Origin of the sequence: Nonomuraea sp. NPDC005983 (genome assembly GCF_040614375.1) — a bacterium.
Classification (GTDB): Bacteria; Actinomycetota; Actinomycetes; order Streptosporangiales; family Streptosporangiaceae; genus Nonomuraea.
In genome coordinates this window covers 1-45633 of sequence record NZ_JBEXUP010000070.1, presented here as the reverse complement: position 1 = coordinate 45633, position 45633 = coordinate 1, and the positions used below count along the sequence as shown (strand labels likewise).

The following is a 45633-nucleotide window of genomic DNA, read 5'->3' as shown; positions in this document are numbered from 1 at the left end:
GCGTCGCGCTGGCGCCCGCGTCCGCGCCGCTCCCCGAACACGTCGAACGGATCGCCCCCCTCCCCGAACACATCACGGGCATCGCACCGCTCCCCGAGCACATCGCGGGCATCGCACCCGTACGGGATGAGCGGGCCGTTTCCCCACAGGCGGGGACCTGGCCGGGGGAGCCGGCATGTGCTCCCGGGACGCCGGCGTACGTGATGTTCACCTCCGGGTCCACCGGCAGGCCGAAGGGGGTGGCCGTGCCTCACTCGGCGCTGGCCAACCTGCTGGCCGGAGTGGGGCACCTGCTCGGTTCGTCCCCCGAGCACGTCTGGCTGGGCAGCACGTCGCTCTCGTTCGACATCGCCGGGCTGGAGCTCTACCTGCCGCTGGTGACGGGCGGGCGGCTGGTGCTGGCCGACGACGAGACCGTCCGGGACGGGGTCGCGCTGACCAGGCTGATCTCCGAGTCGGGTGTCACCCACGTCCAGGCCACGCCGTCGGGGTGGAGCATGCTGCTGTCCGGCGGCCTCGACGCGTCCGGGCTGGTCGCCCTCGCCGGTGGCGAGGCGCTGCCGCTCACGCTGGCCAGGACGCTGCGCGGGCGGGCGGACCGGCTGCTCAACATGTACGGGCCGACCGAGACCACGATCTGGTCCACTGCCTGGGAGGTGCCCGAGTCGCCGGACCGTGTCCGCATCGGGCGGCCGATCGCCAACACCACCGTGCGCGTCCTCGACCGGTGGGGCACCCCCGCGCCGATCGGCGTGCCGGGCGAGCTGGTCATCGGCGGCGCGGGCGTCGCGCTCGGTTATCTGCGCGAGCCCGGACGGCCCATGGACCGCTTCGCCGACGGCTACCGGACCGGCGACCGGGTCCGCTGGCTGCACGACGGCACCCTGGAGTTCCTGGGACGCGGCGACGGCCAGATCAAGCTGCGCGGCCACCGCATCGAGCTGGGCGAGATCGAGGCCACCCTGGAGGACCACCCCGACGTGCGGCGGGCCGCCGTAGTCGTGCGCGGGGACGACCTGGTGGCCTACGTGGTCTCCCGTCCCGGCGCGGCCGGACCTGCGGGCCACCCCGCCGACCTGCTGGACCGGGCCGCCCGGTGGCTGCCCGCGTACATGATGCCCTCGGTCGTGGTGGCGCTGGACGCGCTGCCGCTGACCCCGAACGGCAAGGTGGACCGGCTGTCGCTGCCCGAGCCCGAACGCCCGGCGGCAGGCAGGGGAGGTCCGCCGCGCACCGCCAGGGAACGCCAGGTGGCGAAGATCTTCGCCGACGTCCTCGGGGCCGGAAGCCTCGGTGCGGACGACGACTTCTTCGCGCTCGGCGGGCACTCGCTGCTGGCCACCCAGGTCATCGCCAGGCTGGAGACCGCGGGAACGTCGGTGCCGCTGCGGACGCTCTTCAGCCATCCGACCGTGGCCGGGTTCGCCGCGACGCTGCAGGACCTGCCGGTCGCGCCCGCCCGCCCCCTGCTCCCCCGTCCCCCCGGGACGCCGCCGCCGCTCTCCCCCGCGCAGGAACGCCTGTGGTTCCTGCACCGTCTCGACCCGGACGACGCCTCGTACAACATGTACGTCGTCCGCAGGCTTCAGGGCCCGCTCGACGAGGCGGCGCTGCACCGGGCGCTGACCGCGCTGAGCGCCAGGCACGAGTCGCTGCGCACCCGCTTCCCCGAGGTGGACGGGCGGCCGGTCGGCGTCGTCGAACGTCCCGCACCCGCCGTGGTCGAGCGGCTGGACGCCCGTGACGAGGCCGAGGCGCGCGCCCTCGTCGCCGCCCGCACCAACGCGCCGCTCGACCTCGGCGCCGCGCCACCGCTGCGCATCACGCTGATACGGCTCGGCCCGGACGACCACGTGCTGTGCCTGGTGCTCCACCACATCGTCGCGGACGGCTGGTCGATCACCGTCCTCCTGGACGACCTGGCCGCCCTCTACACCTCGGCCGAACCACCGCCGCTGCCCGTCCAGCACGGGGACGTCGCCCGGTGGCAGCGGGAGCAGGACCGGAGCGCCGCGCAGGAGTACTGGCGCGCCCAGCTCGCCGACCCGCCCACGCTGGACCTGCACACCGACAGGCCACACCGCCCCGGACCGGCGCAAGGCGACTTCCACCTGCTGGACGTGCCCGCCGACCTCGCCACCGCGCTGGAGGCGACCGCGCGCAGGCAGCAGGTGACGCTGTTCATGGTGCTGCTCGCGGCGTACCAGGCCCTGCTCTCCAGGCACACCGGGCAGGACGACGTGCTCGTCGGCACGCCCACCGCCGGGCGCGACCGGGTGGAGCTGGAGCCGGTCGTCGGATACCTGAGCAACACGCTGATGCTGCGCGGCGACCTGTCGGGCGACCCGACGCTGGACGAGCTGCTCTCCAGGACGCGCCGGACCGTGCTCGACGCGATGGCGCACCAGGACGTCCCGTTCGAGCAGCTGCTGGCCGAGCTGGACGTCGAGCGGGACATCAGCAGAAAGCCGATGTTCCAGACCATGCTCACCCTGAACAGCCAGGCGACCGACGGCGGACGCGACCACCTGGGCCCGCTGCGGATGTCCTTCTTCGACGACGGCTACCGCCAGGCCAAGTTCGACCTGATCGTGGAGGCGTGGGGGTCACCCGGGCGGTTACGGGTGGCGTTCGGCTACGACGCCGGGCTGTTCGACGCCGAGACGATCGCCCGGCTGGCGGACCGGTACGCGGTCGTCCTCCGGGGCCTCTCCGACCCGGCCAACCAGCACACCCGCCTGTCGGCCCTACCGGTGCTCACCCCGTCCGACGAGGCCCTCCTCGCGACGTCCACCCACCCACCAGCCGAGCAGGAGGCCGCGGTTGAGGGGGCGTCGGAGAGGTCCGGCCATGCGGGCGGCACCGTCACGGACCTGATCGCGGAGGCGGTGGCCGCCTACCCAGGCGAGGTGGCCGTAACGTGCGGCGACCAGGCGGTGACCTACGCCGAGCTGGAACGGCGGGTATCGCGGCTGGCGGACGAGCTGGCCGGGCACGGCGCAGGCGACGGCGACATCGTCGGGCTGCGCGTCAACCGCTCGATCGACGCGATCGTGGCCATGCTGGCGATCTGGCGAGCAGGCGCCGCCTACCTGCCCCTGGACCCGTCCTACCCTTCGGAGCGGCTGCGCCTGATGGCCGCCGCCACCTCCCTCACCATCACGGACGACCTCACCATCCGCCCAGCCATCACCCAAGCCGAGACCGGCACCCGGCAGGGCACGGCGGGTGGCGGCGGGTTGGCGTATGTGATCTACACGTCGGGCTCGTCCGGCACGCCGAAGGGGGTCGCGATCGAGCACGCCGGGCTGGCCGAACGGGTCCGGTGGATGCGACGCGAGTACGGCCTGCGCCCCGGCGACCGGGTCGTCCAGCTCGCGTCCCTCAGCTTCGACACCCACGCGGAGGAGGTCTACCCGACGCTGGCGGCGGGCGCCACGGTGGTGCTGCTGCCCGACGGCGGCGCCACCCTCCCGGACCTGCTCGCCCACCAGCCCGACATCACCGTTCTCGACCTGCCGACGGCCTACTTCCACCACCTGGTCGACCTGATCGACGAGATCGCCTGGCCGGAGCGGCTCCGCCTGGTGATCCTGGGCGGCGAGCAGGTCCAGGCGTCCGCGGTGACGCGCTGGCGGGAGCGGTTCCGCGACCGGGTCCGGCTGGTCAACACGTACGGGCCCACGGAGACGACGATCATCGCCACCGCCGCCGACCTGACCGGCGACGACCCGCACCCGCCCATCGGCCGCCCGGTGGCCGCCACCACGATCCAGGTGCTGGACGCGCACGGCGCGCCCACCCCTCCCGGCGCGCCCGGCGAGCTGCACATCGGCGGCCCCGGCGTGGCGCGCGGCTACCTCGGCCTGCCGGAGCTGACCGCGCAGCGCTTCGTCACCCTCCCGACGGGCCGCCACTTCCGGACCGGTGATCGAGTCCGCCTTCGTCCCGACGGGCAGCTGGAGTTCCTCGGCCGCCTCGGCGACCAGGTGAAGGTGCGCGGCTTCCGCGTCGAGCCGGGCGAGGTCGAGCACTGCCTGCTCACCCACCCGGACGTCCGCCAAGCCGCCGTACTCGTCCGGGACGGCGACCTGGTGGCCTACGTCGTCCCTGCGGAACCGACGGGCTCACCCGCGAGCCTGGGCGAGTACGTCGCCGGGGTGCTGCCGCCGTACCTGCTTCCCACCCACTGGGTGATGCTCGACGCGCTGCCCCGCACCCCGAACGGCAAGCTCGACAAGGCGGCACTCCCCTCACCGGGGCGCGCCGTCGGCAGGGACGACACGCCGCCGCGGTCCGACGCGGAGGAACTGGTCGCCGACGTGTGGGCCGAAGTGCTCGACGCCGACAAGATCGGCGCGTTCGACGACTTCTTCGCGCTCGGCGGGCACTCCCTGCTCGCCATCAGGGTGGCCGCCCGGTTGCGCGCCATCGCGGGGGTGGACCTGCCCATCCGCACCCTGTTCGCCCGCCGCACGGTCGCCGAGCTGGCGCTCGCCGTCGAGCAGGCGCTGATGGCGGAGGTGGCGGCGCTCTCCGACGAACAGGCGCTGCTCCTGCTGGACGGGGGGCACGTGACAGACCTGAGCGAGGGCCAGGAGGGCATGTGACCGAGCTGAGCGCGGGCTGGGAGGACAGGTGACCGAGCTGAGCGAGGCCCAGCGGGCGTTGTTGACCCAGCGGCTGCGTCGCCGGAGCAGCAGGCCGACGATCCCGGCGCTGCCTCCCGGCCAGCCGCCGCCGCTGTCGTACGCGCAGGAGCGGCTGTGGTTCATGGAGCAGTACGCGCCGGGGAACGTGGCGTACACGATCCCGTTCGTGCGACGGCTGCGCGGGCCGTTCGCGGCCGGGGCGCTCGCGGGCGCGCTCAACCGGGTCGCCGCCAGGCACCAGCCGCTGCGCACCCGCTTCCCGGCAGGTGCGGACGGCCAGCCGTCCGTGCTCGTCGCGGACGAGGTCACGGTCCCTCTCACCACCGCCGAGGCGGAGACGGCGGAGGCGGCCCGCGCGCTGGTCGACCCGTTCCTGGCCGAGCCGTTCGACCTGGCGTCGGGGCCGGTCATCAGGGCCCTGCTGGTGCGGCTGGCGGCCGACGACCACGTTCTGGCCATCGCCGTGCACCACATCGCGGCGGACGGCTGGTCCGCGAACGTGCTGCTGCGAGAGGTGCTGGCGTTCTGCACCGAGGAGACCGGGGAGCCGGTGCCCGAGTTGCCCGTGACGTACGGGGACTTCGCCGCCTGGCAGCGTGACCGGCCGGGCGTCGACGGGGACGTGGCGTACTGGCGGGAGCGACTGGCCGGGTTGCAGCCGCTGGAGTTGCCCACCGACGCGCCGCGTCCACCGGAGCTGACCTACGCGGGCGCGGCACACGCCTTCTCCATCGCCCCCGCGCTGGTCGAGCGGCTCGACCGGCTCGGACGGGAGCACGGCGCGACACCGTACATGGTGCTGCTGGCGGCCTTCGCGGTGCTGCTCGGGCGCTACGCGGGCCAGGACGACGTCGCGGTGGGCTCTCCGGTGGCCGGACGGTCGCTGCCCGAGCTGGACAACCTGGTCGGGTGCTTCGTCAACATGCTGGCGATGCGGGTGGACCTGTCCGGCGACCCGTCGTTCGCGGAGTTGCTGTGCCGGGTGCGCGACACGGCCATGGACGGTTACGCGCATCAGGAGCTGCCGTTCGAGCGGCTGGTGTCGGAGCTGAACGTGCCGCGGGAGGTGTCGCGGTCGCCGCTGTTCCAGGTGCTGTTCGCGATGCAGAACTACGGCGGTGAGCCCGCGCGGGCGGCGCTGACGGTGGAGGGGTTCGAGCTGGGGGTCTGGGCCACCCGCTTCGACCTGGAGCTCTACACCGAAGGCGACGGGTCGTTCCTGTTCGTCTACAACACGGCGCTGTTCTCCGCCGCGCGGATCGAGCGCATGGCTGGTCATCTGGGGACGCTGCTGGAGGGCATGGCGGCGAACCCGTCGGCACCGGTGTCCGCCCTCGACCTGCTGACGCCGTCCGAGCGGGCCGACCGGCGACGCTGGAACGACACCGCCACCGACCTGGGCATCCCCGGCCTGCTGCACGACCAGCTCTGGACACCGAACGCGGCCGGCGCGGGTGCGGTCGCGGTGGTTCATCCTGGTGGCACGATCAGCTATGCGGAGCTGGGTCGGCGGGCCCGGGGGTTGGCGGCCGAGTTGGTGGCGGCCGGGGTGGGTCGTGGGGAGCTGGTCGCGGTCGTGATGGAGCGGGGGTGGGAGCAGGTCGTCGCGGTGCTGGGGATCAACATGGCCGGCGCCGCCTACCTGCCGATCGACGCCGACCTGCCCGACCAGCGGCGCTTCGAGCTGATCGAACGCGGCGAGTGCGCGGTCGCGGTCACGCAGCCCTGGCCGGCCCTGGCCTGGCCGGACGACGTGACACGGCTGACGATCGAAGCGCCCGACGCGCCGGAGCTTCCAACCGTTGCCGCGCACGACGTACCAGACGTGCCCACCACCGACCCCCCGGCGGGGCCCGATGACCTGGCTTACGTGATCTTCACGTCGGGCTCCACCGGCACCCCCAAAGGGGTGATGATCGAGCATCGGGCCGCCCTGAACACCGTGCGGGACCTCAACCAGCGCTTCCAGGTCGGCCCCGCGGACCGGTTCCTCGCCCTGTCCGCCCTCAGCTTCGACCTGTCCGTGTACGACGTCTACGGCGCGCTCGCCGTGGGAGCCACGCTCGTCGTCGGCGAGCCCGCGGGCGACAAGGACCCCGCCGCCTGGGCCCGCCTGGTCGGCGAGGAGCGCGTCACGGTGTGGAACTCAGTCCCGGCTCTGATGGAGCTGCTGGTGGACCACGCCGAGCACGAGGGCGCCGATCTGAGCTCGCTGCGCCTGGTCCTGTTGTCGGGCGACTGGATCCCGCTCACCCTCCCCGACCGCATCCGCGCCCTGGCCCCCGGCGCCGAGGTCATCAGCCTGGGCGGAGCCACCGAGGGCTCGATCTGGTCCATCTCGTACCCGATCGGCGAGGTGGACCCGTCCTGGACGTCCATCCCGTACGGACGCCCGCTGGCCAACCAGACCTTCCACGTCCTGGACCGCGCCCTGTGCGACGTCCCGGTCGGCGTGCCCGGCGAGCTGTACATCGGCGGCGCGGGCGTCGCCACCGGCTACTGGCGGGACCCGGAGCGGACGGCCGCCGCCTTCGTCGTCCGCCCGAGCACCGGCGAGCGCCTCTACCGCACGGGCGACCTCGGCCGGTACACCTCTGACGGCGTCATCGAATTCCTCGGACGGGCCGACACCCAGGTCAAGATCCGCGGCTTCCGGATCGAGCTGGGCGAGATCGAGACCCACCTCTCCCGCCACCCCGACGTGGCCGAGTGCGTGGTGGCCACCCACGGCTCCGGCAACCAGGCGCAGCTCGTGGCCTACGTGGTCGCGCCTGATCCGGACCAGGTGCCGGACCCGGTGCGGCTGCGCGCCCACCTCGCCGAGTCGCTCCCGGCGTACATGATCCCGACCCGGTTCGTCGCTCTGCCCCGGCTGCCGCTGACCGGCAACGGCAAGGTGGACCGCCGCCGGCTCCCCGCCCCCTCCGCGGCGCCCGAGCCCGGCGCCGAGCGCACCCCGCCTGCCACCGAGGCCGAGCGCGTGGTCAGCGCCGTCTGGGCGGACGTGCTCGACGGCGCCGGCTTCGGGATCGACGACGACTTCTTCGACGTCGGCGGGCACTCGCTGCTCGCGATCAAGGTGGTGGCCAGGTTGCGCAGGGAGCTGCCGCCGGGGTCCGCGCCGATCGCGGTGGTCGACCTGTTCAAGCACCCGACGATCCGCGAGCTGGCAGCGCTGGTCGACGGCACCGCCACCGCGTCCCGCGGGCTGCTGCACGAGCTGACGCCGCGCCGTGCCCGTCCCGCCGAGCTCACGTACGTGTGCGTCCCGTACGGCGGGGGCTCGGCGGTGGTGTACCAGCCGCTGGCCGACCGGCTGCCCGAGACGCATGCGCTCTGGTCGGTGGCCATTCCCGGGCACGACGTCGGGATGGACGAGGACCGCCTGCCCCTGGACGAGGTGGCCGCCCGGTGCGTCGCCGAGATCCAGGAGAAGGTGCGGGGGCCGGTCGCGCTGTACGGGCACTGCGGGGTCGGCTCGGCGCTGACCGTGGAGATCGCCCGGCGGCTGGAGGAGGCGGGACGGGACCTCGAAGCCGTCTACATCGGGGCGATCTTCCCGTTCGCCCGGCCGGGCAACAGGGCGCTGGCGGCGCTGTCCAGGCTGGCCAGGCGCGAGTTCCTGAGAAGCGACCGCAGCTACGCCAACTGGCTGACGTCGATGGGGCTCGACATGAGCGACCTCGACCCCGGGCAGGCCCGGCACATCATCAGGAACATGCGCAGGGACAGCGAGGCCGCCGAGGAGTACTTCACCGGGCTGTTCGAGAGCTCCGTCGCGCCGCTGCGCGCGCCGATCATCAGCGTGGCGGGCGAGCACGATCCCGCGACCGAGTTCTTCGAGGAGCGCTACCGGGAGTGGCACTTCCTCAGCCCCAGGGCCGCGGTAGTCGAACTGGACGAAGCCGGGCACTTCTTCCTGAAGTACCGGGCGGAGGAGCTGGCCGAGATCGTCACCAGAACGCACCTCTCCCTCGACGCGGACACGGCGGTCGGGGGGACGAGCTGGCGCCTGAGAGAGGTGTCCCGCTCCGATGAGGGGCGGCAGGCTCGGGTCGTGGGGGCGGGGCCGAGCATGCGGCGGTTCGTGGCCGTGGCGAGCGGCCAGCTCGTGTCGATCACAGGTTCGGCGCTGACCGAGTTCGCCATCCCGATCTGGATCTACCTCGCCACGGGGTCGCTCGCCCAGTTCGCCCTGCTCGCCGTCGTCGGGCTGGTGCCGGGCATGCTGGCCGCGCCGCTGGCGGGAGCCGTGGTCGACCGGAGCGACCGGCGTACCGTCATGCTCGCCGGCGACTACGCCGCCCTGGGCACGCAGCTCCTGCTCGGCGTGCTGCTGTGGACGCACAACCTGCAGACCTGGCACATCTACCCGCTGCTGGCCCTGCTGTCCGTCGCGCTCACCTTCCAGCGGCTCGCGTACGGTTCGGCGGTGCCGCAGCTCGTCCCCAAGCGGTACCTCGGTCACGCCAACGGCGTCGTGCAGATGGCCGGAGGGATGACGCAGTTGCTCGTCCCGCTGGCGGCCGTCGGGCTGATGGCCGTCATCGGGCTGGAGGGCATCCTGGTGCTGGACGTCGCCAGCTACGTGTTCGCGATCGCGGTCACGTCGCTGGTGCGGTTCCCGGCGGCCATGGCGTGGCGGCGCAAGGAACCGGTCCTGGCGGAGATGGCCGCCGGGTTCCGGTACTCGTGGGGCGACCTCGGCTTCCGGCGGATGCTGCTGTTCTTCGCGGTCCTGAACGTGTTCCTGTCGCCGCTGTTCCTGCTGATCTCGCCGCTCGTGCTCTCCTTCGCCACGCTCCCGGACGTCGGACGGATCTCGTTCCTGTCGGGCCTCGGCGTGCTGCTCGGCGGCCTGGCCATGACGGTCTGGGGCGGCCCCGCCAGGAGCCGGATGCGGGCGGTGCTCTGGTGCACGCTCGCGCTGGCCGCCTTCTGCCTGGTCACCGGGGTGCGCGCGGACCTGGTCACGATCGGGATCGGCGCCTTCGGGATGTCGCTCTGGCTGACCCTGCTCAACGGCGTCTACGCCACGATCGTGCAGGTCAAGGTGCCGCAGCGGTTCCACGGGCGGGTGTTCGCGCTGAACACGCTGATCGCCTGGTCGACGCTGCCGCTCGGGTTCGGGCTGGTGGCGCCGTACGGGGCGGCGGTCTTCGACCCGCTGCTCGCGCCGGACGGCCCGCTCGCGCCGACCGTGGGCGCGCTGATCGGCACCGGCGCCGGGCGCGGCGTCGGGCTGATGTACCTGCTGTTCGCGGTGGCGATGACGGTGCTGGCGCTGGTCGCGCTCCGGTCGCGGCTGTCGTCCCTGGTGGACGGCGGCGCCGACGCCGCCCCCGACGACCTCGTCGGCCTCCAGGCCCTCGGCCGGCGACTCTGACCGCCCGCCTACGAGAGCCCGGACGAACGACCAGAGCCGGGACGGACGGCCAGGACCCGGACGGGCCTACGGGAGCTCGGACGGCGACTCCAGGGACTCCTTCAGCGCCTGGAGGAACAGGACGGCGTCCCTGCCGTTGATCAGCCGGTGGTCGTAGGCGACCCCGACGACCGCCACCGTGCGCTCGCCGTCCGGCTGCGGCGAGGTGAGCGCGACCGCGCACGCCTGGCCGGGGAAGACGATCGGGACGGCCATCACGATGTCGGCGTCGTGGTGCAGAGTGACGACGATGTTGCCGCCCGCCAGCTGCTCCTCCCTGAAGCCGCCGTGCTGGGCGAGTTTGCGGAACTCGGCGAGCTGTCCGGCGATCTCCGGCACGCTCCTGTCGCGGGCGTCGCGGATGACCGGGACGTACAGCCCGGTGCCGAGGTCGATCGTGACGCCGACGTGCGGGCTGTCGGGGACGGCGGCGGTCCTGTCGTCCACGAGCCGGGCGAAGAACAGCGGGAAGCTCTCGTGCAGCCCGGCGACGGCGGCGATGAGCAGGTCGGGCAGGCCCACGAGCTTGCGCACCCGCCTGGTCAGGTCCCGTGCCGTCGCCATGGCGGGGCCGACGTCCACCTTGATAGCGGTGTATCCGGCGGGGATCGTCTGGTGGGACAGCGTCACCGTCCTGCCGACGGCCCGCTGCACGCTGCCCAGCGGGTGCGCCCTCTCACCGGCAGCGGGGCCGACCGGGCTGGATGCGGGGCTGTTCGGAGCGGGTTGGGCGAGCCTCAGGACGTCGGCGCGCCTCACCACCTTCACGCCGAGGGCGCGCACCCGTGCGGGATCGACGCCCAGCTCGTCGATGAGCGCCTGGGCGGGAGCGGTGATCAGCGGCCCGCCCTCCCGGCCCCGTGCGTGGCCGTGCGCCGCGGGCGCGCCCGGCGCACGGGAGTCGGCCGCCGCGGGCGCATCCAGCGCGAGGGAGTCGGCCGCCGCGGGCGGGTCCGGTGCGAGGGCGTTCCTGGGCTCGGGGCGGGGGCCGACGCGGGCGATCAGCTCGCCCGGCACGCACTCGGCGCCCACCGGCAGCAGGTGCGTCAGCACGCCGTCGTGCTCGCTGACCAGCTCCTCCACCGCCTTGGACGTCTCCAGCGACGCCACCACGTCGTCCCGGCGCACCCGCGCGCCGTCCGCCGCCAGCCATTCGATCAGCGTGTACGCCGCGTCGTTGTTGTTCAGCTTCGGCACCCGGATCTCGTCAGCCATCGAGGCCCTCCAGTACGGCCCGGCAGATCGTGCTGTCCTGCACCAGCACGTCGCGCTCCAGGTGGGCGGCCGTCGGGATCACGCTGTCGGCCGCGCTGACCAGCTTGACCGGCCGCTGGAGCGTCCCCCACAGGCGGGTGTGCAGGTCGGCGGCGACGTGGGAGCCCCAGGTGCCGCCCGCGCTGCCGTCCTCCGCCACGCAGACCAGGGGAGCCTGCCCGAGCGCGGGCAGCAGCGCGGCCGGGTCGAACGGGTACAGCCGCGACGGCACCAGCAGCTCGCCCGCCAGGTCGTGGTCGAGCAGCAGCGTCCGCATGGCGGCGATCGCGCGGTGCGCCAGCCCACCGGGGACGACCAGCGTGTAGTCCGGCCCTTCCGCCCCGTCGAGGCGCACCACGGCGACGTCGTCGACGAGCTGCCAGGTGAACAGGTCGTCAACCTCGCCGGGGCGGTACATCTGGCGCGTGTAGAGGACCTTGTCCTCGAAGAGCAGGCACGGCTCGCCGAGCGCCAGCATGCGGTCGAGGACGGCGCGGTTGTCGTGGAACGGCGACATCTCGAACAGCGACAGTCCGGGGACGCCGATGAAGTGCTTCTGCAGGTTCTGGCTGTGCGTCGGGCCATAGCCCCGGTTGCCGCCCGACGGGCAGCGGATCACCAGCGGCATCGGCACCCGGGTGCCGTACATGGACACGGACTTGCTGGCGAAGTTCACGATCTGGTCGAAGGCGAGCGCGGCGAAGTCGCCGAACATGATCTCGACGATCGCCTTATCGCCTGCCAGCGCGAGCCCCGAGGCGGCGCCGACGATGGCGCCCTCGCTCAGCGGGGTGGTGAGGACGCGGTCGGGGAAGCGGGTGGACAGCCCCTTGGTGATCTTGAAGGCGCCGCCGTACGGGTCGAGAAGGTCCTCGCCGAGGACGTACACCTCCTGGTCGTCTTCCAGGAGGCCGTGCAGCGCCCGGTTGAGGTTCTCGGCCACCCTCATGCGGCCGTCCAGACCGCTGGGGGACGGGCGGCCACCTCGTCGGCGATCCGGTCGACGCGGGCGCGGGCCTCCGCCTCCAGCCGGGCCGACTGCTCGGGGTGTTCGGCCTGGTAGGAGGCGTACCAGTCGGGGCGGGGGAGGTCGGGGGGCCGCGTGTCGTCGCCCTTGCTGTGGGGGCCGAGCCGGTGGGTGGCGAACTCGGCGACCAGCGGCGACGACTCGGCGCGGGTCCGCTCGACCAGCGGCGCCAGCTCGGCCCGAATACGCGAAATCTCGGACGTGTCCAGCCGGTGGTGCCGGATGCCGAACGCCCGCGCCCGGCCCTCGATCGTCCCCGCCATCTGCAGCTCGGTCGGCGTGGACTGGGCGATGCCGTTGTGCTCGACCACCACCAGCAGCGGCAGTCGCCAGAGCTGCGCCAGGTTGAGCGCCTCGTACACCGCGCCCTCGCCCCACGTCCCGTCGCCGACGTAGACGCAGGCCAGCGCGCCCGGCTCGCGCCTCTTGAGGCGTAACGCGACCCCGGCCGCCACCGGCAGGCTCTGCCCCTGCACCCCGGTCGACAGGTAGCGCTCGCGCCGCAGGTGCTGGCTGCCGCCGACGCCGTCGCAGACCGCGCCCTTCCTGCCCATGATCTCGGCGAGCAGCCCTTCGGGGTCCTCGAAGCGGGCCAGGTAGTGGCCGTGGCCCCGATGGTTGCTGAACACCCAGTCGTCGTCGCGCAGCAGCGGGCGCAGGGAGACGGGGACGTACTCCTGCCCGAGGCAGGTGTGGGTGGTGCCGTTGAGCTCGCCCCGCTCGAAGAGCGCGAGGAGCTTCCGCTCGAAGAATCGGATCAGCAGCAGCAGCGCCAAGTCCTCGTCAGGCAGTCTGTCCATTGGCCTCTCGAGCCCCAGGAAAACCTCCTGAAAGGCTACACAAGCCACACATCACCCGTCCACCTTCCGCATGTGCCTGTTCAGGAAGTCCAGGACTGTGCGGGCGAGGGCTACGCGGTGGTCGGACAGGGCGTGGTCGGCCGGGAAGACGTGCTGTTCGAGCAGCGGGACGGGATGCGCCCGGTAGGCGTCGACGACGGGCTGGTGGTGCACGGGCGCCGGGGTGACGTCGTCGCGGCCGGTGCCGACCAGCAGCACCGGACGGTCGGCGAGCCGAGGCGCGAGCCCCGCCAGCCGCCACGCCTCCCCGCCCGCCTCCATCTCGGCGACGAGCAGCTCGCCGCTGGTGCCGCGGAGCGGGAGCAACTCGTCCTGGAACGCCTCGACGTAGGACGCGCGCACGTCCGGGTCCGCCCGGCAGATGGCCGCGACGGCCCCGAAGTCGAACCCGGCCACGGAGGCGACGGCGACGATCGACGGGTCGGCGGCGGCGGTCATGAGCGCGGCGAACCCGCCGAGGCTGTGCCCGACGACGGCCACCCGGCTCGGGTCCAGCCGGTGGGCCGCCACGAACCCCTGCCTCCGCACGGCGGCCACGACGGCGGCGGCGTCCTCCAGGACGTGGCCCCACGACCACGAGCCCTCGACTCCCCACGAGCCGCGGTAGTGGAACACCAGTGCCGCGTACCCGGCACGGCGCAGCGCCTGCGCCAGGTCGAAGTTGCGCTCGTTGCCGGGGAAGCCGTGCAGCAGCACGACGACCGGGTGCGGCCCCGGGCCCGCCGGGACGTGCAGGACACCGAGGAGCGTCGCGCCGCCGCTGTGGAAGGTGACCGCCGGCGTCCTCGCCGGCGGGATCGCGTCGCTGGACGGGTCGGTGACGAGGGGATCCGCCTCTGCGTTCACGGCATCTCCGAAGGTCGAGCCGAGGAGTACGACGCGAGGCTAGCAGGATGATCACCAGTTGGTGAACGCGCCGTCCCTGGTGCGCAGGTGCGGGCGCTCCGCGGCGGTGGCCTGGTAACGCCTGGCCGCGGCGCGGTCGAGGTCCACGCCGAGCCCCGGCGCCTCGGACGGTTCCACGCGGCCGGCCCTGATCGTGGGACGGGCGGTGAACAGCGCGTCGATCTCGGGGTCCGGCTGGGCCTGGTGCTCCTGGACGGCGACGTTGGGGGTGGCGAGGTTGAGATGGAGCGAGGAGGCGGCGGTCACGGGACCGAGCGGGTTGTGGGTGGCGAGCTTGATGTAGTGGCTTTCGCACATCGCCGCGATCTTCCTGGCCTCGGTAAGGCCCGCCGCCACGCCGACGTCCACGCGGGCGTAGTCGATCAGGTCGGTCTCGACCAGGCGCTGGAACTCCCACTTCGAGCCGAACTGCTCCCCCGCGGCCAGCGGCACCGCCGTGCGGGCCCTGAGCATGCGGTAGCTGTCGGGCCCCTCGCTGCGCAGCGGGTCCTCCACGAAGTACGGCCGGGCGGCCTCGATCTCCCTGCACAGGGTGACCGCCTCCGGCGGGTCGAGCCTGGTGTGCACGTCGAGGATGAGCTCCACCTCCTCGCCCACGGCCTCCCGCACCTGGTGGAACAGCTCGATCCCGGCGCGCATCGAGGCCCGCTGGTCCAGCACCCCGTCGGGGGCGTGCGGCACGGCGAAGCGCAGGTGCCGCCAGCCGTCGGCGGCCAGCGCGCGGGCCCTGCCCAGGAAGCCCTCGACGTCGTGGTAGTCGTCGCCGAGGTGGACGTACGCCTCCACGTGGTCGCGGACGCGTCCGCCGAAGAGCTCGTAGACCGGCACGCCGAGGGTCTTGCCGCGGATGTCCCACAGGGCCACGTCCACGGCGGCGATCGCGGCCGACAAGAACCGGTCGGCGGGGAAGAAGCCGCGGCGGAACATCACCTGCCACAGGTGCTCGATCCGCGCCGGGTCCTCGCCGATGAGGAGTTCGCCCAGGTGCTCGATGCCGCCTGCCACGGCCTTCTGCCTGGACCTGATGCCCACCTCGCCGATGCCGTGCACCCCCTCGTCGGTGTCGATGACCAGCAGCATCATGCTGTCGCCGTGGTCGGGCAGGGTGAGCAGTTCCCATCCGGTGATCTTCACGCGGCTCCCTCATGAAAACGATCCCGCAATTCTCGAAAACGCATCATGACACGGCTCGCCCACTTCGACCAGATCCCGATTTACATTGATGAAACACCCTTGACGCTTTCGGGAACGTTTGCAACGATCCTCCGTACCAGCGACACAGGAGGCCCGGGTGGCGGTAACGATCAGGCAGGTGGCGAGCGCGGCGGGTGTCTCCGTCTCCACGGTCTCCCGCGCGTTCACCGCACCCGACCAGGTGCAGCCTCAGACCCTGCAGAAGGTCAGGGAGGCGGCGGCCAAGCTCGGCTACGCGCCCAATCCGGCCGCCCGCTCGCTGCGCGGCGGCAGGACCGGGTCGCTCGGCCTGATCATCCCCGACATCGCGAACCCGTTCTTCCCGCCGATCTTCAAGGCGATGCAGGCACGCGCCCGGCGGCTCGGCTACACCGTGCTGGCCGCCGACACCGACGAGCGCGAGTTCGACGAGCTCGAGACCATCGCCGCGGTGTCCAAGCAGGTCGACGGGCTGATCCTGTGGGCGTCCACGCTGCAGGAGGAGCGGTTGCGCGAGCTCGCGGCCGAGATGCCGATCGTCCTGGTCAACCGGCACGTCGAGGGCATCGCGCAGCTGCGGATCTCGCTGTCGGACGGCATCGCGCAGGCGGCCGAACACCTGAAGGCCTACGGGCACGCCCGGTGCGTGTTCGTCAACGGCTCGCGCGCCGACATGGGCCGCGCCAAGTCCATCAAGGCGACGTTCGACTCCCATGACCTGTCGCTGACCGAGCTCGGCCCGTACGAGCCCCGCTTCGAGACCGGCGTGCACGCGGCGACCCTGGTGGCCGCCGGCGAGGCGACGGCGGTGCTCGCGCACAACGACCTCGTCGCGCTCGGCGTGCTGCACCAGCTCGCCAAGCTCGGCATCGGCGTGCCCGACCAGGTGAGCGTGATCGGCATAGACGACACGCTGCTGGCCGCCACGTCCACCCCGTCACTCACCACGATCAGGATCTCGGCCGACGAGGTCGCGACCCTGGCCACCGACCTGCTCATCGACACGATCACCGGCAAGGACGCCGGCCAGAGCGGAGGCCGGATCGTCGAGATCGGCTCGCGCCTGATCCCCCGGGCCTCCACCGCCCAAGCCCGCGCCTGACGGCACCAACCCCCTTCTCCGGCCCCCTTCTCCGGCCCCTCTCTCCGGCCCCCTCCCCGGCACGGCCGCGCCGTGCCGCCATCTCGACGTGCGCATCTCCACCACGGGAGTCACCATGAAGCACACCGCCGCCCTGCTCGGCTGCGCCGTTCTCGCCTCGGCGCTGGCCGCCTGCGGATCCCCCTCCTCCGGCGAGCCCGCCGCGGTCGTGCTCCGGGTCCAGGGCATGCCTCCCGCGACCGACAAGCCGGGGCTCGACCAGTTCAAGGCGATGGTCGCGGAGTTCGAGAAGCAGAACCCCGGCATCAGGGTGCAGGGCTCCACCACCGTCTTCGACCCGCTGACGTTCTCGGCCAAGCTGGCCGGCGGCCGGATCGAGGAAGTGATCAAGGTTCCGCTGACGGAGCCGCAGGGCCTCATCGCCCGCAAGCAGGTCCAGCCCCTCACCAAGGAACTGGCCAAGTGGGCGCACTACAAGGAGTTCAACCCGCAGGTGCTGCAGCCGCTCAGCGACGCGGCCGGCGAGGTGTACGGCGTGCCGCAGGCGCCCTTCGCCCAGGGGCTGGTGTACAACCGCGCCCTGTTCGCCAAGGCCGGCCTCGACCCGGCCAAGCCGCCCAAGACGTGGGACGAGGTGCGCGCCGCCGCCAAGGCGATCTCCGCGAAGACCGGCAAGGCGGGCTTCGTGCACGAGTCCAAGAGCAACCAGGGCGGCTGGCAGCTCACCATGCTCGCCTACACGCACGGCGGCGAGATCGAGCGGCAGGAGGGCGGCCGGTACGTCGCCGCCTTCAACTCCGACCCGGTGAAGAAGGCGCTCGGCCTGCTCAAGGAGATGCGCTGGACGGACGGCTCAATGGGTGACGCCCAGCTCAACGACCAGAACGACGTGATCAAACGGTTCGCCGCCGGAGAGATCGGGATGTACATGGGCACGCCCGGCACCTACCGGCTGGCCAAGATGACGTACGGGATGGAGGACACCGACGCGTTCGGCATCGGCCCGCTCCCCCAGGCGGGCGGGAACGCCACGCTCACCGGCGGCGACGTGTACCTGGTCCCCAAGTCGGTGCCGGCGGACAAGGCCGCCGCCGCGGTGAAGTGGCTGCTGTTCGCCTACGCCCAGCCGCAGTACGACCCGCAGGCGGCGGCCGCGCGCGCCAAGCAGCTCGCCGCGGACCCGAAGTCGGCGGTGGGAGTGCCGACGCTGCCCATGTTCGACGCCGCGCAGCAGGCCGAGATCGACGAGGCCGTCCGCCCCTACGTGAACGTGCAGCTCGAGCACTTCAGGCCGTGGCTGGACGGGACCCCGGCGCTCACCCTGCGTCCCGAGCCGCCCGTGCTGGCCCAGCAGGTGTACACGGTGCTCGACACGGTGGTGCAGGCGGTGCTGACGAACCGGGACGCGTCCGTGGACGACCTGCTGGCCAAGGCCGAGGCCGACGTCAACGCCAAGCTCGCGGCGAGCCGGCAGTGAGCGTGGCCGCTCCCCGCACCATGGCGCCGGGCCCGCCCGCCGGACAGGTCCCGGCGAGCGGCAGGACGCAGGGGCGGCGGGCCAGGCTCGGCCGCAACACGCTGACGGCGCTGGTGTTCCTCGTCCCCGCGCTCGTCACCTTCGGGATGTTCTCCTGGTGGCCGATCGTCAGGGGGCTGCTGATCAGCTTCCAGCGGACGAACCTGGTCGACCCCGCCACCTGGGTCGGGCTGGACAACTTCGCGGCGCTGTTCGCCGACCCGCTGCTGGGCACGTCCGTCGCCAACACGCTGCTGTTCGTCGGGCTGGCGCTGCTGATCGGGTTCCCCGCGCCGCTGCTGCTCGCCACCGTGATGTCCACCGTGCGCAGGGGCGCGGGACTGTACCGGTTCCTCGTCTACGTTCCCGTGGTGATCCCGCCGGTGGTGGCGATCCTGCTGTGGAAGTGGTTCTACGACCCGGGGCACGGCCTGTTCAACGAGCTGCTCGGCCTCGCCGGGCTCGGCCCGTACCCGTGGCTGGACTCGCCGGGCAGCGCGATGGTCAGCCTCGTCCTGCAGTCGACCTGGGCGGGCATGGGCGGCGCCGTGCTGATCTACCTCGCCGCGATCGTGGGCGTCCCGGCCGAGCTGTACGAGGCGGCGCAGATGGACGGCGCCTCGATCTGGACCCGCGTCTGGCACATCACCCTGCCGCAGCTGCGCCCGGTGATCGGCCTGCTGCTGCTCATGCAGCTCATCACCACCATGCAGGTGTTCACCGAGCCGTACGTCTTCACCGGCGGCGGCCCTGACAACGCCACGCTCACGGTGCTGCTGCTGATCTTCCGCTACGCCTTCCAGGACGGCGACTACGGCCGGGCGGCGGCGCTGTCGTTCCTGCTGGCGATCGTGCTGGGCCTGCTGTCCGCCGCGTACCTGCGGGCCACCAGGAGTTGGAGCGCCTCATGAGCCTGATCTCGCACGTCGAGGAGCGCCGGCCGGCCGTGCGGGCGGGCCTGCGCGCCGTCCAGGCGCTCACCCTCGCCTTCCTGGTCCTGATCGGCCTCGGCCCGCTCTACATGACGGTCAAGGGCGCGATGTCGCCGGGCACGGACCTGATCGCCAGGCCGCTCGCGCTCTGGCCGGCCGACCCGCGCCCGGAGAACTTCGCCACCGCCTGGGCCGACCTCGGCGTCGGGCACTACCTCCTCAACACCGTGCAGGTGGTGGGCGGCTCGTGGGCGGTGCAGCTGTTCGTGGCGGTCACCGCGGGTTTCGCCCTGTCGGTGCTGCGCCCCCGGTTCGGCAGGTACGTCTACGGCGCGATCCTGGCCACCATGTTCGTCCCCTACACGGTCTCGATGACCAGCCTCTTCCTCACGGTCATCGACCTGGGCCTGGTCGACTCGTACTGGTCGATCTGGCTGCCGTCCGGGGCGCACGCGTTCAACGTCCTGCTGGCCAGGCGGTTCTTCGACGCGCTGCCGCCCGAGCTGTTCGCCGCCGCCAGAGTGGACGGCGCCGGCACCTGGCAGCTGCTGACCAGGATCGTGCTGCCGATGAGCCGGCCGATCCTGGCCGTCATCAGCCTGCTGGCCGTCATGCACAGCTGGAAGGACTTCATCTGGCCGCTGGTGGCCATCACCGACCCGGGCAAGCAGCCGATCAGCGTCGCCCTGGCCAACCTGGCGGAGCAGGCGCCGCAGGACGAGCTGATCGCCGCCATGGCGATGGCGCTCGCCCCGCCCGTGCTGGTGTTCCTCGTCTTCCAGAAGCACATCGTCGCCGGGCTCGGTTTCACCGGCGTCAAAGGCTGAACGAAAGGCACCCCCATGCCCGACATCTCCCGCCGCACCCTCATCCAGGCCCTCCCCGTCGCCGCAGGGGCGGCGGTCACCGCAGGCGGTGCGACGCTCGGCGCCGCTCCGGCGGCGGCCGCCGAACCGATCTCCGTCGCAGCCGACGGAATCACCCTGGTGGCCGAGGCCGAGGGTTCGATCCTGGTCCGCGACGGCCAGGACCGCATCAGGCTCAGCCATTTCATGATCAAGGACAGCGTGCTCGGCCAGCAGCGCACCTTCGGCGGCACGCCCTCGCTGGTGACCGTCGGCGGCGCTCCCGCGATCCAGGTCGACTACCTCATGTCAGCCTCGGCGCAGCAGGTCAAGGTCCGCGGGCTGTTCACGGTCGCCGCCCGCCGGGCCCACCTGCGCTGGGAGGTGAGCGGCAGCGCGACGCTGACGCCGTCCGGCTTCATGTTCGCCAGGACCGTGCTCGCCCCCTCGGCGCCCGAGCGGTTCGTGCCCGTGACCAGGTGGACCCGCGACCCCAGGGGCGGCGTTCCTTACGAGGTCAACGCGGGCGCGCTCTACCAGGAGAGCTGGCCGGGCACCGGCGCTTACTTCCGGCTCGACAGGACCACGCCCGGCTTCACGAACGCCACGTGGATCCACGCTCCGGGCGACGCGGACAACGTCACCGAGGTGGAGTTGGTGCTCGGCGCGATGCGCCCGGCGGCGGCCAACGCGGTGGGCGCCGGGGTCCCGCTGAGCGTCGACGCGTGGAGCGAGCAGCCGTTCGGCCTGTACGGTCCCACCACGTCCATGCGGCTCAGCGCGCAGGTCGTCAACGGCTCGGCCGTGCAGAGGGAGGTGCGGCTGACCTGGTGGGCCCGTGACTTCGACGGCAGGAAGGCGGGCTGCGGCGAGCTGACCAGGACCCTCGCGCCCGGCGCGGTCTGGGACGAGACGTTCACCGTCGACGGCGACCCCCAGGGCATCGTCTTCGCCGAGGTCAGGGCGGCCTCCGGCGCCGACGAGGCGTTCGCGAGGACCAACCTGGCCACGCTCCGGCCGCACACCTATCAGGCCGGGGGCAGGTTCGGCATCGCCAACTACGCCTGGCTGGCGGTGCCGGACAAGGCGTCGGTCGGCGCGCTGCTGCAGAAGATCGGCGTCAGATCCGTGCGCATCTCGTACGCGGGCGCGCCCGGCCACTCCCCGGCGGAGCTGGACGCGCTCGGCATCGCGCACAACGTGCAGCTCGGCGGGGTCATCTTCAACGGCACGGCCGAGCAGATCGCCGCCTGGGCGGACGACCGGGCGGCCACCGCGGTCGCGTCCGGCGCCCGCTACTTCGAGGTGGCCAACGAGCTGAACCAGCCGTGGATGTCCGGGCAGAAGGCCGCCGAGTACGTCCGCGACGGCCTGCGGCCCATCCACGACCGGCTCAAGGACTCCGGGATCAAGCTGATGAACTGCGGCCTCGGTGGCATGGACTACAAGTGGACGGCGAACTTCCACGCGGCGGGCGGCTGGGACCTGATCGACGCGTTCGCCTTCCACCCTGGCCGCGGCAACTTCACCCCCGACTACGCGCCGCCGCCCGGCGAATGGGAGCAGGGCGAGAACGGCTCGTACTGGAACTTCCTCGGCGCGCTGCGCAAGGCCCGTCAGACCGTCGACGAGTACGGCGGCGGCAAGGAGCTCTGGCTGACCGAGGCCTACGCCTGCACCAGGCCGAACCGGTGGTGGAACGACACCCACCGGCAGGCCGCGGAGAACGTCCTGCTCACGCTGGCGCTGGCCGTGTCGGAGGGGGTGGACGGCGTGAACTGGTACCAGCCGCACGACAGCACCGTCCACCATCCGCAGGAGGCCGACCCGGCCAACGCGGAGTACCACTTCGGGCTGATGAACCGCGACACCAGCGCCAAACCGGCGCTGCTCGCCTACGCCACGGCGACGCGCACCTTGGAGGGCGCGCGGTTCGTCCGGTGGCTGACGTTCGACGACCCGGACGTCAAGGGCCTGCTCTTCGACACGTTCGCCATCCTGTGGACCCGCAAAGACGGATATTTCCTGAACAGCGATCACGGTACGGACCCGTGGCACCCACACCCCGAACCCTGGGTGGACCACTGGCCGACCAAGACCCGCCTGACGGTCCAGGCGAGCGGCGCCACCGTCCGCGAGGTCGACTGCATCGGCCGCGAGCGCGTCATCCCCGCGCGGAAGGGGCAGGTCACGCTCACCCTCGACGGCGCTCCCCGGATCTACTTCGGGGTGGTGGCCCGATGAGACAGGAGACCGTCAACCGGGACATCACCGTGGTGGGCGGTGGGCTGGCCGGGGTGTGCGCGGCGATCGCCGCCGCCCGGCTGGGCCGCACGGTGGCGCTGGTCGGCAACCGGCCCGTGCTGGGCGGCAACTCCAGCAGCGAGGTGCGGGTCTGGGTGTGCGGCGCGACCGGGCACGGCAAGAACCACCACGCCCGCGAGGGCGGCATCATGGGCGAGCTGTTCGTCGAGAACCAGTACCGCAACCCGCACGGCAACCCCTACTTCTGGGACACCACCGTGCTCGACGCGGTACGCGCCGAGCCGAACGTCTCGCTGTTCCTCAACACCGACGTCCGCCTGGTCGACGCGGACGAGAGCGGCATCGCCTCCGTCACCGGCTGGATGATGGGCTCGGAACGGCTCATCACCTTCGAGTCGCCCGTCTTCCTGGACTGCACGGGCGACGGCCTGGTCGGCCACCTCGCGGGCGCCCGCCACCGGATCGGCCGCGAGGGCCGGGCCGAGTACGGCGAGCCGTGGGCGCCGGAGGAGCCCGACGACATCACGCTCGGCAGCACCCTGCTCTTCTACACCAAGGACGCGGGAGAGCCCGTCAGGTACGTCCCGCCGAGCTTCGCCAAGGACATCTCCACGACCTCGATCCCCGAGCGGCGGATCATCAAGGCCGGTGACAACGGCTGCGCGTACTGGTGGATCGAGTTCGGCGGCGAACTGGACACCGTCCACGACAACGACCGCATCCGCGACGAGCTCTGGTCGGTGATCTACGGCATCTGGGACCACATCAAGAACTCGGGGAAGTTCGACGCCGACACGATGACCCTCGAATGGGTGGGCGCGCTTCCCGGCAAGCGGGAGTACCGCCGCCTCCTGGGCGACTATGTGCTCACCCAGCACGACGTGCTCGGCCAGACCCCGTTCGAGGACCGGGTGGCGTTCGGCGGCTGGTCCATCGACCTGCACCCGCCGCAGGGCATGTACGCCACCGAGGCCGGGGCCAAGCAGCGCTACGCCGACGGGATCTACCACGTCCCCTACCGCTCGCTGTACTCGGTGAACGTGCCCAACCTGCTGATGGCCGGGCGCAACATCTCCGCCTCGCACGTGGCGTTCGGCTCCACCCGGGTCATGGCCACCTGCGCGACGATCGGCCAGGCGGCCGGCACCGCGGCCGCGCTCTGCGTCGAGCACGGCGCCCGCCCGCGCGACCTCGACACGGGCGAGCTGCAGCGGACGCTGCTGCGGGAGGACGCCTCCGTCATCGGCCTGCAGCTGGACGACCCGGCGGACCTCGCCCGCACGGCCACCGCCACCGCGACGGGCACGCTGGCCAGACTGGTGGTCGACGCCCCCGCCCAGAGCTGGCGGCTCGACGCGGACGCCGGGATCGTCCTGCCCGCCGACCCCGCGCTGACCGGCGTGCGGCTGCTCCTCGACGCCGCCGCGGACACCTCGCTCACCGTCGAGCTGCACGACCCCGTGCTCGGCCAGAACTACGTGCCCCGCGAGCTGGTGGCCACCAGCGTGCTCGCGGTCGCGGCGGGCGAGAAGCAGTGGGTGGACCTCGGCGTCGACTGGCGCCCCGACTCCCCGCGCAACGCCTTCCTCGTCGTCAAGGCCGACCCGCTGGTGTCCCTGCACGTCGCCGACCAGGCCACGCCCGGGGTGCTGTGCCTCACCCGGGTGCCGCTGCGCCCGGAGCACGAGACGCCCCAGCCGCTGCGTGAATGGACGGACGCCGGGCTGCTCCGCCGCACCTTCTGCCTGGAGACGGGGGAGACCGCCGCGTTCGCGCCGGGCAAGGCCCTCGACGGCTACCAGCGCCCGTACGCGGGCCCGCACATGTGGGTCTCCGACGGCCTTCCCGCCGCGCTCGAACTGGCCTGGCCGGAGCCGGTGACGATCGGGCGGGTCGAGGTGATCGCCGACGACGACGTCAACGAGGACCTGATCAACCTGCACCACCACCGCACCCCGTTCGAGGTGCTGCCGACGCTGGTGCGCGACTACCGGGTGGAGGTGCGGCGCGGCGGCGCCTGGCAGGCGGTCGCCGAGGTGGCCGCGAACCGGCGGCGGCGTGTCGCGCACGTCCTGGCGGAGCCGGTGACGGCCGACGGGCTGAGAATCGTGGTGGAATCGACGAACGGCGCGCCGTCGGCCCACCTGGTCGCGGTACGCGCCTACTCCCCGAGAGGTGATGGATGAGCCCGAGGCGGGTGCTGGTCACCGGGGCGGCCGGGCGTATCGGGCGTGCCACCCTCGACCTGCTGGGCTCGCACGGGATCGCGGCCAGCGCGCTCGTCCTCGAGGACCCCGGCGGCCTTCCGGCCGAGACGGTGGTCGAGGGCGACGCGACCGACCCCGCCGCCGTCGGCGCCGCGCTCCAGGGCGTCGACGCCGTCATCCACCTCGCCGCGATCCCGACCCCCGAGCGGGAAAGCGCCGCGACGGTGTTCGCGACCAACACCCAGGCCACGTTCACCGTCCTGGAGCTGGCGGGGCGGGCGGGGGTCAGGCAGGTGTGCGTGGCGACCTCCCAGGCGGCCAACGGCCTGGCGTTCGCCGCGAGAGACCTGCACCCCGCCTACGTGCCGGTCGACCTCGACCTGCCGTCGCAGTCGGAGGACGCGTACGCGCTGTCCAAGCAGGTCGACGAGCTGACCGCGGCGACGATGGCGCGCAGGCACGGGATGAGCGTGGTCGCGCTGCGCCTGCCGTACGTCGGCGGGTTCGACGAGCGGCTGCGCGACTTCGCCCGCCGCTGCGCCGCCGACCCCGGCCTGCACGCGCGCGGGCTGTGGGCGTACCTGGAGACCCGCGACGCGGCCCGCGCGTGCATGCTGGCGCTGGACGTGCCGGGGCCGGGCGTGCACCCGGTGCTGGTCGCCGCGCCCGAGACGCTGGTGCCGCACCCGACCGAGGAGCTGATGCGCCGCTACCACCCGACGACCGAGCTGCGCTCTCCGCTGCCCGGCCGGACCGTCCCCATCGACCTCTCGACGGCCACCGACCTGCTGGGGTTCATCCCCTTGTACGCGCTCTGATCCCCGTCGCTCGGCCTAGCGGATGATCGTCAGGGTGTGGGCGTGGGCGGGCGCGGGCTGCGCCGGCAGCGCGATCTCCACGTCGGCGCCTCGCTGCGTCCACACCAGGTCGCCGGGCCCGCCGAGGAGCCCGACGCGGGTGCCCGACGGGAGCGTCAGGTCTCGGACGACGACCGGGCCGGGCCCGACGTCGCCGAGCACGACGGCGTAGACGCGCTCGTCCCTGCTGGTGAAACGGACCTCGTGGGCGTCGGCGGTGACCGCCCGCGTGCGCTCCCACGGGCGCGTCCCGAAGATCGCCTCCCCGTTCGTCTCCAGCCATCCGCCCAGCTCGCGCAGCGGCTCCTGCTGGATCTCGGGGATGCGCCCCTCGCCGTCGGGGCCGACGTTGATGAGCAGGTTGCCGCCCTTGCTCACGACGTCCACCAGCAGGTGGACGAGGTCGGCGGCGCCGAGCAGGTCGGCCCTGGTCTCTTGGGCGTTGTAGCCGAAGGACGTGCCGAGGCCACGCGTCAGCTCCCAGGGGCGCGGGATCACGTCCTCGGGGCAGCTGTACTCGTGCGTCTCCACGTCGAAGTGGAACGCCGGGGGCTTGACCGGCGGCTTCTTCCCGCTCTTGGCGAGCGCCCTGAGCGTCGCGCCGATGAAGCGGAGGTAGAGGAAGCGGCCGATCGGGTTGCGCGGCATGCTGAGCTGGGTCCAGCGGTCGTTGACCACGCCGTCGGCGACCGTGTCGTAGTAGTGGGCGAAGAGCTCGTGCTGGTCGGTCTCCGCGGGCCAGCCCATGTCGTTCCAGAGGATCGACGGCTCGTACCGGTCGATCAGCTCCCGCCACTGCGCGGCGGCGTACCGCGCGTACTCCGGGCCGAGGGCCTGCTGCTCCATGAGGTCGGGCATGGTGCGGACCGGCTTGTCGACGAACGTCCAGTCGATGCCGCCCGCGTAGTAGAGCCCCATCCGCAGCCCCTCCGCCCTGACGGCCTTGGTGAGGTCGCCGACGAGGTCGCGGGAGGCCCGGTAGTCGGCGGGCATGTGGGGGTTGGGCACGCTGGTGGGCCAGAGCGGGAAGCCGTCCAGGTGCCTGGTGACCATGACGACGTACTGGGCGCCGGCCCCGGCGAAGAACCGCGCCCAGTCGCCGAAGTCGACGTCGGCCGCGGCCTCGTCGAACTGCCGGCGGAAGCCGGTGTAGGGGAAGCTCTCGCCGTACGTCCGCGCGTGGTGCCGGGCGGTGGACGAGCCGGGCACGCGCAGGGCGTTGAGGTACCACTCCGCGTACGGGATGTCGCCCCTGGTGTCCTTCATGGCCGTGAGGTCGTTCATGAAGCTCTCGAAGTCGCCCGCCTCGGGGTCGGCGTAGGCGGGAACCGAGTACAGGCCCCAGTGGATGAAGACGCCCAGCTTCGCGTCCTGGTACCAGCGGGGGATCGGCCGCGTGTCGAGCGAGGCTTTGTCCGGCCGGTAGGTCACGGCGTTTCTCCCGGTACGTGAGGTGTGGCGGCTGTGGCGAGGCGTACCAGCGCGCGCAGTTCGTGCTCGTAGCTGCTGAGGTCGAAGTCGGGGTCCACGCTGAGCACGCGGATGATCCCGTCCCGCATGGAGCGGATGGCGATCGCGACGGATCGCGGGTGGAACGCGCGGAACTCTCCCAGCCGCTGGCCCTGGACGAGCAGGTCCTCCAGCGCGTCGATGTCAGCGCTCATGATCTTGGCCAGGGCGGACGGCCGGCCCTCGGCGGTACGCGAGCCGGTGGTGATGTCCAGCACGGCGACCAGGTGCTTGCGGTGGGTGCCGATGAAGGCGAGGTTGGCGCCGATGAAGGCGTCCAGCCGGGCGGCGGGGGTCTGCTCGGCGTCAACGCGCTCGGCGACGTGGCCGGCGAACGCGGCCATGACCTCCGCGACGAGGGAGTCGATGAGGTCCTGCCGGTTGGCGAAGTGGTACGTGATCAGCCCGGTGCTGCTCAGCCCGGCCTTCCTGGCGATCCTGGCGAACGACGCCTTGGCCAGACCCTCGTCAGCGATCACCTCGACGGCGGCCTCGACGATCTGGGCCCGTCTGGCCTGCTCGGTCAACGTTCGTTGCTCATGTGAGCTGATTTTTGCTCGCACAAGCAAACCCTAACGCACGCGACAGTCACCGTCAGAGTGCGTTTCGTCACCGAGCGGGCGCCGGCCCCGTCACGAGCTGCTGGATCAGCGGGCCCAGCCAGGCCACGACCGTCTCGTGGTCGGCGGAGGCGAGAGGTTCGAGCCCGAGCAGGTAGCGGGCGGCGGCGAGGCCGAAGATCTGGCCGGTGATCAGGCTGGCGCGCAGCTCCCCGTCAGGGCCGCCGATCGCCCCTGCGAGCTGCCCGGTCACCTCCCGCGCGAGGAAGTCGCGGAGCACCGTGGTGGAGTCATCGCGAACCGGCCCTGACCGGATCAGCGTGAGGAACGACTCGAAGCCGGAGCTGTCCCACAGGTGCAGGAAATGGCGGACGAGCCCGGCTCCCAGGTCGTCGAGGCCGGCCTCGACCAGCGCGCCGATCGCCTCCTTCGGGCCGGCGGGCAGGCGCATGGTGGCGGCGAGCAGCTCCTGCTTGCTGCCGAAGAAGTAGTGCACCATGGCGGGCTCGACACCCGCGTCAGCGGCGACGGCGCGCACGGTGGTGCGGTCGTAGCCCAGCTCGGTGAAGCGCGCCCGCGCCGCGTCGAGGATGCGCTGACGGCTCTGCATCCCGGTGCGCCACCTGCCCTGCCGCCGCACCTGCGGCCCGCCCCCGTCTCCGGACTGCCCCACATCGCCTCCCGGGACGCGACTCCTTTGGGCAGCGAGCCTAGATGTTGGACGGGGCGCAGAGGGCGGCGTCGAGGGCGGCGAAGAGGTGCTGGTCGTTCTTCGGGGTGCCCGTGACGTACACGGTCGCGGCCCTGCCGGCGCGGTCGCGGCCGCTGAGGACGCGCACGCCCGGGAGGCCGCCGTCGTGCATCCAGGCGGCACCGCAGCTCAGCGGGTAGGAGTAGACGCCGAGGCCGTAGCGGCTTCCCTTGGGGTCGGAGGCGGGGACCGCGCCGGCGAGCATCGTGCGCAGCGTCCGCTCGGGGATGGACTGCCAGAAGCGGTTCAGGTCCTCAGGGGTGGAGACCAGGCCGCCGCCCGCGCCGAACGCGTAGCCGGGCAGCTCGGTCTGGTCCATCTCTCCGGCCTTCGGGTTGACCGGGTTGACGCCGTAGGTGTGGGCGTGCTTGCCACGGATGCCCAGCTCCCCGCTCTTCGGCCAGTACGTCCCGCGCAGCCCCTTCAGCACGCCGTCCTCGGTGACCGCGCGGAAGTCCTTGCCGGTCACCTTCTCGATGAGCACGCCCGCGACCAGGTAGTTGGTGTTGGAGTAGGACCACCGCTCGCCCGGCTTGCCGACGGGCGGGCGGGACAGGGCCAGCGCCAGGTGGTCGGCGGGGTCGGCGGGCTTGCTCCAGTCGACCAGGTCGAAGTACTCGGGCAGGCCGCTGGTGTGCTGCAGGAGCTGCCGGACGGTGACGTCCGCGCCGTGCAGCGCCCCGGGCAGGTAGTGCTCGACCCGCTCGTCGAGGTCCAGCTTCCCCTCGGCGGCCAGCCGCATCACCGTCACCCCGATGACGGACTTGGTGACGCTGGCGGCGCGGAAGCGGCCGTCGGCGCCGACCATCGGCCTGCCGGTGCCGCGCTGGGCAGTGCCCGAGGTCCACGTCGTGGTATGGCCGTTCCTGTCACGTACCGAGAGCACGGCTCCGGCCAGGCCGTCCTGCGTGGTCAGCCGGTCCACCTGCGCCTGGACACCCCGGTCGGGAACGGCGGCGGCCATGGCGGGGGAGGCGGCGCCGAGCAGGACGACGGCGGCGGCTGCGGCGGCGAGGTACTTACGCATCTGCGGGACATCTCCTTGTGTTCGGGGTGATGTCCCCATCCTTGGATCTCCGGCCCCCAAGATCAGTCATGCCGTCCGGCTTCTTGGGGTGGGGCCTGCACCACCGCCGCCGAAGGGGGCCGGCACCACCGGCTACGTCGCCATACCATGCCGTATGGTACGGTCCTGGGCATGGCGAGCAAACTGGACTGGCTGGAGGCCGGGTTCAAGGTCCTGACCGAGTCAGGCGTGCCCGGGCTGACGATCGAGCGGCTCAGCGGCGACCTGGGCCTCACCAAGGGCTCGTTCTACCACCACTTCAACGGCATGTCGGGCTACCGGGCCGACCTGCTGAACCACTTCGAGGCCCAGTACACCAGCCGTTACATCGACGGCGTGGAGCGGCAGGGCGGGCCAGGGTCCAAGCTGGCCCGCCTGCTCGACCTGGTCCTGGCCGACGAGGACGCCGGCCTGGAGATCGCCATCCGGGCCTGGGCGCTACAGGACGACGGGGTACGCGCCGTCCAGGAGCGCATCGACCGGCTGCGCACCGCGTACCTGCGCACGCTCGCCCGCGAGGCCGGAGCCGACGAGGCCGACGCGCTGGCCCGGCTGCTCTACCTGGTGCTGGTCGGCGCGCAGCAGGTCGTCCCGCCGCTGCCGACCGCCGATCTGCGCGACGTCTACGAGCTGGCCATGCGCCTGCTGCCGAAGGAGGAGCTGTGAACCCACTGGCCCGATGGGTCCCCCGCCTGATCATCCTCACCTCAGTGCTGCACTTCGTCTGGGCGTTCGCGCAGACCAACGCGTGGGCGCGGATCGCCAGCGACGGCTTCCTCAGCGCGGTCGCCGACGAGAGCGCCGCCGACTACTGGCCGCGCGAGGGCAGCGTCTGGTTCATGGCGTGCGGCGTCGCGCTGCTGGCGCTCGGCACGTTGTCACGGCACGTGGTCAGGACGACCGGCCGCCTCCCTGCCCAGATCGGCTGGTACCTGCTGGCGCTGGGCGTGCCGCTGTGCGTCCTCTACTTCCCGGTCACGGGCAGCTGGGCCCTGCCGGTCATCGGCGTCCTCGCCCTGCTGGCCGCCAGGAAGAGCGCGCCGGACGCGACCGGCTGACCTTCCCACGGGCCATGACCCGCCCGGAAACCACGACCGGATCCTCGACTTCTCCACCCCCGTGACCGGCAGCCTGTTCTTCGTGCCCAGCGCCGGCTTCCTCGACGACCTCCCCGACCCGCCCGCCGCCGAGGCGGCCGCGTCCGTCAACGCCCAGAGGCGGCCTGACGGCTCCTGACCTGGACATTCTCCCTTGTTGGCCTCCCTGCCCGGTGGAAGACTGAGGCTGACGGGAGGGGGGACTTGTCATGATCGAGGTCAAGAGCATCGACAAGCCGGACGAGCGCCGTGACTTCATGATGGGGCACCTGGAGGTGTGTCACCTGAGCGGGCTGACCTTCGGCGTCGCCACGTTCGAGCCGGGATGGCGCTGGTCGGCGTCGATCAAACCCATCGTGGGCACCGAGTCCTGCGAGGTCCACCACAACGGCTTCGTCGTCAAGGGACGGATGCGCCTGCGGATGAACGACGGCACCGAGGCCGAGGTGGGCCCCGGCGAGGTCTTCGTCTGCCCGCCGGGGCACGACGCCTGGGTGGTGGGCGACGAGCAGGTCATCGTCTACGACTTCGCCGGCGGAGCCGGCGAGTACGGGAAGGCCAGGGACTGACGCGCGAGGCGGCGCGGCCCCGGGAAGGGCGGCGCCGCCTGGGCGTCAGGCCGGATCCCGGACGTCCTTCCGGCGCGCGCGGAACCGGCGGAAGCCGATGAGGAGCACCGCTCCGGCGATCAGGGTCACCAGCGCGACGAGCACGGCGACCAGCGCGATCGGGGAGTCGACCGACGCCACCAGCCCGAACGTTCCCGACTTCTCCGGGAAGGTCAGCGTTCCGGTCTGTGTGCGGTCGACCCGGCCGCTCTTGAGGGTGAGGCTGAACTTCCACGGCCCGTCGGGGAGCTCCTCCCCCAGCAGGACGGTGACGGTTCCCTGGTCGCCGGGCGCCAGGGTGGTGCCGCGGTCGACCGGGAAGGGGCCGGCGCTCAGCGAGCTCGGCCCGTCTGACAGCGACAGCCGGCCTTCGAGGTCGACGGCGCGTTCGCCGGTGTTGGCGACGGTGGCCTGGATCCTCGGCTGCCCGTCCTCGGTCCGCTGGGGCACGATCTCGCCGATCCGGAAGTCCGTGGGCGGCTCCCCGCCGGGGCCGACGTCGAGATAGGTACGGATCCCGACACGGTTGACGAGGGTGATGCCCTCTTGCCTCCCCGCCCCTGCGGCCGAGACCTCCGCCCAGATGACGGCGTACCGCTCACCCCTGGAAGCCCAGGTCGGCACGGCGACGACGGCCCGCACCGACGCCCTCTCGTGCGGGGGCAGGACGATGCTGGGACGGTTGAGCCTGATCCACGAGCTCAGCTCGTTCCCGGTCCGTTCCGGCGCGAAGGTGAAGTGGCCGTGGCTGATGTCGGCTCCGGCCGCGTACAGCTGCAGGTGCTGGGGCTTGTTCGAGGCGTTGTGGACCTCGAAGCGCCGACTGAAGGTGGTGCCGGGGTTGACGTGGTCGACGATGAAGACGTGCGAGCGCGGGTCGTCCGTCCGGTTGGCGGGAATCTCCAGCAACCTGATGCCGATGCTGTTCCTCCCTGCGGGACGCGCCTCGCCCCGGCCCGGGTCCGCGACGGCCGCTGGAGCGCCGACCATCGCTTGCGCGAGGAGCGCGAGCAGCACCGCGGAGACGAGCCGGGTGAACGGTGAGATGGCCATGCGCGTCAGGCGACGGAGTGGTTCACCGTGCCGGTGTAGGTACCCGCCACCGCTTGGGCCGGGACGTTGACCACGATGGTCGGGTTCCAGGCGACGGAGTTGTCACCGGAGCCGGTCGTCTTGCTGAAGGCGGTGCGCGAGACGTCAAGCGACTGCGCGGCGGCCGCGTTGGCCTGGCCAGGGACGAGGGTTCCGCCGCCGGTGCTGGCGGTCGCCGAGCCGGACCAGTACAGGATGTCAGTATTTGGGATGGTTTCGGCGGCGGTGCCACCCCCTGTGGTGAAGCCGCCCGTCGCGGCGATCACCGACGCCGTCCAGGTGGCGGTGAGCGCGGCACGCTGGTCGGTGACCGTGATCGTGCCGAGCTGGCCGCTGATCTGGCCGGCCGGCGCGGAGTTCCCGACGTTGACCGGGCCGGCCGGAACGGTGATCGTCAGTCCGTCCTCGCCGGTCACGGTGAAGGTCACCGTGGTGGAGCAGGTGGTTGACGCGGGGCAGGTGACGGCCTGCGCCGGCACGGCGACCGCCATGGCGACAGCCAACCCGGCGACTCCTACCAGGGAAATGCCCAGACGGCACTTGGACATTGCTGGTCTCCTTCGTCGAATTCACCGCCCTGTCTGGGCCGTTCTCGTATGACATTCTCCTCAGCGCGAAGAATCCGGAAACCGGTTCAGTGGGCATCTGGCAACATTTGGCGATCAGATGGAGAGCGCCAGAAACTAGCGGGTCAGCGACCCACCCGCCGAAATTACCCATAACACGGACAAACCATCCGGCTTGCCCGACCACCCCGGCACGCCCGCGCCCACCGTTCGACCTGGCGCACCCCCCCCAAAGGCGCCACCATTTCTTTTACAACGGATTTACCGGCCGCGAGCGGGAGAGGCGGAACGCAGCCGACAATCTGCAATCTAGAATGCGTTCGATTTTCCGCGCGCCCTGACGCACGAACCGCATGTGAGGAAACGGAATGAGGACGAGCTGTACGGGCAACTCCGTCGCGCGGGCAGCCTTGCCACTGACGGCGTCGATCGTCCTGGTGCTCGCCCTCGGCACTCCCACCGCCTCGGCCTCCCGGATCGCGGCGAGCGCCACCGTCGCCTGGCGCGTCGACCCGCTGACGATCACCGTGCCCGCCTCGGCCAGCCTCGGCACCGGCGCCAAGGGGGCCTCGATCACCGCCTCCCTGGGAACGGTGACCGTGACCGACTCACGGGGAGGCAATCCGCCCTGGACGGCCACCGTGTCGGCCACCGATTTCACCTCCGGGATCGCCACCATTACGAAGAGCCATGTCTCGTACTGGTCCGGCCCTGCCACCGCCCAATCGGGTGGCGGCTCCCGCACCCCCGGGCAGAGCAGCGCGGCCCAGGCGGTCGCCCTGTCGACGTCGGCGACCGCGTTCTCCGGACGCAAGGCGGCGGCGGTCACCCAATCCACGAGCTGGCAGCCGACGATCGTCGTCGCCGTCCCCGCCGCCGCCGCCGCGGGCATCTACACCGGCAGCATCATCCATTCGGTCGCCTGAGGCGTGCGCCTTTCTTCAGCACATCTTCAGCACAGGACGGCTTTCGGCCCTCCGCCTCGAATCCGGCTTTCCGTGAAACTCGGAGCCCGACGCATGTCCAGGCGGCCCGTCGATGAGTTGGCGTTTCCATGACCAGCCACGAACGCAGATGGCCGAGGGCGGCCGGCGACCGCGGGAGATATTGAGATCGCCGGAGCCGGGCGCGGGGCGAACAGCGTCGTAGGCGATTTCGCGCCGACGACGGCCCGATGCCGCGGGCGTCCATTCGCGGAGTTGCGCCCCGGCGGTCGGCACGCGTTCCTTTTTCGCCTGCTGGAAGGGATGTCATGCGCCTCTCGACTCGCCGCCTGGGGTACCCGCTCGTGGTCATGGCTCTGGCCATGGCGGCAAGCGCTCCCGTGGCCGTATCCGCGTCCGCCTCGCCACCCCACCCGCCGTCCCCTCCACGCCCCTGGGTGAAGATCTGCCTCAAGCTCAAGCAGATGCCACAGCACCGGCGTATCAAGTGCCACTTCCCGCCCGCGCCACGCTCCTCCCGGCCGAACGGGCTCGCGGCCGAAGCCCTGCAGTCACCGTCGATCAGCGAGCTGTCGATACCCACTGACCCCGCGACCCCCGTCGGGATCACGACCGGTCCCGACGACAACCTGTGGTTCACCGAGAACTACGCCAACAAGATCGGGAAGGTCACGACAGGCGGCCTGTTCACCGAGTACTCCCTCCCCACCAGCGGCTCCGAGCCGGCGTACATCACAACGGGGCCGGACGGCGCGCTGTGGTTCACCGAGGCGATCGGCAACCAGATCGGACGCATCACCACCTCCGGAACCATCACCGAGTACACCCTGCCCACCAGCGACGCCTACCCCTGGGGCATCACCACCGGGTCGGACGGCGCCCTGTGGTTCGTCGAGCAGAACGCCAACCAGATCGGACGCATCACCACCTCCGGAACCATCACCGAGTACGCCCTGCCCACCAGCGGCGCCTACCCGATGGGCATCACCGCGGGTCCTGACGACAACCTGTGGTTCACGGAAGCGCTCACCGGAAGCATCGGGCAGATCACCACGGGCGGCTCGATCACCGAGTTCGCCGTGCCGTCCTCCGGCGCGCTGCCCATCGGCATCACCACGGGCCCTGACGGCAACCTGTGGTACACCGACGCCAACGGCAAGGTCAGCAACGTCGACACCTCGGGCAACTTCACCGAGTACACGCTCTCCGACCCCAACAGCTTCCCGTGGGGCATCACCGTCGGGCCCGACGACAACCTGTGGTTCCTCGAACAGCAGACCAACAACGTCGCCTACTCCACCACGTCCGGGATCATCAACGAGTACGCGCTGCCGACCCTCGTCGCCGGACCGTTCGACATCACCACCGGCCCCGACGACAACCTCTGGGTCACCGAGGACAACGTCTCGCAGCTCGCCGTCGTGACTCCCTGACGAGAACCTCTCGGCGGTCGCTCCTCACCCGCGCATGGGGCGACCGCCAAGCGGAGGGAGCCCCCCACTCGGCGCGGTCGATCGGGCCACCTGCCGCCGGCTCCGCTACCAGGCGCCTCCTCCGCCGCCGCTGCCGTCGCTGCTCGCGCTACCGCCGCCGGCATCCGACGAGCTGTGGCCGTGGTCGGAGCCTGCCGCGTTACGGCGACGGCGTGGGGGGGTGCGCCTCTCGCGGCGGTGGACGATGACGATGACGCCGAGGACCAGTACGCCCATGATCCCGATGATCGCGAAGTTGAGCAGCGGGTTGTCCGTCTCAGCGGAGGCTGTGGCCGGGTCGCAGCCGTTGTCCTGCGCGGGGGCCCTGAGACTGCCGCCCGCGCGGAGGGTGGCGAGGTCCGCGGAACCGTCCGTGCCGTCCTTGCGTACGACGGCGGACTGGCCGGAGCCGGGCTTCCCGGGAAGGTCGAGACGGGCCCGCGGGAAGACCAGGTCGAGGGCGACGGCATGGCCAGGAGGGACGTTGACGGCCGTGGCGGTGGCCTCCGGCCCGGTGAAGGACGCCTTGAGCCGACCGGCCGGCTGCCCGAAAGCCTCGTGCACGCCGCCCGCGTCCCCGGCCAGGCGGACGGTGACCTGGAGCCGGTCCAGGTCACGCAGCCAGTTCCGCCCCCGGACGGGGAGATGCAGGAAGGCGTGCCGGTCGTAGGCGGTGACCGCGCCCTTCAGCGTGTAGGCCACGCGGAAGGTGCGCGAGGTGCGAGGGGCGGCGGTGAAGTGCCAGACGACACGATGCGGCCCCTCGTCGGTGCACGCGACCTCGGCGTAGCTGCCGTCCGGCCCCTCGGCGCCGAGTTCGGGCTCGCCACCGCGCTGGTAGCGGGTGGCGCCCTCGGCAACGGTGACGTCGGAGATCCGCGTTCCCTCGGCCATCGGAACGTCGACGTACGCGCCGTGCACCTCGTCCGTGAACTGGAACGTGTGGTCCTCGACGACGCTGACCGTGCCGTCGCCGCGCACCGTGGCCGCTATGACGGTTTTCGGCAACGTGTAGCGCGGCTCGTCCGTAGTGGCGAGCCTGGCGCCGGCCATGGCGGGCGGAGCGGCGGCCAGGCCCAGGACGAGCGTCCCCAGCACGAACAACGACGATCCCACCCGTCCACGCACTGCGCCCCCGATCACCCGTTCGTCAGATTCTGACACCCTGACAAGGCGCACTTTCATCCTGCTTAATGCACTCCGCCTGCTTTCTCCGAGTTCGCGGCTTCCGCCCGTCCGCCAGGGTGGGGCCCGCCCCAACCCAAAGCCGCCCTCGGAACGCGAGACAGACCTGACTTTCGTCAGGTGTGGTCCTGGCCGATCGACAGATCCCTTCCGGGCTGCGCGATCTCTAGGTTCTTGTCCATGAAACGCAAGCTCATCGGCCTGGTGGCGGGTATCGGCCTGGTCGCGTCCGTCGCTGTGGCTCCTGCCGCGCAAGCCGTTCGGGCGGGCACCGGGCTGACCCCGGCCGCCATCGACGCCTACCTCGCCGAGGCCATGGAGTCCACCGGCCTGCCGGGGATGTCGATCGTCGTGACCCACAAGGACAAGGTCGTGCACGCGGCCGGGTACGGGCACGACTCCGACGGCGAACCGGTCACCGCGAACACCCCGATGCGCGTCGCGTCGCTCAGCAAGTCGTTCACCGCCATGGCCGTCATGACGCTGGTGGACGCGGGGAAGATCGCGCTGGACGAACCGGTCGCCCGGCAGCTGCCGGAGTTCCGGATGGCCGATCCGCGCGCGGCACAGATCACGGTCCGGCAGCTGCTGAACCAGACGTCCGGCCTGTCCGACAGCACCGTCGACATCGGCGCCACCGAGGCGGCCACCTCGCTCGCCGGGTACGTGTCCACGCTGCGCACCGGCCGGCTGGCCGCCGATCCCGGCACGCGCTGGGCGTACTGCAACGTCAACTACGACCTGGCCGCCCGGTTGGTCGAGGTGGCCGGCGGTCTCAGCTTCGGCGACTACCTGAAGCAGCGCGTCTTCGGACCGCTCGGCATGACGCACAGCGCCGTCAGCGACCAGGACGTGAAGCCCGCCGCCGGGTTCAACTCGATCTACGGCGCCTGGGTGCCGCGTCCCGAGCTGCCCGGCTTCCTCAACGGCGGCGGCAGCGGAGGCGTCGTCACCGACGCCGCCGACATGGGCAGCTGGCTGATCAGCCAGACCGGCAGCGGCAGGCAGCTCGTGACCGCGAAGAGCCTCCAGACCATGCACACCCCGTCGCAGGTGCGCGACTACGGCATGGGCTGGGGCTCGGACACCATCGGCGGCGCCAAGCTGCTGGTGCACAGCGGCAACCTGTTCACCTACAACGCCGTGGAGGCGCTCTCCCCCGACACCGGGTACGGCTTCGCGGTCATGGCCAACGGCACCGCCCTGCACGACGACACCTACGACGTGCTCACCGGCCTGGTCGCCATGAGCCAGGGCAGGACACCCGACGTGCCGGGCGGCGACCGGCAGCTGTTCGAGCTGGTGCTGGGCCTGATCGCGGTGGCCGCGGCGGCTCTGGGCGCGCTCGGCGCGCTGCGGTCGCGCCGGTGGGCGCGCAGGAGGGCCGGACGTCCCGGCTGGCGGATCGGGCTGCGCCTGGTCCCGTCGCTGCTCCCGGTCCTGCTGCTCGCCTGCTACCCGCAGCTGATCTCCTTCCTCATGAACGGCCGGACGGTCACCTGGGCGCAGCTCACCTACTTCGCCGCGCCGATGACGATCACCCTCGTGGTCGCGGCCGTGGCGGGAGCCGTCACCGCCGCGACGCGGCTGCTGCCGGTAGTGTCAACCCGGTGAAGAACGGCGCGACCCTGCTGGTCATCGCGGGGCTCGCCCTGCTCAACGGGCTATCCCTCGACGGCATCCCGATGTGGCGGCAGTTCGCCTTCCTCGCCCTGGCCGTCGCCGCCTACCTGCACGGACGCCACCTGATCGTGCGGCGCGGCTGGCTGCTCCTGAGCGTCGCCGCGGTCCCAGGAGCCGTCCACACCGTGCTGGACTTCTGGGACGGGGCCGGCGCGCTGATCGCCGTCGGGCTGTTCGTCACGCTGCCGTGGCTGGCCGGACGATTCCGGCGGCAGCAGGCCGAGCTGCTGGAGGCCGGGCGGGAACGGGTCGCCCAGCTCGAACGGGAGCAGGAGTACCTCGCCGAACGCGCCACGCTCCGCGAACGCGCCAGGATCGCGTCCGACATGCACGACCTGCTCGGCCACGACCTGGCACTGATCGCGCTGCGCTCGGGAGCGCTGGAGCTGGCCGCCGACCTGACAGGGCCGAACCGGGAGGCGGCGGCCCAGCTGCGGGCGGGCGCGGTCGAGGCGACCGACCGGCTCCGCCGCACCATCACGATGCTGCGCGAGAACGGGCCCGCCCCGACGCGGCCTCCGGAGGAGTCCGTCCAGGCGCTGGTGGACCGGGCCCGCGCCGCCGGGATGACGATCGACCTCCGTCATGCGGGCGAGCGGGCGGCGCTGCCGCCGCTGGTGGACAGGGCCGCCCACCGGGTGGTGCAGGAGTCGCTGACCAACGCCGCCCGGTACGCACCCGGCGCGGACGTCCTCGTCCACCTCGAGCAGACCGACGACACGCTCACGATCACGGTGACCGACTCCCCCACCGAACACCCCCACCGCACGGCCACCGACTCCCCTCTCGGACGCCCCTGCGACGCGGCCGTGACCGGCGCGCCAGCGCCGCCGACACCGGCGCCGACGCCCGCGCAGGTGTCGGTGGGGAACGGGAGCGGGATCGCCGGGTTGCGTGAGCGGGTGCGGCTGCTCGGTGGCACGCTGCGGGCCGCCCCTCACGACGGCGGTTTCACCGTGACGGCACAGCTCCCGCTCGACCCGTCCAGGAGGGCGCGAAGACACTGACCTCCCGCCGGTTCCAGGCGCTGCCGGTAGGCGGCCCCGCGACCCGGCCCGGGGTCGCCGAGCCGGGCATGGCACTGTGAAAGCCTGAGGCGTTGGACAGAGGGACGAGGAGATCCTGATGCGCACGTGGCTCACCGACCGCTTCGGTCTCGCGGTTCCCCTGGTAGGAGCCCCGATGGTGGGAGTGGGGGCGGGACGCCTGGCGGCGGCCGTCTCCGCGGCGGGAGCCCTGGGTGTGCTCGGCGTACCCCCCGCGGCGCCGACGCCGTGGGTCGCCGAGCAGGCGGCCGTCGCGGGCGAGGGTGGGCGGCCGTACGGGATCGGGCTCATGGCCTGGGCGCTCCCCGGCAACCCGGCCCAGCTGGACGCCGTCCTCGCCGCCCGGCCGCCGCTGGCAGCGGTGAGCTTCGGGCCCTACGCGGGCTACGTGGACGAGTTGCGGCAGGCCGGCATCACCGTCGTCACCCAGGCGGGCACCACGGATGAGGCCCGCGCGGCCGAGCAGGCGGGCGTGGACGTCGTCGTGGCGCGCGGAGCCGAGGCCGGCGGCCACGGGCGCAACGACGTGGGCACCCTGCCGCTGCTGGAGAGCGTCCTGGACGCGGTGCGGATCCCGGTTCTCGCCGCAGGCGGCATCTCGACGGCCCGCGGCCTGGCCGCGGTCCTCGCCGCCGGCGCGGCCGGAGCATGGGTCGGGACGGCGTTCCTGGGCTGCACCGAGACGACGATTCCGCAAGAGGCCACGGAGCGGGTCCTTCAGGCCGGGGAGACCGACACGTCCTACGGCCGGGTCTTCGACGTCGCCCAGCGGCTGGGCTGGCCGCCGGAGTACGGCGGGCGGGCCATCCGCAACGCCTTCTTCGACCGATGGGTGGGCCATGAGGCGGAGCTGGCCTCCGACGACGACGCCCGCGCCGCCCTCGACGCCGCCCGCCGCGACGCCGACTACGACACCGCCTACGTCTACGCGGGCCAGGGCGTCGGCATGATTCGGGAGCGACGCACCGCCGCCGACGTGGTCGCCGCCTTCGGCGCCGCCGAAGAACTCCTCACCCGCTTCACGAACTGACCGGAGGACCTGCGCCGAACGCGTCCCAGTGCCGCCACGCGGCGTCCTGGTCCCCGGATCTCCGCCTGATCAGCCGACCCGGCGACTGACCAGCGCGGAGATCCCCCGGAGGGTCCCGCGCCTCAGAGGTGGGCGAGGATCTTCTGCAGCTCGGCCACCTCGGCCTGCTGGCTGCTCGCGATCTTCCGGGCGAGCTTCTTGGCGGCGGGGTTCGCGCCGTCGGCCTGCTCGGTCCTGGCCATCTTGATCGCGCCTTCGTGGTGGACGATCATGAGCTGGACGTAGCGCTTGTCGAACGCCTTGCCGTTGGCGGCCTGGAGCCTGTCCATGTCCTGACGGGACATGCCGCCGGGCATGTCATGCCCCATGGAGTCGGCCGGGGCGGACTTGCCCCACTGCGACAGCCAGTCCTTCATGGTCTGGATCTCCGCTTCCTGGGCAGCGTTGATCTTGTCGGCGATGGTCTTGACGTCGGGGCTGCTCGCCCGGGTGGACGCGAGGTCTCCCATCTCGACGGCCTGCTCATGGTGCGGGACCATCATCTGCGCGAACGTGACGTCCGCCGCGTTGAAGATGGCAGTGGGCCGATCGGCGCTGGCCATGGTGGCGCCGTTGCCCCCGCACGCGGCGAGCAGCGTGAGGCAGCCCGCGGCGGCGGCGATCGAGAACGTGCGACTGGTACCCATGCGAAGCTCTCCCGGTTCGTCGTGACCGCCGGCTTCTGCAGGCAGCCTCGGAGCCCGCCCGCCAGAAGATCGGCCTGTCCGCGTGCTACCGAGAGACGCGCCAACGGCACTGTTCCCCCACATCCGACCTCGACACCCGCCCAGGGCACGGTGGCGGGGCCGGTGCCTGATCCTGCGACTCGGGTCTTTGGTCCCTTCCGGGTGCCGCGGCGGGGTAGGTAACGTCGAAAGCATGATTCGTGTGTTCCTCGTCGACGACCATGAGGTGGTGCGGCGGGGGGTGGCAGCGTTGCTGGAGTCCGAGGACGACATCGAGGTGGTCGGCGAGGCCGGAACCGCGGAGTCGGCGGTCGCCCGCATCCCGGCGCTCCGACCCGATGTGGCGGTGCTGGACGTGCGGCTGCCCGACGGCAACGGCGTGGACGTGTGCCGCGAGGCCCGCTCCCGGCTGCCGGAGCTGGCCTGCCTGATGCTGACCTCGTACGCCGACGACGACGCGCTGTTCGACGCGGTGATGGCCGGTGCCGCGGGCTACGTGCTCAAGCAGATACACGGCTCGGACCTCGTCGGAGCCGTCCGCACAGTGGCCTCGGGGCAGTCGCTGCTCGATCCGCAGACCACCGCCGCGATGTTGCAGCGGCTGCGCGACCAGGCGGCCCGGCAGGACCCGCTGGCGGCCCTGTCGGACCAGGAGCGGCACATCCTGGAGCTGATCGGCGAGGGGCTGACCAACCGGCAGATCGGCGAGCGGCTGTTCCTGGCGGAGAAGACGGTCAAGAACTACGTGTCGAACCTGCTGTCCAAGCTGAGCATGCAGCGCCGCACCCAGGCCGCCGCCCTGGCCGCGAGACTGCGGGCAGACCGCCGCGACTGAGCAGCAACCGAAAGCCCGCAGGCGCCCGGTATGGCTGCGAGGGCAGCCGAAAGCCCGCGGGCCCCCGTCCCGCGGCCTGTCGGTGGTTCAGCCGTTTCCCGTGGAGGCGGTGCCTGGGCTCGTCGCCTCCCGGTTGTCCTCGGTGAGCCGGCTCAGAGCGCGAAGTCCAGCGCGAACTCCTGGTAGACCCGCTCGCCGGCCGCCCGGGCCCTGGGCGAGTACCCCTGGTAGAACGCCTTGCCGCACTCCAGGTCGGCCAGCGCCGCGTCCACCTCCTTGTCCAGGTACGGCTTGGCCTCCTCAGGGCTCAGCATGGGCTTCATGAAGAAGTTCTCGCCCTGGAGGTGCTTGGGAATCGGGTCGGGCTGCTTCGTCCTGGCGACCTCGGTGGCCTCCTTGCGGAAGGCGGTCCGGCCGCGCTCGGCCAGCACGCTCGGCCTGGTCTCGGCGATCTTCAGGCAGCCGGCGAACTCCTTGCCGAGCTGCGCCAGCTTCTTGTCGGAGTCGAGCGCGCCCACCTCGTGCTCCAACGCCGCGTCCAGCTTGTCCAGGTAGCCGGCAAAGGACGATACGGACTTGCCCAGTACTTCCTTGACGGCCTTCGAGAAGCAGGTGTTGTCCGCGGCCCGGTACTTCTTGAGCTCGCTCGGGCTGAGCGACATCATGGTCTTGTTGTTCCTGCTCTCCCCCGAGTCGGGGTTGACCACCTTGTCGTCCGGGAAGACGAGCTTGGACCAGACCCCGAAGCCGTACTTGGCCCGGTAGGCGCGCAGCGCCTCGTAGTCGCCGGCGAGCCGGGCCCGCTCCTCCTTGGTCCACTTGTGCTTGATGACCGGCTCGGGGAGGTAGCGGAAGCCCTGCTCCTTCATGCAGGTGGCGCGGATCGACTCCATCTTGCCCTTGTTGGCGTACGCGCCGTCGGTGCCCGGTGAGGCGAGGCCGCCGAACGCGGTGACGAGCAGGGCCGTCGCGACGGTTTTGGCAATGAACATGACAGTTTTCTCCGGTTGAGGGTGTGCGAAACAGAGGTCCCGGCCGAAGAGGCCGGATCGGAGTGAAGTCTCAGCAGGGGATCTGCATCCGGGAGACCTTGGGTGACAGCTCGGGCAGCCCCGGAGCCAGGTCGACGCCCAGCACGGCCGTCCCCGTGGCGCTCCCCTTCGGCGAGACGTAGCTGCCGCCCGGGGATGTGCCCTTCCTGTCCCTGGTGTTCACGAAGCGCTCGCCCAGGTAACGGTAGGTCTGCCGGTCGAAGACCATCTCGGAGCGGATGCCGTCGCCCGCGTCCATCGAGACGGCCATGCCCTTCCTGCCCGCCACGTCGACCGTGTCGGGGATGAGCGTCATCCCGTCCAGCTCGGCCGCCACCTGGTAGAGGGCGGCGCCCAGGCTGGGCCGCACCACGGACTCCCTGATCAGTTGCTGGAGGGTCGACCAGACGCCGAACGGGTCCTTGCCGGCCTCCGCCATGACCTTCTCGCGGACGCGTGCCAGGTCTGTCGGCCACGCGCCGAGCCGCGCGTAGGCGAGCTCGTCGTTGGGCTTGGCGGGGCAGGACGTCTCATACAGGCTGTCCTCGACGCCGTGATCCCAGAGCCACTTGGGCGCCCGACCGGTGGCCGATATGGCCTGCTCACGGGACAGCCAGGGCTGCTTGCCCGCGTCCAGGGGCTCCCAGCGTTCCTCGGTCACCATCACCCGCGTCTCCGTGGAGCCGCCCGACTTCTGGCGTACGTGCAGCGCCCGCTGGGCGAGCGACTTCGTGTGCACGTACTGGCCGGGGCCCGGCACCAAATCCCGCTGGTCCGCGGCCGCCTTGGCCGCCAGCCTGAGCAGCGCCTGCGCGTTGGCCGGAGGCGCGGCGAGCACACCGACGCCCCCGGGGTCGGCCGAGCCGCCCAGGCCCACCTGCACGGCGACGATCACACCCGCGAGCACGGCCGCCATCGCACCGACGAGGACCAACCGCAGGCCGTGGCGGCGGGGTCGCGCAGGCGACGCCACGCCGCCGAGAGCCGACCGTGGCCAGCGGCGGCGTCGCGCTGGCGAGGAGGCCAGCCTCCACATCAGGGTGGCGCGAACGGCGGACAGGTCCTGCTCGGTGGCCTCCGGCGTGTCGGCCCACAGGCGCCCGAGCTCCTTCATCTCATCCATGGTCAGTTTCTCCCAGCGCCTGGCGAGCCTTCTTGCGCGCCCGGTTGAGCCGCGAGCGGACCGTCCCGATGGGGATGCCCAGCGCGCCGGCCACTTCCTCGTACGTCAGCCCGACCCAGGCGACCAGCAGCAGGACGTCGCGGTCGCCGGCCCGTAACCCGGCCAGCGCGGCCACCAGCGGCTTGTTCACGGCGAGCGTGCCCACCCCGTCCTCCACCGGGCCGCCGGTGATCTCGGCGAGCTCCACGCCGCCGCGCACGTACGCCCGGTAACGGGCGAGCTCACTGCGCCGCCGCTTGCCGATCACGTTGGAGGCGATCCCGTACAGCCAGGGACGGGCGTCGGCCTCGTCCGGCCGGTAGCGGTGGCGGTGCTCGAACGCCGCGAGGAAGGTCTCCGACACCACGTCGTCGGCGGCTTCCGGGCCGAGTCTGCGGGCGGCGTACCGGTGCAGCACGGGACCGTGGCGGTCGAACAGCACGGCGAACGTCTCAGGGTCCTGCCACGACCGCTGGATCACGAAGCTGTCGGCGACCTCGATCGTCGCCGCCGGTTCTGCCATGCGGTCTGCTCCTCCAATGCGATGACTGCCCGCGAGCCGGGTCCCGGCGCGAACACGATCGCCTGTACTTACCGCTCCTCCACGAAAGAGTTCACGCTGAGGCGGGACGTGCCGGCGAGCAAGGTGGGATTCGCGGCGGGAGCCACGATCCCCCAGGAGCCGCCGTCCCGGCGCGCGGCCCGGAGGCGCGGTGGGGGCCCACCGAGGCACGCCCAATCGGTCAGACTCCCCTGACGCCGCAGGCGGGGCACGTCCCGACAGGACGGCCCCGCGACGAGGGCCACGGGGTTACCCGTGGGATCGGGCAGGCGTTACCCCATACAGTTCTTCGAGACCGACGAGCAGTACGCCGTCGCCACGAGCTGATTCGCTGCGCAGGGCGTCGCTGAAGCCCGCGGCGCTGAAACAGGCGAGCGCGCACTGGCCGACATCCATGCCGCGTCGGGCGAGCAGGTCCCGCGCCTGAGTGAGCCGCTCCAGATGGCTCAGCCCCATGACCGTCTCGCCTCGCCGAGCAGGTGTACCGCCGGCTTCCTCCCGCCCGATCCGGGTTCGACCACGGCAACGTCGACTTGAATCTGCCGTCGCGTCGCCTGGTCGGTCACCACGCCGCTGCCGACCTGCCCCAAGGCCGAGCCGAGCAGGGATCGCCCCGGCCCCAGCACGTACTCTCGGCACACCGCTTCGGGGACAGGACTGTACGACAGATCCAGTCGTCGAACTCCTCCGGGCTGCCGGGAACGTCGTCCGCCAGGAACTGCCGCCGGTACGCAGGCGTGCCACCGACCACGGCATGGAGCCGGGCCGCGAGAGCGGGACTGTCGATCACTCCCCAGAAATCAGCGGCCGCCTGGTACCCGAAGGGCCGCACGACGAGTTCCAGCTGTGCCCGACCCCGCAGGGGCGCGGTGCTCGCGAGCAGACCGCCCATGACGGACATCGCCGATCCACATAAGAGCAGCCTCATCCGGCTCTCCGCACCTTGGAAGCGGTCGATCTCCCGCTGGATCAGGGACGGCAGTTCTGGAGCGGCCTTCGCCAGGTACGGAAACTCGTCGATGACCACGAGCAGCGGCTCTTCACCAGGGGGCGCGGCAAGGCCGAACAAATAGGAGATCGCGTCGTCCCACGTGGCGAAGGAGAACGGAGCCGGGGACCCGACGTGAACGGCGATGGCCGCGCCGAACTGGCGCAGCGACTCCGTCTCCGTCGCCGCCGTGGCCCCGAAGTAGAAGCCTCCATGGGTCTCGACGAGGGCGCGCAGCAGATAGGTCTTGCCCATACGCCGCCTGCCGCTGACGATCCCGAGCATGGCATGCGGCAGAGGCCGGTTCACGAAGGCCGTAAGACCGTCCCATTCAGCGCGACGGTCGAAGACGTGCGGCGGCTTGCCGAGGCGGGTACGACGTTGCACTTTGCCCCCACTCCTTAGGAGTACACCCCTAAGGAGCGTACTCCTAAGGACCCGATATCCCAGCTCAGCGTCCGGGTGGGAGCGGGGACGGCGCACGAGAAGGACGGGCCCGAGCATCGCGCTGACAAAGTCAAGTCGGCCCGACACTTGTCCAGGTCCCCCGCCCCTCCGGGCAGGTCACCCCGAGCCGGGCTCCGTAACCTCCGCCAGCGCGCGGAACAGCAGGGCGACGCCGACCGCGCCGGGGTCCTCGACGCCGCGGGCACGGTCGCCGACGTAGCTGGCCCGGCCTGCGCGCCCGGCTCGGCCGGGC

At 71.8% G+C, this 45633-nt stretch carries 37 protein-coding genes; 18 read left to right on the top strand and 19 right to left on the bottom strand.

Annotated elements, in window-relative coordinates:
• Positions 1-8: 8 nt before the first annotated feature.
• Together ABZ297_RS27525 and ABZ297_RS27520 are read left to right on the top strand one after the other, a co-directional pair.
• Positions 9-4610: an amino acid adenylation domain-containing protein gene (locus tag ABZ297_RS27525; RefSeq protein WP_355351511.1), complete on the top strand. Its 4602-nt coding sequence runs from the start codon at positions 9-11 to the stop codon at positions 4608-4610.
• 28 nt (positions 4611-4638) lie between these two features.
• Positions 4639-10038: an amino acid adenylation domain-containing protein gene (locus ABZ297_RS27520; protein WP_355351507.1), complete on the top strand. Its 5400-nt coding sequence runs from the start codon at positions 4639-4641 to the stop codon at positions 10036-10038.
• A gap of 66 nt (positions 10039-10104) precedes the next feature.
• On the opposite strand, the gene ABZ297_RS27515 is transcribed toward ABZ297_RS27520, so the two are convergent.
• From ABZ297_RS27515 to ABZ297_RS27495, 5 genes are read right to left on the bottom strand one after another with little or no spacing between them, the layout of a single operon-like run.
• Positions 10105-11292: a 2-oxo acid dehydrogenase subunit E2 gene (locus ABZ297_RS27515; RefSeq protein WP_355351505.1), complete on the bottom strand. Its 1188-nt coding sequence runs from the start codon at positions 11290-11292 to the stop codon at positions 10105-10107.
• Positions 11285-12280, bottom strand: coding sequence for a transketolase C-terminal domain-containing protein (locus ABZ297_RS27510; RefSeq protein WP_355351503.1), 996 nt, complete (start codon positions 12278-12280; stop codon positions 11285-11287). Before ABZ297_RS27510 ends, ABZ297_RS27515 begins: the two co-directional genes overlap by 8 nt.
• Positions 12277-13158, bottom strand: coding sequence for a thiamine pyrophosphate-dependent dehydrogenase E1 component subunit alpha (locus ABZ297_RS27505; protein ID WP_355351501.1), 882 nt, complete (start codon positions 13156-13158; stop codon positions 12277-12279). The genes ABZ297_RS27510 and ABZ297_RS27505 overlap by 4 nt, the downstream gene beginning before the upstream one ends.
• A gap of 51 nt (positions 13159-13209) precedes the next feature.
• Positions 13210-14064 carry an alpha/beta fold hydrolase gene (locus tag ABZ297_RS27500; RefSeq protein WP_355351499.1) on the bottom strand — a complete coding sequence of 285 codons (855 nt, stop codon included), beginning with the start codon at positions 14062-14064 and terminating at the stop codon, positions 13210-13212.
• 51 nt (positions 14065-14115) lie between these two features.
• On the bottom strand, positions 14116-15258 hold the full coding sequence (locus ABZ297_RS27495; protein WP_355351497.1) for a mandelate racemase/muconate lactonizing enzyme family protein: 1143 nt from the start codon (positions 15256-15258) through the stop codon (positions 14116-14118).
• Between the two features lie 157 nt (positions 15259-15415).
• On the opposite strand from ABZ297_RS27495, the gene ABZ297_RS27490 reads away from it, so the two are divergent.
• The 7 genes from ABZ297_RS27490 to ABZ297_RS27460 all read left to right on the top strand — a co-directional run bounded on the left by ABZ297_RS27490 (position 15416) and on the right by ABZ297_RS27460 (position 24982).
• Positions 15416-16399 carry a LacI family DNA-binding transcriptional regulator gene (locus ABZ297_RS27490; protein ID WP_355351495.1) on the top strand — a complete coding sequence of 328 codons (984 nt, stop codon included), beginning with the start codon at positions 15416-15418 and terminating at the stop codon, positions 16397-16399.
• A 115-nt stretch (positions 16400-16514) separates the two neighbouring features.
• The gene (locus tag ABZ297_RS27485; RefSeq protein ID WP_355351493.1) at positions 16515-17876 is read left to right on the top strand and encodes an extracellular solute-binding protein; all 1362 of its coding nucleotides are present in this window, start codon (positions 16515-16517) and stop codon (positions 17874-17876) included.
• A complete protein-coding gene (locus ABZ297_RS27480; RefSeq protein ID WP_355351491.1) occupies positions 17873-18826 on the top strand; it encodes a sugar ABC transporter permease in 954 nt (317 codons plus the stop codon). Before ABZ297_RS27485 ends, ABZ297_RS27480 begins: the two co-directional genes overlap by 4 nt.
• Complete coding sequence (locus ABZ297_RS27475) at positions 18823-19674, top strand: carbohydrate ABC transporter permease (protein ID WP_355351489.1); 852 nt, start codon at positions 18823-18825, stop codon at positions 19672-19674. Before ABZ297_RS27480 ends, ABZ297_RS27475 begins: the two co-directional genes overlap by 4 nt.
• A 15-nt stretch (positions 19675-19689) precedes the next feature.
• Positions 19690-21936 (top strand): hypothetical protein, encoded by a 2247-nt coding sequence (locus tag ABZ297_RS27470; protein WP_355351487.1) that lies wholly within the window; start codon positions 19690-19692, stop codon positions 21934-21936.
• Positions 21933-24143, top strand: coding sequence for an FAD-dependent oxidoreductase (locus tag ABZ297_RS27465; protein WP_355351485.1), 2211 nt, complete (start codon positions 21933-21935; stop codon positions 24141-24143). Before ABZ297_RS27470 ends, ABZ297_RS27465 begins: the two co-directional genes overlap by 4 nt.
• On the top strand, positions 24140-24982 hold the full coding sequence (locus ABZ297_RS27460; protein ID WP_355351483.1) for an NAD(P)-dependent oxidoreductase: 843 nt from the start codon (positions 24140-24142) through the stop codon (positions 24980-24982). Before ABZ297_RS27465 ends, ABZ297_RS27460 begins: the two co-directional genes overlap by 4 nt.
• A 15-nt stretch (positions 24983-24997) precedes the next feature.
• Here the strand turns inward: ABZ297_RS27460 and ABZ297_RS27455 are convergent, their stop codons facing one another.
• The 4 genes from ABZ297_RS27455 to ABZ297_RS27440 form a co-directional block, all read right to left on the bottom strand.
• On the bottom strand, positions 24998-26452 hold the full coding sequence (locus tag ABZ297_RS27455) for an alpha-L-fucosidase (RefSeq protein ID WP_355351481.1): 1455 nt from the start codon (positions 26450-26452) through the stop codon (positions 24998-25000).
• Positions 26449-27057: a TetR/AcrR family transcriptional regulator gene (locus tag ABZ297_RS27450; protein WP_355351479.1), complete on the bottom strand. Its 609-nt coding sequence runs from the start codon at positions 27055-27057 to the stop codon at positions 26449-26451. The genes ABZ297_RS27455 and ABZ297_RS27450 overlap by 4 nt, the downstream gene beginning before the upstream one ends.
• An 82-nt stretch (positions 27058-27139) precedes the next feature.
• Positions 27140-27763: a TetR family transcriptional regulator gene (locus ABZ297_RS27445; RefSeq protein WP_355351477.1), complete on the bottom strand. Its 624-nt coding sequence runs from the start codon at positions 27761-27763 to the stop codon at positions 27140-27142.
• Positions 27764-27800: 37 nt separating this feature from the next.
• Complete coding sequence (locus tag ABZ297_RS27440) at positions 27801-28868, bottom strand: serine hydrolase domain-containing protein (protein WP_355351475.1); 1068 nt, start codon at positions 28866-28868, stop codon at positions 27801-27803.
• Between the two features lie 171 nt (positions 28869-29039).
• Between ABZ297_RS27440 and ABZ297_RS27435 the strand changes: the two genes are divergently transcribed.
• The 3 genes from ABZ297_RS27435 to ABZ297_RS27425 all read left to right on the top strand — a co-directional run bounded on the left by ABZ297_RS27435 (position 29040) and on the right by ABZ297_RS27425 (position 30573).
• Entirely contained in the window at positions 29040-29573 is a 534-nt protein-coding gene (locus ABZ297_RS27435) for a TetR/AcrR family transcriptional regulator (protein WP_355351473.1), read from the top strand.
• Positions 29570-29965, top strand: a complete 396-nt coding sequence (locus tag ABZ297_RS27430) for a DUF6463 family protein (RefSeq protein WP_355351471.1) — start codon at positions 29570-29572, stop codon at positions 29963-29965. Before ABZ297_RS27435 ends, ABZ297_RS27430 begins: the two co-directional genes overlap by 4 nt.
• 248 nt (positions 29966-30213) lie before the next feature.
• Entirely contained in the window at positions 30214-30573 is a 360-nt protein-coding gene (locus tag ABZ297_RS27425; protein ID WP_355351469.1) for a cupin domain-containing protein, read from the top strand.
• Positions 30574-30618: 45 nt separating this feature from the next.
• On the opposite strand, the gene ABZ297_RS27420 is transcribed toward ABZ297_RS27425, so the two are convergent.
• Positions 30619-31665: a hypothetical protein gene (locus ABZ297_RS27420; protein ID WP_355351467.1), complete on the bottom strand. Its 1047-nt coding sequence runs from the start codon at positions 31663-31665 to the stop codon at positions 30619-30621.
• Between the two features lie 5 nt (positions 31666-31670).
• A complete protein-coding gene (locus ABZ297_RS27415) occupies positions 31671-32252 on the bottom strand; it encodes a hypothetical protein (RefSeq protein WP_355351465.1) in 582 nt (193 codons plus the stop codon).
• A gap of 386 nt (positions 32253-32638) precedes the next feature.
• Here ABZ297_RS27415 and ABZ297_RS27410 point away from each other — a divergent pair, with 386 nt between their 5' ends.
• Both ABZ297_RS27410 and ABZ297_RS27405 read left to right on the top strand, forming a co-directional pair.
• Positions 32639-33196 (top strand): hypothetical protein, encoded by a 558-nt coding sequence (locus ABZ297_RS27410; RefSeq protein ID WP_355351463.1) that lies wholly within the window; start codon positions 32639-32641, stop codon positions 33194-33196.
• Positions 33197-33522: 326 nt separating this feature from the next.
• The gene (locus tag ABZ297_RS27405) at positions 33523-34647 is read left to right on the top strand and encodes a virginiamycin B lyase (protein WP_355351461.1); all 1125 of its coding nucleotides are present in this window, start codon (positions 33523-33525) and stop codon (positions 34645-34647) included.
• Between the two features lie 105 nt (positions 34648-34752).
• Here ABZ297_RS27405 and ABZ297_RS27400 read toward each other — a convergent pair whose 3' ends face one another.
• Positions 34753-35784 carry a DUF2207 domain-containing protein gene (locus ABZ297_RS27400; RefSeq protein WP_355351459.1) on the bottom strand — a complete coding sequence of 344 codons (1032 nt, stop codon included), beginning with the start codon at positions 35782-35784 and terminating at the stop codon, positions 34753-34755.
• Positions 35785-36051: 267 nt separating this feature from the next.
• Here ABZ297_RS27400 and ABZ297_RS27395 point away from each other — a divergent pair, with 267 nt between their 5' ends.
• The 3 genes from ABZ297_RS27395 (at position 36052) to ABZ297_RS27385 (ending at position 39630) form a co-directional block, all read left to right on the top strand.
• Entirely contained in the window at positions 36052-37485 is a 1434-nt protein-coding gene (locus ABZ297_RS27395; RefSeq protein WP_355351457.1) for a serine hydrolase domain-containing protein, read from the top strand.
• Positions 37482-38561 carry a histidine kinase gene (locus tag ABZ297_RS27390; protein ID WP_355351455.1) on the top strand — a complete coding sequence of 360 codons (1080 nt, stop codon included), beginning with the start codon at positions 37482-37484 and terminating at the stop codon, positions 38559-38561. Before ABZ297_RS27395 ends, ABZ297_RS27390 begins: the two co-directional genes overlap by 4 nt.
• Positions 38562-38679: 118 nt before the next feature.
• Positions 38680-39630, top strand: coding sequence for a nitronate monooxygenase (locus ABZ297_RS27385; RefSeq protein WP_355351453.1), 951 nt, complete (start codon positions 38680-38682; stop codon positions 39628-39630).
• 122 nt (positions 39631-39752) lie between these two features.
• Here the strand turns inward: ABZ297_RS27385 and ABZ297_RS27380 are convergent, their stop codons facing one another.
• A complete protein-coding gene (locus ABZ297_RS27380; protein WP_355351451.1) occupies positions 39753-40316 on the bottom strand; it encodes a DUF305 domain-containing protein in 564 nt (187 codons plus the stop codon).
• Positions 40317-40548: 232 nt separating this feature from the next.
• Between ABZ297_RS27380 and ABZ297_RS27375 the strand changes: the two genes are divergently transcribed.
• The gene (locus tag ABZ297_RS27375; RefSeq protein WP_350804733.1) at positions 40549-41190 is read left to right on the top strand and encodes a response regulator transcription factor; all 642 of its coding nucleotides are present in this window, start codon (positions 40549-40551) and stop codon (positions 41188-41190) included.
• 152 nt (positions 41191-41342) lie between these two features.
• Here ABZ297_RS27375 and ABZ297_RS27370 read toward each other — a convergent pair whose 3' ends face one another.
• From ABZ297_RS27370 to ABZ297_RS27345, 6 genes are all read right to left on the bottom strand, one after another.
• Entirely contained in the window at positions 41343-42182 is an 840-nt protein-coding gene (locus ABZ297_RS27370; protein WP_355351449.1) for a hypothetical protein, read from the bottom strand.
• 70 nt (positions 42183-42252) lie between these two features.
• Entirely contained in the window at positions 42253-43344 is a 1092-nt protein-coding gene (locus tag ABZ297_RS27365; RefSeq protein WP_355351447.1) for a CU044_5270 family protein, read from the bottom strand.
• Entirely contained in the window at positions 43337-43906 is a 570-nt protein-coding gene (locus ABZ297_RS27360) for an RNA polymerase sigma factor (RefSeq protein ID WP_355351445.1), read from the bottom strand. The genes ABZ297_RS27365 and ABZ297_RS27360 overlap by 8 nt, the downstream gene beginning before the upstream one ends.
• A 288-nt stretch (positions 43907-44194) precedes the next feature.
• Complete coding sequence (locus ABZ297_RS27355; protein ID WP_355351443.1) at positions 44195-44401, bottom strand: hypothetical protein; 207 nt, start codon at positions 44399-44401, stop codon at positions 44195-44197.
• A gap of 106 nt (positions 44402-44507) precedes the next feature.
• Positions 44508-45320, bottom strand: coding sequence for an ATP-binding protein (locus tag ABZ297_RS27350; RefSeq protein ID WP_355351441.1), 813 nt, complete (start codon positions 45318-45320; stop codon positions 44508-44510).
• A gap of 177 nt (positions 45321-45497) precedes the next feature.
• A partial coding sequence (locus tag ABZ297_RS27345; protein WP_355351509.1) for a DAK2 domain-containing protein occupies positions 45498-45633 on the bottom strand: 136 nt, incomplete at its 5' end.

Bases quoted from the DNA above. Each gene is read 5' to 3' on its own strand.
- ABZ297_RS27515 (WP_355351505.1), bottom strand. From the start codon at position 11,292: ATGGCTGACGAGATCCGGGTGCCGAAGCTGAACAACAACGACGCGGCG.
- ABZ297_RS27510 (WP_355351503.1), bottom strand. From the start codon at position 12,280: ATGAGGGTGGCCGAGAACCTCAACCGGGCGCTGCACGGCCTCCTGGAA.
- ABZ297_RS27505 (WP_355351501.1), bottom strand. From the start codon at position 13,158: ATGGACAGACTGCCTGACGAGGACTTGGCGCTGCTGCTGCTGATCCGA.
- ABZ297_RS27485 (WP_355351493.1), top strand. From the start codon at position 16,515: ATGAAGCACACCGCCGCCCTGCTCGGCTGCGCCGTTCTCGCCTCGGCG.
- ABZ297_RS27475 (WP_355351489.1), top strand. From the start codon at position 18,823: ATGAGCCTGATCTCGCACGTCGAGGAGCGCCGGCCGGCCGTGCGGGCG.
- ABZ297_RS27470 (WP_355351487.1), top strand. From the start codon at position 19,690: ATGCCCGACATCTCCCGCCGCACCCTCATCCAGGCCCTCCCCGTCGCC.
- ABZ297_RS27465 (WP_355351485.1), top strand. From the start codon at position 21,933: ATGAGACAGGAGACCGTCAACCGGGACATCACCGTGGTGGGCGGTGGG.
- ABZ297_RS27460 (WP_355351483.1), top strand. From the start codon at position 24,140: ATGAGCCCGAGGCGGGTGCTGGTCACCGGGGCGGCCGGGCGTATCGGG.
- ABZ297_RS27440 (WP_355351475.1), bottom strand. From the start codon at position 28,868: ATGCGTAAGTACCTCGCCGCCGCAGCCGCCGCCGTCGTCCTGCTCGGC.
- ABZ297_RS27435 (WP_355351473.1), top strand. From the start codon at position 29,040: ATGGCGAGCAAACTGGACTGGCTGGAGGCCGGGTTCAAGGTCCTGACC.
- ABZ297_RS27425 (WP_355351469.1), top strand. From the start codon at position 30,214: ATGATCGAGGTCAAGAGCATCGACAAGCCGGACGAGCGCCGTGACTTC.
- ABZ297_RS27420 (WP_355351467.1), bottom strand. From the start codon at position 31,665: ATGGCCATCTCACCGTTCACCCGGCTCGTCTCCGCGGTGCTGCTCGCG.
- ABZ297_RS27415 (WP_355351465.1), bottom strand. From the start codon at position 32,252: ATGTCCAAGTGCCGTCTGGGCATTTCCCTGGTAGGAGTCGCCGGGTTG.
- ABZ297_RS27410 (WP_355351463.1), top strand. From the start codon at position 32,639: ATGAGGACGAGCTGTACGGGCAACTCCGTCGCGCGGGCAGCCTTGCCA.
- ABZ297_RS27405 (WP_355351461.1), top strand. From the start codon at position 33,523: ATGCGCCTCTCGACTCGCCGCCTGGGGTACCCGCTCGTGGTCATGGCT.
- ABZ297_RS27395 (WP_355351457.1), top strand. From the start codon at position 36,052: ATGAAACGCAAGCTCATCGGCCTGGTGGCGGGTATCGGCCTGGTCGCG.
- ABZ297_RS27385 (WP_355351453.1), top strand. From the start codon at position 38,680: ATGCGCACGTGGCTCACCGACCGCTTCGGTCTCGCGGTTCCCCTGGTA.
- ABZ297_RS27380 (WP_355351451.1), bottom strand. From the start codon at position 40,316: ATGGGTACCAGTCGCACGTTCTCGATCGCCGCCGCCGCGGGCTGCCTC.
- ABZ297_RS27375 (WP_350804733.1), top strand. From the start codon at position 40,549: ATGATTCGTGTGTTCCTCGTCGACGACCATGAGGTGGTGCGGCGGGGG.
- ABZ297_RS27370 (WP_355351449.1), bottom strand. From the start codon at position 42,182: ATGTTCATTGCCAAAACCGTCGCGACGGCCCTGCTCGTCACCGCGTTC.
- ABZ297_RS27365 (WP_355351447.1), bottom strand. From the start codon at position 43,344: ATGGATGAGATGAAGGAGCTCGGGCGCCTGTGGGCCGACACGCCGGAG.
- ABZ297_RS27360 (WP_355351445.1), bottom strand. From the start codon at position 43,906: ATGGCAGAACCGGCGGCGACGATCGAGGTCGCCGACAGCTTCGTGATC.
- ABZ297_RS27355 (WP_355351443.1), bottom strand. From the start codon at position 44,401: ATGGGGCTGAGCCATCTGGAGCGGCTCACTCAGGCGCGGGACCTGCTC.